Origin of the sequence: Xanthomonas arboricola (genome assembly GCF_002940665.1) — a bacterium.
Lineage (GTDB): Bacteria > Pseudomonadota > Gammaproteobacteria > Xanthomonadales > Xanthomonadaceae > Xanthomonas > Xanthomonas arboricola_B.
In genome coordinates, this window is sequence record NZ_MIGY01000001.1 from 1,310,175 (window position 1) to 1,367,845 (window position 57,671).

Consider the following 57,671-nt stretch of genomic DNA (forward strand, 5'->3'; position numbering starts at 1 on the left):
TGCGTATTCCCGACCAGGACACCGCAGACAAGCTGATCCGCGACAAGCTCGGCGATGCGGACTGGAAAAAACACGTCGGCGGCAGCGACTCGGTGCTGGTCAACGCATCGACCTGGGGTCTGATGCTCACCGGCAAGCTGGTACAACTCAATGACCTCACCCGCGCCGACGTGCCGGGCGCGTTCAAGCGCCTGATAGGCCGCGTCGGCGAGCCGGTGATTCGTCTGGCCGTGCGCCAGGCGATGAAGATCATGGGCCACCAGTTCGTCATGGGCCGTACCATCGGTGAAGCCCTGTCGCGCTCGCGCAAGGGCGACAACGCCGATTACCGCTATTCGTTCGACATGCTCGGCGAAGGCGCATTGACCATGAAAGATGCGCAGCGCTATCTGCAGGCGTACCGCGATGCCATCCATGCGATCGGCCGCAGCGGCAGTTTCGTCGGCACCGATGTATTTGCCGCGCCCAGCATCTCGATCAAATTGTCCGCACTGTATCCGCGCTACGAACATGCCAAGCGCGCACGCGTGATGGCCGAGCTGGTGCCGGGTGTACTGGAGCTGGCGCAACTGGCCAAGTCCTACGGTATCGGCTACACCGTCGACGCCGAAGAAGCCGACCGTCTGGAACTGTCGCTGGACATCATCGAGGCCACGTTCTCCGACCCATCGCTGGATGGATGGGAAGGCTATGGTTTGGCGGTGCAGGCATATCAGAAGCGCACGCCGTACACGATCGATTTTCTCGCCGATCTGGCACGCCGCGTCGGTCGTCGCATTCCGGTGCGCCTGGTCAAGGGCGCGTACTGGGACGCGGAGATCAAGCGCGCACAGATCGAAGGCCACCCCGGCTACCCGGTCTTTACCCGCAAGCAGAATACCGACGTGTCGTATCTGGCTTGCGCGCGTCGCATGTTCGCGCACAGCGATGCGCTGTATCCAATGTTCGCCACGCACAACGCGCAGACCATCGCGGCGGTAAGCGCGATCGCGACGACCAAGCATTACGAACACCAGAAGCTGCACGGCATGGGCGATGACCTGTATGCCGAAGTGATCCCGGCCGATCGCCTGGGACTGCCCTGCCGCGTGTACGCACCGGTCGGCTCACACGAAGATCTGCTGCCGTACCTGGTGCGTCGCCTGCTCGAGAACGGCGCCAATTCCAGCTTCGTCAATCGCATCACCGACGAGGACGTCGCCATCGAAGACCTGATCCGCGATCCGGTCGAAGCGGTGTCCTCGTTCGGCTCCATTCCGCACCCCAAGATTCCGCTGCCGACCGATCTGTTGCGCAGCCAGAACCAACACAGGAAAAACTCCATGGGCGCCAATCTCGCCAACGACAACGATCTGCGGCAGCTGGCCGAGCAACTCAATGCCGCCATCAAGCCATGGAAGGCCGGCCCGCTGGTGCCCGGCGCGGTGATCAGCACGCCCAGCGAGGCGGTGCTCAATCCGGCGGACCGACGCGAAACGGTCGGGCAGTGGCAGCCGGCCGGTCCGGCCATCGTGCAGACGTCTCTGGCCACCGCTGCTGCCGCGCAGCCGGCCTGGAACCGCACGCCTGCCGCCAGCCGCGCCACCATCCTGGAGCATGCCGCCGACCTGCTCGAGACACGCATGCCCGAGTTCATGGCGATCTGCGTCAAGGAGGCCGGCAAGACCCTGCCCGACGCCGTGGCCGAGGTGCGCGAGGCGGTCGACTTCTTGCGTTACTACGCCGGCCAGGCGCGCGCCCAGTTCGGCGCGCCCGAGCGTCTGCCAGGGCCAACCGGCGAATCCAACGAGTTGCAGCTGCATGGCCGCGGCGTATTCGTCTGCATCAGCCCCTGGAACTTCCCGCTCGCCATCTTCCTCGGCCAGGTCGCCGCCGCATTGGCCGCCGGCAACAGCGTCATCGCCAAGCCTGCAGAGCAGACCAACCTGATTGGCTACGCAGCAGTGAAGCTACTGCACGAAGCGGGCATCCCCGAGGCGGTCGTGCAGTTCCTGCCGGGCGACGGCGCCACCGTCGGCGCTGCGCTGACCAATGACCCGCGTGTGGCGGGCGTCGCCTTCACCGGCTCCACGGAGACCGCACGCGTCATCAACCGGACCCTGGCCGCGCGCGACGCCGCGATCGGCGTGCTGATCGCCGAAACCGGTGGCCAGAACGCCTTCATCGCCGACTCGTCCTCGTTGCCGGAAGCTGTCGTCAAGGATGCGATCTCCAGCGCTTTCATGTCTGCCGGCCAACGCTGCTCGGCAGCCCGCGTGCTGTTCGTGCAGGACGATATCGCCGACAAGGTCATGACCATGCTGGCCGGCGCCATGGGAGAGCTGAAGGTCGGCGATCCTGCCCTATTGTCCACCGACGTTGGCCCCGTGATCGATTCAGATGCGCTCAAGATCCTCGACGATCATGCGACGCGCATGGATCGCGAAGCGCGCCTGATCGGCACCACCACCCCAGATCCAGCCACTGCCAACGGCAACTTTTTCGCCCCACGTGCATACGAGCTAGCCTCGCTCGCGCAGCTGCAGCGTGAGATTTTCGGCCCCGTCCTGCATGTCATTCGCTGGAAAGCCGACCAACTCGACGCCGTCATCGATCAGATCAACGCCACCGGTTACGGACTGACCCTGGGCGTGCACTCGCGCATCGACGAGACCATCGATCGCATCACCGCCCGCGTTGCGGTGGGTAACGTCTACGTCAACCGCAATCAGATCGGTGCGGTCGTCGGCGTACAACCTTTCGGTGGCCAGGGCCTGTCAGGCACCGGCCCGAAAGCCGGCGGCCCGCATTACCTGCTGCGCTTCGCTACCGAGAAGGTCGTTACCGTCAACACAACAGCCGCAGGCGGCAATGCCTCGCTTCTGACACTGGGCGACTGAGATCCAGCCCAAACCATTTCAGGCCATCTCTTGGCTTGCTGAGGAAAACAAGAACCCCGCATCGCGGGGTTTTTTGTTGTGCCCAGATATCCGCATAAGGTGCTGTGCCCGTACATCTGCATTGCGCAGAAGTAAGCGGTAGGTCATTGCTACACAACAGCATCGCTGCCAGCACCCACCTCTCGGCATCGACGCGAAAGTCAGGGGACAGAGGTGAGAAAGAAGCTCAACCTTGGACCGTAACCGACGCGTCAGGTGCTGCGTTACGTGTCGATGAGCCCCAGATCACACCGTGGCAAGGTGCCAAGGATGCGCCTGGAGCGTCCGAGTGCCCGATTGCCCTGGCGCTACTTGGCTTCGGCTCTGCCTTTGGCTTGGCTTTAGCCCTGGCTTTAGCTCTGGTTCTGGTTCTGGTTCTGGTTCTGGTTCTGGCTTTAGCCAGTTGGCTTAAATGTCGCGCAAAAAGAAACCCCCCATCCTGTTGGATGGAGGGTTTCGGGTAAAGCCCCTGGCGATGACCTACTCTCGCATGGCTTGAGCCACACTACCATCGGCGCAGCTGCGTTTCACTTCCGAGTTCGGGATGGGATCGGGTGGTTCCACAGCGCTAATTTCACCAGGGAGACGGTTGGAGCAGCGCTTCACAGCGCTCGTCTCGCATAGGTAACTTGTGACGTAGCTTGCGTTTGGTGATCTACCAACGTTCGTTGGGACCAAGGCAACTTGAGGTTATATGGTCAAGCCGCACGGATCATTAGTATCAGTTAGCTCAATACATTGCTGTACTTACACACCTGACCTATCAACCACATAGTCTATATGGTTCCTTTAGGGGGCTTGTGCCCCGGGAAGTCTCATCTTGAGGCGCGCTTCCCGCTTAGATGCTTTCAGCGGTTATCGCTTCCGAACATAGCTACCCGGCAATGCCACTGGCGTGACAACCGGAACACCAGAGGTTCGTCCACTCCGGTCCTCTCGTACTAGGAGCAGCCCCTCTCAAACTTCCAACGCCCATGGCAGATAGGGACCGAACTGTCTCACGACGTTCTGAACCCAGCTCGCGTACCACTTTAAATGGCGAACAGCCATACCCTTGGGACCGACTACAGCCCCAGGATGTGATGAGCCGACATCGAGGTGCCAAACACCGCCGTCGATATGAACTCTTGGGCGGTATCAGCCTGTTATCCCCGGAGTACCTTTTATCCGTTGAGCGATGGCCCTTCCATACAGAACCACCGGATCACTAAGACCTACTTTCGTACCTGCTTGATCCGTCGATCTTGCAGTCAAGCACGCTTATGCCTTTGCACACAGTGCGCGATGTCCGACCGCGCTGAGCGTACCTTCGTGCTCCTCCGTTACTCTTTAGGAGGAGACCGCCCCAGTCAAACTACCCACCATACACGGTCCCTGATCCGGATAACGGATCTAGGTTAGAACGTCAAGCACGACAGGGTGGTATTTCAAGGATGGCTCCACTGCAGCTAGCGCCACAGTTTCATAGCCTCCCACCTATCCTACACAGACGAACTCAACGTTCAGTGTAAAGCTATAGTAAAGGTTCACGGGGTCTTTCCGTCTTGCCACGGGAACGCTGCATCTTCACAGCGATTTCAATTTCACTGAGTCTCGGGTGGAGACAGCGCCGCTGTCGTTACGCCATTCGTGCAGGTCGGAACTTACCCGACAAGGAATTTCGCTACCTTAGGACCGTTATAGTTACGGCCGCCGTTTACTGGGGCTTCGATCAAGAGCTTCGCCTTGCGGCTGACCCCATCAATTAACCTTCCAGCACCGGGCAGGCGTCACACCCTATACGTCCACTTTCGTGTTTGCAGAGTGCTGTGTTTTTGATAAACAGTCGCAGCGGCCTGGTTTCTGCGACCCTCTTCAGCTATAGCTCGCATGAGCCACCAAAAAGGGTGCACCTTCTCCCGAAGTTACGGTGCCATGTTGCCTAGTTCCTTCACCCGAGTTCTCTCAAGCGCCTGAGAATTCTCATCCTACCCACCTGTGTCGGTTTACGGTACGGTCTTCGTGAGCTGAAGCTTAGGAGCTTTTCCTGGAAGCGTGGTATCAGTGACTTCGCCATAAAGGCTCGTCTCGGTGCTCGGTCTTAAAGGATCCCGGATTTGCCAAAGATCCAAACCTACCGCCTTTCCCCGGGACAACCAACGCCCGGTACACCTAACCTTCTCCGTCCCTCCATCGCACTCACGCGAGGTGCAGGAATATTAACCTGCTTCCCATCGACTACGGCTTTCGCCCTCGCCTTAGGGACCGACTAACCCTGCGTCGATTAACGTTGCGCAAGGAAACCTTGGGCTTTCGGCGTGCGGGCTTTTCACCCGCATTATCGTTACTCATGTCAGCATTCGCACTTCCGATACCTCCAGCAGACTTCTCAATCCACCTTCGCAGGCTTACGGAACGCTCCTCTACCGCGCATAAAACAAGTTTTATGCACCCCAAGCTTCGGTTCACTGCTTAGCCCCGTTAAATCTTCCGCGCAGACCGACTCGACCAGTGAGCTATTACGCTTTCTTTAAAGGGTGGCTGCTTCTAAGCCAACCTCCTGGCTGTCTATGCCTTTCCACATCGTTTTCCACTTAGCAGTGAATTTGGGACCTTAGCTGTGGGTCTGGGTTGTTTCCCTTTTCACGACGGACGTTAGCACCCGCCGTGTGTCTCCCGGATAGTACGTACTGGTATTCGGAGTTTGCAATGGTTTGGTAAGTCGCGATGACCCCCTAGCCATAACAGTGCTCTACCCCCAGTAGTATTCGTCCGAGGCGCTACCTAAATAGCTTTCGAGGAGAACCAGCTATCTCCGGGTTCGATTAGCTTTTCACTCCTAATCACAGCTCATCCCCGTCTTTTGCAACAGACGTGGGTTCGGGCCTCCAGTACCTGTTACGGCACCTTCACCCTGGCCATGACTAGATCACCCGGTTTCGGGTCTACTGCCCGCGACTATGCGCCCTTATCAGACTCGGTTTCCCTTCGCCTCCCCTATACGGTTAAGCTTGCCACGAACAGTAAGTCGCTGACCCATTATACAAAAGGTACGCAGTCACTCTTGCGAGCTCCTACTGCTTGTACGCACACGGTTTCAGGATCTATTTCACTCCCCTCTCCGGGGTTCTTTTCGCCTTTCCCTCACGGTACTGGTTCACTATCGGTCGGTCAGGAGTATTTAGCCTTGGAGGATGGTCCCCCCATATTCAGACAGGGTTTCACGTGCCCCGCCCTACTCGTCTTCACTGGAGTGGCCCTTTTAAATACAGGGCTATCACCTTCTATGGCCAATCTTTCCAGATTGTTTTTCTAAAGCCATTCCAGCTTAAGGGCTGCTCCCCGTTCGCTCGTCACTACTTAGGGAATCTCGGTTGATTTCTTTTCCTCCGGTTACTTAGATATTTCAGTTCACCGGGTTCGCTTCCAGCAGCTATGAATTCACTGCAGGATACTGCCGAAGCAGTGGGTTTCCCCATTCGGATATTGCCGGATCAAAGCTTGTTGCCAGCTCCCCGACACTTTTCGCAGGCTACCACGTCCTTCATCGCCTCTGACCGCCTAGGCATCCACCGTGTGCGCTTATTCGCTTGACCATATAACCCCAAGTTGCCTCGGAGCTACATGCCGTGTTGTGTGGGGTACAAAGCCACCAACGCGAACATACGACTCAATTATTTAGGGACTCGAAGTCCCCGCCTTAGCCTCAACGACACGTTTAGATAGATATCTCAAACGCTCGCTACGTCACAAGTTATAAAAGAACATGTATCAGCCTCAACGCTGATCCATATAAATTCTTAAGTGTGCACTACATTCAGAGTGGTGGGTCTGGGTAGACTCGAACTACCGACCTCACCCTTATCAGGGGTGCGCTCTAACCACCTGAGCTACAGACCCGAAGTCTTTTCACTCACTATGGTGGAGCCTGTCGGGATCGAACCGACGACCCCCTGCTTGCAAAGCAGGCGCTCTCCCAGCTGAGCTAAGGCCCCAAAAGGGACTTCGCATACCAGCCTGTGCCGGTATGAATCTCTGAATGCAGGTAATTTGTGAGGACGCCCGCAAGACGATGACGTCATGCTCAAAAGGAGGTGATCCAGCCGCACCTTCCGATACGGCTACCTTGTTACGACTTCACCCCAGTCATCGGCCACACCGTGGCAAGCGCCCTCCCGAAGGTTAAGCTACCTGCTTCTGGTGCAACAAACTCCCATGGTGTGACGGGCGGTGTGTACAAGGCCCGGGAACGTATTCACCGCAGCAATGCTGATCTGCGATTACTAGCGATTCCGACTTCATGGAGTCGAGTTGCAGACTCCAATCCGGACTGAGATAGGGTTTCTGGGATTGGCTTACCCTCGCGGGTTTGCAGCCCTCTGTCCTTACCATTGTAGTACGTGTGTAGCCCTGGTCGTAAGGGCCATGATGACTTGACGTCATCCCCACCTTCCTCCGGTTTGTCACCGGCGGTCTCCTTAGAGTTCCCACCATTACGTGCTGGCAACTAAGGACAAGGGTTGCGCTCGTTGCGGGACTTAACCCAACATCTCACGACACGAGCTGACGACAGCCATGCAGCACCTGTCTCACGGTTCCCGAAGGCACCAATCCATCTCTGGAAAGTTCCGTGGATGTCAAGACCAGGTAAGGTTCTTCGCGTTGCATCGAATTAAACCACATACTCCACCGCTTGTGCGGGCCCCCGTCAATTCCTTTGAGTTTCAGTCTTGCGACCGTACTCCCCAGGCGGCGAACTTAACGCGTTAGCTTCGATACTGCGTGCCAAATTGCACCCAACATCCAGTTCGCATCGTTTAGGGCGTGGACTACCAGGGTATCTAATCCTGTTTGCTCCCCACGCTTTCGTGCCTCAGTGTCAGTGTTGGTCCAGGTAGCCGCCTTCGCCACGGATGTTCCTCCCGATCTCTACGCATTTCACTGCTACACCGGGAATTCCGCTACCCTCTACCACACTCTAGTGACCCAGTATCCACTGCAATTCCCAGGTTGAGCCCAGGGCTTTCACAACAGACTTAAACCACCACCTACGCACGCTTTACGCCCAGTAATTCCGAGTAACGCTTGCACCCTTCGTATTACCGCGGCTGCTGGCACGAAGTTAGCCGGTGCTTATTCTTTGGGTACCGTCAGAACAATCGGGTATTAACCGACTGCTTTTCTTTCCCAACAAAAGGGCTTTACAACCCGAAGGCCTTCTTCACCCACGCGGCATGGCTGGATCAGGCTTGCGCCCATTGTCCAATATTCCCCACTGCTGCCTCCCGTAGGAGTCTGGACCGTGTCTCAGTTCCAGTGTGGCTGATCATCCTCTCAGACCAGCTACGGATCGTCGCCTTGGTGGGCCTTTACCCCGCCAACTAGCTAATCCGACATCGGCTCATTCAATCGCGCGAAGCCCGAAGGTCCTCCGCTTTCACCCGTAGGTCGTATGCGGTATTAGCGTAAGTTTCCCTACGTTATCCCCCACGAAAGAGTAGATTCCGATGTATTCCTCACCCGTCCGCCACTCGCCACCCATAAGAGCAAGCTCTTACTGTGCTGCCGTTCGACTTGCATGTGTTAGGCCTGCCGCCAGCGTTCACTCTGAGCCAGGATCAAACTCTTCACTTAAAATTACATGCCCGAAGGCAAATTACTTTAGCTGCAGAAGTTCAACCACTGGCAACTTATCGCTTGCAAAGCAATTAATATGTTGCATTTTGATTAAACGTCTGCAAGATGGACAATCATCCTTCCTGCAGGCGTCCGCACAAATTACCTGCGCACACTGTCAAAGAACATTGGGAAGTGGCCTCAGCGCCGTTCCCGTCAGCTTCGTCGTTTCCGTCGAAGCGAGCCGCCCATTATAGCGGACTTTTTCTTGCCGTCAACACCTCATTTCGAGGCGATTGACGCTGCTTCGTTTCGACCCGAAGGTTTTCTGCGAAGCGAGCCGGCCATATTAGCAGGCTTTTCATCTTCGTCAACCCCTCGTGAAGAGGAAGTTGCCGCCGCTGCACCTCAATCCGCCGTAGCGTCTTTCCGTGTAGCGAGCCGCTCATCATAGCCGGCTTTTTCGTTTCGTCAACACCTTGTGATGTTTCCGATTCGCCCCCGTTCGTTGTTGCGGTGCTTCGAGAAGCGCCGCCGTCCTGAGCGAGGCCGCGCAGTTTATCGAGACTGCGCAGGAGTGCAAGCATTTTTTGACACTGGCATGACACGGACGTCATTGCGTCCATGCGCGGGGCCTGATTCCACGCACTTTGCGGTGTATCCGGCCTGCTCTCTCTATCAAGGTCATGGGACCGTGTGCCCGCATTGCAGCGACGTCGTGCTTTCCAGGCAGGACAACAAGAGCGTCGATAGAGAGCCGACCACGCAAGGTGCTGCGCTATCGATCATCGGCGCGCTCGGTAAGAATGCATGCACTAGATAGCGAGCTCCCAATGTCTCCCTCCCGCAGCCTGCTACGCGACCTGTCCCTGCCTGCGATTGCCGCGGGCTTTGTCACGGTGTTGGTGGGCTTTGCCAGTTCTGCGGTGATCGTGTTCGAGGCGGCGCGTCACCTGGGGGCGGACCAGGCGCAGATCGCTTCGTGGATGTGGGCGCTCGGGATCGGCATGGGCGTGACCTGCATCGGCCTGTCGCTGCGCTACCGGGTGCCGGTGGTAACCGCCTGGTCCACGCCGGGTGCGGCGATGTTGATCGGCAGCGCGGCCGGGGTGCCGCTGGGCGAGGCGGTCGGTGCGTTTGTGCTGGCGGCGGTGCTTGGCATGCTGGCCGGCTTCTCGGGGTTATTTGAGAAGGCAATCCGGCGCATTCCGATCTCGCTGGCCTCGGGCATGCTGGCCGGAGTGCTGTTGCGCTTCGGCCTGGACCTGTTCGTGGCGATGCAGAGCCAGGTGTGGCTGGCACTGGCGATGCTGGCGGCCTATCTGGCCGGGCGACACTGGTTAGCGCGCTATGCGGTGATTGCGGCCTTGCTGGTCGGCATGGCGATTGCGGCCGGCAGCGGGTTGATGCAGTGGAAGAGCGTGCAGCTTGACCTCGCCCAGCCGGTGCTGGTGGTGCCGTCGTTGTCGTGGGCGGCGTTGTTCGGGCTGGCGATTCCGTTGTTCGTGGTCACCATGGCCTCGCAGAACGTGCCGGGCGTGGCGGTGATCCGCGCTTCCGGCTATGCGGTGCCGATCTCGCCGACGATCGGCTGGATCGGGGTGGTCAATACGCTGCTGGCGCCGTTCGGTGGCTATGCCTTGAACCTGGCGGCAATCACCGCAGCGATCTGCATGGGCCGCGAGGCGCACGAGGATCCGGCGCGGCGTTACACCGCCGCGGTGAGCGCAGGCGTGTTCTATGTGCTGATCGGCGTGTTCGGCGCGACCGTGGCGGCGGTGTTTGCGGCCTTTCCGCGCGAGCTGGTGATGGCCATCGCCGGGATCGCGTTGCTGGGCACGATCGGCAACAGCCTGGCGGCGGCCTTGCAGCGGGACAGCGAGCGCGAAGCGGCCTTGGTCACCTTCCTGGTGACCGCATCGGGGCTGACGCTGGGCGGGATCGGCGCCTCGTTCTGGGGCCTGGTGGCCGGAACGATCACCTTGCTGGTGTTGCGGCCGCGGGCTTAGAGCAGCGGTCAAACCGACGGCGCCAACCCCATGTGGGCGCAGCCGGTGCGCGGAATCCTCGCCACTGCGATTCTTCCGCAACGTCCGCACTCCAGCGGGTGACTGCTCGCTACGTTTTGTCAGCCACCCCTGACCGCGACAGACGATTCCATTGTGGGCAGCGCTTACTCGGGATCGCGTAGCTGCAGCAGCCAATGGGCGGTGAGGCCATTGGGGCTGGGCAGCGGTTCGAGATGGAACTGGCGGTAGACCGGGGCGCCGTCCTGCGCGCGCAGCGGCAGGGTGACGTATGCGGCGCGCCCGTGCCGCAGTGCGTCTTCGAGCAGCTCCACCTTGGGCGGGGCGGCATCGCTGGCCAGCAGGGACAGGATGTCGCAACCGATCAGGTCGGCCACTTCGGTCTGGCTGAGTTCTGCAAACGCCGGGTTGACGAACATCAGCCGGTGCGCGGCCGTGGCGCCACGTTCGATAATGGCAACGCCATCGCGCAGACGCGAGAGCGAGGCTTCGAGCAAGGTGAAATCCTGCTGGAAGCGCTTGCGTTCCATCAGCTCGATCAGCACGCGCAGGCTGCGCGCCGATTCCAGGTGCAACGGCGACCAGCGCCGCGCGCGACCGCGCACGGTTTCCTGCCACAGGTCGAAGCTCTTGCGTGGCGACAACCGTGAGTTGGGGATGTCCGGCAGCTTGGCCAGCTGCGGATTGCCCGCCCATTTGACCTGCTGCACCTGCTCGCGGCGGGTCCACAGCAAGGCGCTGCGCGACTGCGGCATCAGCGGCACGAAGATGAAGCCGGCAGCCAGCGGTGCGAGGTCGGCCAGCTCGGGAAACACCTCGCCGATCGCGTCCACATGCAGGGCGCCGACCGCGTCTTCGCGCAGGGCGTCGTGGTGTTCGGATTCGATGTGGTCGCGGATGCGGCGCAGCGCGGCCGCGTCCGGGGTGCTGCCATGCCGGCTGATCTCGCCGCCATGGAAGATCGCCACGCCGTCGGCGTCGACCACGTCCATCAGGTCGGGCGCCATGTCGGCGAGCATTTCCACGGTCATCTGGTCGGCGTCGTTGAAGTCGGTGATCAACTTCTCGCGCACGGTGAGCAGCACCGATTCCATGTGCGCGCGCGCCACCGCCTGCAATCCGCCGATGCGCCCGGCCAGCGCGCGGGTCACCGCATCGGTGGCATCGCGCATGGCATGGCTGGTGAAGTGCGGGCTGTAGTGGTGGCAGGCGATCAGCCCCCACAGCGCATCGTTGACGACGATCGAGGACACCAGCGTGGCGGTCACGCCCATGTTGGCCAGGTATTCCAGGTGCACCGGCGAGACGCTGCGCAGGCTGACATCGCTCAGATCCACCGGGGTGCCCAGACGCGGATGCAGCGTGGGTTCGATCGCCGACGCCCGATAGCCGACATCGGCAATCTGGCGGACGCGGTTGCGCAGGTACAGCGCGCGCGCCTGGGCCGGGATGTCGGGGGCCGGGTAATGCAGGCCGAGATAGGCGTCCAGGTCGGATTGGCGCGCTTCGGCAATGACGTCGCCGTTCCACTCCTCGTCGAAGCGATACACCATCACCCGGTCGAAGCCGATCATGCTGCGCAGCCCCTTGGCGGCGCGCACGGCGGCTTCGGCGATGCCGGTATCGCGCTCGATGCTGCGCAACAGCGGTAGCGCTTCGCGCAGGGTGACGTCCATCAGGCGTGCGTCGCGCGGCTCGATTTCGACCAGCCACTGCTCCGGATACAGATGCCAGGCGGCCACCCAGGGATGGTCGGTGGGTGCTGCGCGCAGGGGAAAGCGCACGTCGGCATGCAGCAGATGCTGCGCCTGGTCCTCCACTGCACACGGCTGCTCGCCGGGCAGTTCCAGCACTTGCGTGTATTGCATGCCCAGCAATTCGGCCAGCGGCACGCCGAGCAGGTCGGCGGCGGTGGTGCTGGCCTGCACGATGCGGCCGTCGGCCGGCTCGATCACCAGCAGCACGCCGTAGGGCTGGATCAGGCCGGGAATATGGATCGGCTCACGCGCACAGACATCCATATCCAGGGGTTCGGTGGGCTGATTCACGGGCACGGCTCCGCTGCAAGACAGGTGTGGAAGTGGGCAAACATGCGCTGCGCGCCGTCGATGGCGGCCTCGCGCGCGGAAGATGTGTCCAGGCGTTGGTCGAGCACGGCCTGGAAACGGCGCCAGCCGGCCGGGTCGTCGTTGGCCAGTTCGAAATACCGCAAGGCGTCAGCCAGCGCAGGCTGCTGCTTGCGCAAGGTGCGCGCGATCACTCGCCCGCCAAGTTGCGAGCCTTCGATGACGTAGAGCATGCCCCAGCGCGCGGCATCGTTGCCGGCGGCAGGCGCCGCGATGGGCGCCTGCGGCGGCTGCCCGAGCGTGTGCAGGTCCTCGCGCAGGGCCGGGACGCGGCGGCGGTACTGCCAGCCGGTGCCGATCAGGGTGCTGAGCCAGTCGCTCAGTTGCGCTTCGAAGCCGGCCAGCAGCGCATGGTGCCGGCGCAGGATCAGCGCGTAGGCAGCGCGATCGACCTGCCCCTGCCCCAGCGCCTGCATCAGCGGAACCGTTTCGACCAGGCGGTGGGTGTCCTGCGTGGCATGGCGCAGCACGAGCGCGGCCGAGGGCGGAACAGCCAGGGTGTCAGGACACATAGGGAGTCGAGGCGGTGCCGCAGCACGGAGGACACCAGCCTAGCAGTGACTGCGCAAATCAGATAAAGCGGGCGCGAGCACAAGCTGAATAGGTTGGCATCACCCCTGTGCCGCGGGGGCCATGCCGGCCCCCCGCCCCGCCCGGCGCCAGGCCATGACCCAGCCTGCGGCAAGCAGAAAACCCGCCAGCAACCAGGGTGCGCCGGGCAGATGCAGCGGTGCGCCCGTGCCGATAAACCAGGCGAACACATTGGCAAACAGCAGCGGACCGGCGATGCCGGCCAGACTGACCAGACTGGTCAGCGCGCCCTGCACGCGGCCCTGCGCATCGGCGCCGACCTCGCGGGTGATCAAGGCCTGCGCGGCCGGTGCGGCGATCGCCCAGAACGCGCTGATCGGCACGCCGATCAGGAACCTGGTGCCGCTGTCGGCCAGCCCGTAGATGACGAAACCGATCACCCCGCAGCCCAGACCCAGCAGCAGCGCACGGCGTTCGCCCAGCCAGCGCACCAGCCGGCCGACCAGCAGCGCATTGACGATGATGCTGCACACGCCGACGCCGGCCAGCACCCAGCTCACCTCGCGCGGGCCCCAGTGGTATTGATAACCGGCGAACAGCACGAAGATGCTGGGATAGACGTAGTGCGCCAGGTTGGCCAGGAACACCACCGAGGCCAGGCCGAACACCTGCGGATAACGGCGCAGCAGCTTGAGTGCGCCGAGCGGGTTGGCATGCGACCAGTCCAGGCGTGGCGTGCGGCGTTCGGCAGGCAACGATTCGGGCAGCACGAACCAGCCATACAGCACGTTCAGCAGCGCCAGCCCGGCGGCAAACCAGAACGGCCAGCGCAGGCCGATGCTGCCCAGCCAGCCGCCGATCAACGGCCCGGCGACAAAACCAATACCGAACGCGGCGCCAAGCATGCCGAACGCGCCGGCGCGTTTGTCGGCCGGGGTGACGTCGGCGATGTAGGCATTGGCGGTGGAAAAGCTGGCCGAGCACACCCCGGAGATCACCCGCGCCAGCAGCAGCATCGGCAGGGAATGGGCGACCGCCATCAGGATGAAGTCCAGGCCCAGCCCCAGGCAGGAAAGCAGGATCACCGGGCGGCGGCCATAGCGGTCGGACAGGGTGCCCTGCAGCGGCGAGCAGACGAACTGGATGGCGGCGAACAAGAAGCCGAACCAGCCGATCCAGCCGGCGGCCACGGCGTAGTCGCCATGGGTGAACTGGCGCACCAGATCCGGCAGCACCGGAATGATCACGCCGAACGACAGCACGTCGATCAGCACGGTGATGAAGATGAAGATCAGCGCGGCGCGGCGCCGGCCCGTGGCGGGAGCGGAATCTGCTGGGAGGGACATCGCGCTGCGCAGTGGGGCGAAGCGGCGAGTGTAGCGGTGGACTGGGTGGCGCAGTTGTGGGGACGAGCTGTCGCCTGATACGCCCCAAGTCCCCTCACTGAAAGCCCCTCTCCTGCGGGGCGAGAAGGCATGGCACGCGCGCCACTGGCGCGCGTGCCCTGGAGCGCCTGCGCCTCATGCGTGGGCCGGGGCGCGTAGCGGGGGTTGGGGTGAGGGTACCGACGAAGCCACAGGAACTGCGAGGTGACACGAGGCTTCGCCCGCACCCTCATCCGCCCCTTCGGGGCACCTTCTCCCGGTGGGAGAAGGGAGTCGTGCTGCTTCTTTCCTGTTTTGGAAAGCAGTGCAGGCTCTGCGCGAGCCTGGGGTGATTCTTGCGCTTACTCGACGCTGATGGTCTGGGTCAGCGTGTGGCTGGCGCCGGGGGCGAGTTCGATCACGTCCGGGCCGGCGTTAGCCGCTTCCAGGCAGACGTAATCGCGCCAGCCCTCGCCCACGTCGGCCATCTTGGCGGCTGCCTCTTGGCCCGGGTTCCAGGCCACCAGCGAGCGGCTGCCCTGGGTGGCGATGACGATGCGGCGGCCGAGCACCGGGTCGGTCAGGGTGTAGCGGCCACCGGCGTTGGTGTAGATGCGGTCGCTGCGGCCGGGGTCGCGTGGGTCGCGCAGGCTCCAGTCGCCCTGCTGGCGGTGGGCGGTGGCGTAGTTCTCGTACTTGTCGAGGTAGTCCAGCCCGTCCAGGCCCTGCACGCTGACGGTGAGCGCGTCGCCGACGCGGAAGTAGTTGTGCAGCGCCTGGGTGAAGCGCACCGGGGCCGGGCTGGTGTTTTCGGTGATCAGGCTTTGTTCGAGGGTGCGGCCGATGCGCAGGGTCATGCGCAGGCGCAGCGCCAGGTCGTCGAAGCTGGGCGGGGTCAGCGTGAGCACCAGCGTGCCGTCGTTCTCGCGCCGGCTCTCGGTGAGCTGCCAGGGCACGGTGCGCACGAAGCCATGCGCAGGGACCTCGCCGGTCTGGTCCTGGCGGCCGAAGTACGGCCAGCACACCGGCGCGCCGCCGCGGATCGGGGTGGGCGGCTGCTTGGCGGTGGGCGACAGCCACATCACGTCCTGCCCGCCCTTGGGCACGAACGACAGCAGCTGGCCGCCGAACAGGCTGATGGCGGCGGTGGAGAACGGGGTGTCGATCAACAGCGAGGGAAAGCCGTGGAAGTCGCCTGTGCGCAGGCCGGTGAGGTCGGACATGGGGGGTGCCTTCTGGACGATGGGGGATTGGACGAATGCGGGATAGGCGGCCGGCAGCTTGAACGCCGTGGCGCGGATGGCCGCCGCGCCGGCGACCGGCGGGGCGGCGCGCAGGGCGGTGAGGATGCGCTGGCCGGGGCGGCCGTCGGCCGGCTGCAGGCCCAGGCGGGTCTGCTCGACCTGGATGGCGCGCCGGCTGGCGGTGCCGATCATGCCGTCGGCCTCGCCGATCAGATGGCCGCGGGCCAGCAGCAACTGCTGCAGTTCGCGCCGTTCGGGCCGGCCCAGGCCGGGGTCGTCGGTGGGCCAGGCGGCGACCAGGCCGGCGCCACCGCGCAGGCGGTCGGCAAGCAGGGCGATCGACAGCGCGTAGCTTTCGGCGGCGTTGTAGGCGTAGATCGCGTCGTAGTTGCGGAACACCAGGAATGCCGGGCCGGTCGCGCCGGCCGGCAGCAGCAGGGCAGCCGGGGTGTCGGCGGGCAGGCCGGCCGGCGCCAGCGCCTTGCCGTCGGTGCCGAGCAGGCCGGCGTTTTGCCAGGCCTGCAGCGGTTGGCGCCGGGTACGGCCGGCCTTGCTGGCATCGAAGCCGGCGGGCAGGCGGACTTCCATGCCCCAGGGGCGGGCACGCTCCCAGCCGGCCTTGACCAGATAGTTGGCGGTGGAGGCCAGCGCGTCGGGAATGCTGGCGACCAGGTCGCGGCGGCCGTCGCCGTCGCCATCCACCGCGATGCGGGCATAGGTCGAGGGCATGAACTGGGTCTGCCCGAAGGCGCCGGCCCAGGAGCCGGTCAAGCCATTCGGCGACAGATCGCCTTGCTGCAGCAGGCCGAGCAAGGCAAGCAATTCGCCACGGAAGAATGGCTGGCGGCGGCCCGCGCACGACAGCGTGGCCAGCGAGACCAGCAGCGGGCGCTTGCCGGTAACGCGGCCGTAGTCGCTCTCCACGCCCCAGACCGCCACGATGGTGGCCGGATCGACCCCGGTCTGTTCGGACAGGCGCGTAAGCAAATCGCGGTGGGTGGCCAGCATGGCCTGGCCGTCGGCGACACGCTGGCTGTCGACCAGGCTGGCGAGGTAGTCCCAGATCGGGGTGGTGAATTCGGGCTGGGCATCGAGCAGCGGCAACACGCTGGGGTCGGGCGCCAGGCCGGCGGTGAAGCGCTGGAAGTCGGCGGCCGCCACGCCCTTGGCGGCGGCCTGGGTCTGCAGGCCGGCCAGGCAGCGGTCGAAGGCCGGATCGGCGCAGGCGATCAGCGGCGCCAGCGCCAACAGCGCAGGCAGGACGCGCCGGGTCGGCATCACGGCGCGATGGCCGGCGTGTGGACGGAGGTCATGCGGTGGAGCGCTCCTGCGGCAGGTCGAGCCGCCGAGGATAGCCAACCTGGCTGGTTGCAGGCGTGCAAGTCGTGATGTCGCGACGGCATGGTGCGCTGCGGTGGTCGGCAGCGACACGCAGGGGTGACTGTGCGGTACGCGCGCTTTTCAGAGGGGTGAGTGCGGCGCAGAGGCCATGTAGCGCCAGTCAGAGGGTGATGTTGCGCGCCAATGGAGTGGCATTGGTCCGGCCCGCCTGGTGAGGACGCCGCGGCAACCCAGCCGCGTCGATCGCCGCGCCTAGCTGCCGTCGCCGGTGATGCCGGTCAGCAGCGACAGCGCCGGGCTGGAGGGGCTGGTGTCGGACATGCGTCGGGCGCGTGCCCTGCGCGGGGCGTCGTGGCGGGGGCCAAACCAGATCAGTGCCGTGGCCAGGCACGCCGGCAGCACGATCGCGAACACCACGATGGCCACAAGCACCCACTGCCAGAGATTGAAGGTTGCCATCATCGTGTCCGCCCCGCGGCGAGCTCCGCCGAGGCGGCAAGCTTCCGGGATCGGCTGCGAACGTGGCGTCGAGAAAGCACGGCCGTGCCTGCCGTTCGTCGGAACGAACGGGGTGCCGGCTATCGCGTTAGATCACGCGGGCGATGGAGACAACCCGCGTGATTGCAGCAGCAACGCGGCGCATTGATCGCCCCGCACGCTCGCCGCACCAGCCAGGCTCCGGCAACGCGCGTTGCCACAGGGTCCGTCTGACGCCCGGCGGCTTCAGGCAAACCGCTCCAGCAGGAAATCGACGAAGCTGCGTACGGTGACCGAGCGCCAGCGGGTTTGGGGATAGAGCACGCTTAGTGGACGGTGCAGCTCCCGGTCCTGAAACAGCCGCACCAGCCGGCCCGCTTCCACGTCGGCACGCAACAGGAACGCCGGCTGCAGCACGATGCCCAGGCCCTGCAAGGCCGCCAGGTGCAGAGCCGGGCCGCTGGTGAGATGCAACTGCGCACGCGACAGCGGGCCGATTCGCTCGCCGGTGTAGTCCTGCCACTGGCCGAGCGCCTTGGCATCCATCCCCAGGCATTGGTGCCCGGCCAGCTCGGCAAGCCGTTGCGGGGTACCGTTGCGGTGCAGATAGGCCGGCGTCGCGCAGCACCACAGGCGATAAGGCTGCAGCGCGCGCGCCACCAGCGAGGACTCGCCCAGCGCCCCGATGCGGACGGCTACATCGATGCCCTCGTCGACCAGATCCTGCACCCGATCGCTGAGCTGCAGATCCAGGCTCACCTGGGGATGGCGCTGCAGATACTCGCCAAGCACCGGCGTGAGTCCATAGGTTCCGAACGACACCGGCGCGGCGACCCGCAGCGGCCCGGCCGGTTCCAGGCGCTGACCGTCGGCCTGCACCTGTGTATCGGCGACCAGCTCGAGAATCTCCCGGCAACGCCCGTAGTAGGCCTCGCCAAACGCGGTCAATCGCTGCCGTCGCGTGGTCCGCACCAGCAACTGCAGACCGAGGCGTTGCTCCAGGGCGCGCAGGTGGTTGCCCGCCATGGTCGGGGAAATGCCATGCGCTTGCGCCGCCGCAGCGAGGCTGCCGCCGTCCACCACGCGGACGAACACCTGCATGCTGTCCAGCAGATCCATTCAACACTCCTGGTTGCCAATCAATGCAAGATAACGACGTTTATCGCGGCTCGATAACGGATCAGGCTGGGGCCCTCACTCTGACGGACGTTGTCGATGAATCTGCAATTGCATGAACACACGGCACTGGTGACCGGCGCCAGCACCGGAATCGGCGCCGGCGTCGCCCGCGTGCTGGCGGCCGAGGGGGTGCAGCTGGCGATCACCGCGCGCCGCGCCGACAGGCTGGAACAGCTAGCCAGCGACATCGCGGCACAGGGTCACCCGCGCCCGCTGGTGATCCCCGGCGACATCACCAGCGCGACCGAGATCACGCGCATCGCCCGGGATGCCAGCCAGGCGCTGGGCCGGATCGAGATCCTGGTCAATACCGCCGGCGGCGCACGCCCTTTTGCGCTGGAGGCCAGCGATGCGGACTGGGACGAAGCCTTCGCGCTCAACTTCGGCAGTGCCCGGCGCATGACCCAGGCCCTGCTGCCCGGCATGCGCCACCGGCGCTGGGGCAGGATCATCAACTTCAGCGGCAGCATGGAGCCCCGCGAGGTCAACGGCGCCGGCGCGGCGAAGGCAGCGCTGCAGTTCTGGGCCAAGGGAATGGCCTCGCAGCTGGCGGCCGAGGGCATCACGGTCAATACCATCGCACCGGGACGCATCAATTCCGAACAAGTGCTGGACAAGCTCCATCCCACGGCGGAAGCGCGCCAGGCCTTCATCGCGCGCCATGTGCCGATCGGCTACTTCGGCGAACCCGACGACATCGCTCATCTGGCCGCCTATCTGGCCTCGCCCCTTGCACGCTATCTGACCGGTGAGGTGATTGCCGTGGACGGCGGCCTGCACGCCTTCGCCCACTAGCACGGCCGACTACCGACGTTACCGAGGGCCGGTGGGGGACCCGGCAGGCCGATATCGGCCGCAGCGGCGCGGTGCCGGCAGAGGTGCCGACGAGCGCTAGACGTTGCCGCGTCCTGGTGGTGTCCCGACAGCGACAGTGCCGGGCCCTGCTCAGCGCGCGTCGAGGTAATACCAGCGGCCGTCTTCGCGCACGAAGCGGCTGTGTTCGGTCATGCGCACCGCGCTGCCGCCGCCGATGCGGTAACGGGCCAGGAACGCCACTTCGGCGGTGTCGGTACCGGTCTCGATGGCGCGTTGCACGGTCAGGCCGAGCCAGGTGGTGCGGCCGCCCTCGTCCAGCGACAGCTCGGATGGGCACGTGGAGGGATGCCAGCTGGCGAGCAGGTACGCCACATCGCGGCGGACATAGGCGCTATAGCGCGCACGCATCAGGGTTTCGGCATCGGGCGCAGCGGCGCCGGCATGGTAGTGCCCGCAGCACTGCGCGTAGGTAGCGGCGCGGCCGCAGGGACAGGGATCGTTGGGAGTGGAAGTCGGCATCTGGCGATTGTGCGGGAAGTGGGAAGTGGGAGGCGGCGTTTCTGCGCGTTTATGCTGTCGCCCCGTCGTGCGGAGCGCCGCCTTGCTGGAACTGATCCCCACCGAATTGCCGTGGCTGCTGTGCATCGCTTTTGTCGCCGGGCTGGTGGATGCGGCGGTCGGCGGCGGTGGCCTGATCCAGTTGCCGGGATTGTTTGCGACCCTGCCGCAGCAGGTGCCGTCGCTGATTCTGGGCACCAACAAGTTCAGCGCGATGTTCGGCACCGGTGCCTCGGCGTGGCGCTATGCGCGCACCGTGCGCTTTCCGTGGCGGCCGGTGCTGTATGCGACGGTGGCGGCGTTTACGTTTTCGTTTCTGGGCGCGACCGCGGTCAGCCTGATGCCCAAGCAGGCGGTGCGGCCGCTGATCCTGGTGCTGCTGATCGCGATGCTGGTCTACACGCTGATCAAGAAGGACTTCGGCGCGCTGCATCGGCCACGCCAGATCGGCCGGCGCGAATTGATCACTGCCTTGGCGATGGGCGCGGCGATCGGATTCTACGACGGGTTCTTCGGGCCCGGTACCGGCAGTTTCCTGATCTTCCTGTTCATCCGCTTCTTCGGGCTGGACTTTCTGCGCGCCTCGGCCGCAGCCAAGGTGGTGAACCTGGCCACCAACCTGGCGGCGCTGTCGTTCTTCCTGCCCAGCGGCCAGGTGATGCTGGCGATCGGCATCCCGATGGCGGTGGCCAACGTGGCCGGTGCGGTCGCCGGCACGCGGATGGCGCTACGCGGCGGTACGCCGCTGATCCGCACCCTGTTCCTGGTGCTGGTCATCGTGCTGATCGGCAAGATGGGCTGGGATCTGCTGCACGGCGTTTAGAAATCCATACTCAGCGTCGCCGACAAGGTGCGCGGTGCGCCGGGATAATTGGTGGTCTGCGTCACCGGTTGCTCGATGTAGAAACGGTTGGCGACATTGCGCAGCATCAGCGCCAGTTGGTAACGGCCACCGAAGCGGTACGCCGCCGAGGCATCGAAGCGCGTGTAGCCGGCAATGCGATAGCTGTTGGCCAGATCTCCTTCGCGCTCGCCCACATGCACCGCGCCGGCGCCCAGGGTCAGGCCGTACAGCGGCCCGCTGGCGACGTGATAGGTGCTCCACAGACTGGCGCTGACCCGCGGTACGCCGCGCAGGCGGTTGCCGGCCGGGATGACGGTATCGCGGGTGACCTGCGCATCCAGATAGCCGGCGCCCAGAATCAGCCGCCAGTTCCGGGTGAGCTCGCCGGTGATGTCCAGCTCCAGCCCGCGCACGCGTTGCTGGCCGGTGACCAGCACGAAGCCGCTGTTGTCCGGATCGCTGGTGGCGACGTTGTCCTTGGTGATCTGGAACGCGGCGGCGGTGGCGAGCACGCGGTTGTCGAACAGCGCGCCCTTCAGGCCGAGCTCGTACTGGCGGCCGGTCTCCGGTGGTACGCTGCCGCCGGAAAACAGCGTGGCGCTGCGCGGCCGGAACGACGTGGAGGTATTGGCGTACAGCGATAGCTGCGGCGCCGCCTTCCACACCACGCCGATGCGCGGCGATGCACGCCGGCCGTCTTCGCGGGTGCGCGCGCCGTTGTCGATGGTGGTCTGCTGCACGTCGTCCCAGCGCACGCCGGCCAGCACGTCCCAACGCTCGCCGATGCTGATCTGGTCCTGCACATACAGCGCGGCATAGCGCGCATCGACATCGATTTCGCGCGCCGGCACATAGCTGCCCGGCAAGGCGCCCTGCACCGGGTTACGCACGCTGATGCGTGCCAGCGGTGCGCGCGCTTCGTCGGTGTGGCGATGCGCATCGACGTACTCGGCGCCGGCCAGCAGTTGATGGCGCAGCGGGCCGGTGGCGAAATGCGCCAGCGCTTCGGTCTGCGAGGTCGTTGCGCGCACCTGCTGGTCCTGGCGCACGGCGCGGCGCTGCAGGAAGGCGCGGTCGGCGCTGAAGCCGGTGAAGTCGGCCACGTCGCGGCCGCTGTCGCCGTCCTGGTGATTGAGGATCTGGCGCAGCGTCAGCCAGTCGTTGGCGTCATATTCGATGCGCCCGCGTGCGGTGCGCGAAGTGCCGTGATTGCGCGACCACGGCTCGCCGAAGCTGCGCTCGGCCGGTCCACGCACCACCCCGTCGATGGCGACCAGCCCGCGATCGCCCGGGCTGGTCTGGCGGGTGTAGTCCAGATCCAGATCGGCGCGCAGCTGCGCGTTCGGCCGCCAGGCCAGCGAGGGCGACACGAACACGCGATCGCCATCGGCCTGCGCAGCGCGAAAGCTGCCGGTTTCCTGCGCGGCGGCGCTGAGCCGTGCCGACAGCGTCGGGCTCAGCGGGCCGGTGACGGTCGATTGCACGCGGCGCAGGCCGTGTTCCGCCACCTGCACCTGTGCATTGCCGCCGAACACCGCATCCGGGCGCAGTGTGACCAGATTGATCACCCCGCCGGGTTCGCCGCGTCCGTACAGCACCGCGGCCGGTCCCTTAAGCACTTCCACCTGGGCGACATTGGCCAGATCGCGCACGGTCTCGGTGAAGTTCTGCGCCGGGTTGAGCAGGATGCCGTCGACCGCATACGAGGACGCCTCGAAGCCACGGATGACGAAGGTTTCCGAGCGATTGCCCTGGGTGCCGCCGGGCTGCACGTTGGAGACATTGGCCACCACATCCACCAGCCGGGTGAGCTGCTGTTCGTCGATGACCGAGCGCGGCACCACCTGGATCGCCTGCGGAATGCGCTCCACCGGCGTCTGCGTGCGGGTGGCACCGGCGGCCTTTTCCGGCCGGTACAGGGCGCGCTTTTCGCTGACCACGATGGCGTCGAGCAGGCTGGCCTCCTGGGCGGCGGCCGGCATGGCGGCAAACAGGGACGCGAACAACAGGTGGCGAGGCGCAGGCAGTGGGGTCATCGGGATCTTCAGCGGGACGATGCGCGCTAGCGGGCACATCTGGGCCGATAATGATAACGATTCTTATCTACACGCGCCTGCCTTGCTGCGCTGCTGACCTGGACGCCTGCGACCACAGCGCGGTGACGCAGGCATCCAGGTGGCGCGCTCAGCGTTTTCCGCGCGGCTTGCCTGTAGATCCGCGCGTGGACACAGCACGTGCCTTGGCCACGGGTTTGGCTGGCGCGGGCCTGGCCGCGCTACGCGCGGCAGTTGTCTTGGTTGCCTTGGTTGCGCCACCCAGCGAAGTGGTGGCGCGCCTGGTCGCTACCGTCGACTTGGCAGCGGGCTTTTTCGGCGGCGCCGCTGTTGTCGCGGCTTTGTTCGGCCTGGCAGTCGGTTTGGCGGACGCGGTCGCGCGCCTGGGTGCCGTCTCGGTGTTTGCCGGCGTCCTGGCCGGTTTGGTCGGCGTTGCCGGCTTGCGCGCTGTGCCCGTTGCAGGCGATGCACGCCTGGCTGATGCAGGTTTGGCAGATGCGGCCTTGCCCGCTGCGGTTTTCGCCTTCGCCGCCGCCGACGTGCCCGATTCCGCACGTGCGCTGGAAGCAGCTGTTTTCGCGGGCTTCGGCCCGGCTTGAACGGCCGGCGTCGATGCCGGCGCGACCTTGCTGGCGCGCCTGCTCGCCTTGGCCGCCACGTCGTCCTGTGCAGGGACGTCCTGAAGTGCCGCACCCTCAGCGCCAGAGACGGCACCGGTGCTGTCCATACGCGTTTCACCCTGCGTCGAACGCGGTGCATCCTCGCGCTGCGCAGCACTCACCGCCTGTTGCGTATCCGCTACAGCTGCCTCATCCCCGCGCGAGCGCTCGGGCAACTGGAGTCGCTGCGCCTGCTCGTCATAGTCGATCAGCAGCACGCCGGAGTTGTGCCGGCCGCTGATTTCCACAAAGCAGGCACCGCCGATGAACGGCTCCAGCGTCATCACCGATTTCAGCGGCGTGGCCACCACCATCTGGAAACCGAAGTTCTCGAAGATGTTCATTGCCAGCGCGGTGAATTCGTTGTCGGCCTTGTCGAAGGCTTCGTCCAGCACCACCGCGCAGTAGCGCGGCAGTTCGCCGTCTTCGCCGCCGAGCTGGTAGCGCAACGCGGCGGCCAGGCAGGTGGTCGCCAGCTTCTGGCGCTGACCGCCGGATTTGCCGGCGCCGCTGCGGTAGATCTCCACCTGTGCGCGGGTCTGCGCATCCAGCTCCACGCCGATGAATTCCACATGCTGGCGCACGTCCAGCACCTGCTCGCGCCAGCGGCGTGCGTCCGGTTCCTGCGCGCCCAGGCGTGCCACCAACGCGCGCAAGGTGGAAAACTGCGCTTCGGCCAGTGCGCGGTCTTCGGTCTGTTGATGCGACAGCACCGCGCGCAGCTGTTGCTGGAATTCCTGCACCTCGCCCAGGCGACGGTCGCTGACCTCGATGGTCAGCAGCGTGCCGCGATTGAACGGCACCTGCTCCAGACTGGCGTTGACCTCGTCCATGCGCTGCTTGATGCCCTTGTGGGCCTCGGCGGTGTGGCGCTGCAGGGCCAGCAGATTGTTCTTGCTCTGGGTCTGCAGCAGATCGAAGAAGCGGTGCTCGTGGCGCGGCAGGCCATCGCTTTCCAGGCGATCCAGGCGCGCGAGAAAATCGTCGGCACTGGCCAGGCTCACGGTGAAATCGCCGCTGTCTTCCGGCCATTGCTGGCAGTACTTGCGGAAGCAATCGAGCAGCTGCGCGCTGAGCCGGCTGTCGCGGCCCTGGCTCTCGGCCAGTTGCTCGGCCAGGCCACGCTCGACCACGCGGAAATGCGCCTCCAGATTGTCCAACGACAGCGGCGCCAACGCCGCCAGGCGTTCGCGCAGGCCCTGCAGCTGGGTGGGCGTGAGCGCGGCGGTGCCGGCACGGCTGGCACAGGCAGCGTGCTGCTGTTCGAGCCGGACCCGCTCGCGTGCCAGCTGCGCGCGCTCCAGCCGCACGTCCTCGTAGGTGCGCTTGGCCTGGTCGCGCAAGGTGCGTGCAGTCTCGATCGCCTGGCCGAGCGCGCGCAGGCCGCTGTTGCCTTCGCGCAGCTGCTGCAGCTGTTCGTCGATGTCGCTCAGGCGCTGCAGCTTGGGGCCGACATCGATCTCGTCCCAGTCGCGCTCCACCAGCGTGTGCGCGGCCAGCTGCCGTTCCTGGTCCTGCTCGCGTTGCTTGCGCAGCGCGGCCACGTCGGCATCGCAGCTGGCGATGCGCTGGGCAAGCGTCTGCGCTTCGCGCTCGAACACCTTGAGCTTGTCGCGGTTGTCGTGGCCCAGCAACCAGCGCTTGCGGTCATTGACCGCATGGCGGTCGTCCTTTTCGTAACGGTCGCCGGGATGCTTGACCTGCCCTTCGCGGGTGATGGCGCGGTCGGCATTGCGCAGCGCGGCGGCGTTGTCGACGCATTCGTAGTCGAAGCGGCGCATCAACTCGTTGCGCAGCCACTCGGTGAAGGCATGCTCGCGTAGCTGCAGCTTGCCCGGCAATGCACGCGCATCCGGCGTGCGCGCATGCAGCGCATCGTTGCGGCGTACCCGGAAATACACCAGCCGCGTGCCGAGCTGGGTGCGGTTGACCCACTCGCTGACCTGCGCGTAATGGCGGTCGTCCACCAGCAGCGACTGCGCAAAACCGCTCAGCACGCGCTCGATCGCGCCGCGCCAGGCAGATTGATCCTCGCGTACCTGCACCAGTTCGCCGACGAACGGCAGCGCCGCTTCGGCAATGCCGGTGTCCTCGCACAGGCGCGCGCGCAAGGCCTGCATCGGTGCCGGCATGCTAGACGGCGCGCGCTTCAACGCATCCAGTTCGGCGCGGATCTCGGCAAAGCGCCGCTCATCGTCGCGGCGCGCACCCATGCGCTCTGCGATCGCCTCATCCAGCGCGCTGGCGTCGTGCTTGCCGTTCTCGAGCACGGTCTGGGCATGCGCAATCTGCTCGGCAAAGCCGCTGGCGCCTGCGGCCAGGGCCGTGCCGAGCTGGCGGCAGGCCTGTTCGATCTGCACGCGGCGCCGCAAGCGCTCGTCGCGTTCGCGCTCGACCCGGGCGCGCTCGCGTTCGAGTTCCTCGATCTGCTCGCCACCGGCGGCGCGTTGTTCGCGCTCCAGCCCGGCGAGCTTCTGTTCGTGATTGTCCAGCGACTCACGCCGCTGGCCTTCTTCGCCGGCCAGCCCGCGGTCCTGGCTGTCGAGTTCGTGCAGGCGCGTCTCCAGCAAGGCCAGACGCTGCTGTTCGCGGTAGCTGTCCACACCCAGCTGCAGCTCGCGCAACTCGCCGACGCTGTGGCGCAGGGCCATCAGCGCCGCATGGTGCTCGCGTGCCGGGCTGAGCGTTTCCACCTGCCGGCGTGCGGTGACCACTGCATGGTGTGCGCCGTCGAGTTCGGCGAAGTCTTCCACCAGCCGGTCGGCCGCCTCGAACGTGCGCGGCTCGTCCAGCATGAAGCCGCGCAGGAACACATTGAGATCGCCCAGGTTCTTGGCCGACTGGGTCTTGTGCAGCAACCGCAACGCCATCTCGTTGCCGATGCCCAGCGTATGCCGAAAGCGCTCTGCGTAGCCGGCAAAGCCGTCGAAATGCGCGACCTCCTCGCCAAGACGCGCCTTGAGCCTGCGCAGATCCAGATCGAAGCCATCCAGCTCGCTGGCCACATCGAAGCTGCGCGGCGCGACCATGTAATGGCGGCGCACATCGGCCGCGGCATTGCCGCTGCCGGCGATCCAGAACAGGCGAATCAGGCTGACCGTCTCGCCGTGCGCGTTGCGGTATTCCAGTACCAGCGCCGACCAGGTGGCGCCCTTGCGCAGGTATTGGGTGGCGATCTCGCCCGAGGCGCTGTCCTGCTGATCGGCCCAGGCACCGCGCACGTACGACACCAGGCTGCGATCGCGCCCGCTGCGCTCGGCCTCGCGTGCGGCGGCGTTGAAGTCGACGATGCTGGGCGGGGTCAGCAATGCCGACATCGCATCCAGCAGGGTCGACTTGCCCGACCCGGAGCGCCCGACGAACAGGAAGCCCTTCTCGGCGATCGGCACCTCGGTCAAGCCATTGAACGTGCCCCAGTTGTGCACCTGCAACCGCCGCATGCGGAACTGCTGCGCGCGCTGCTCGGCAAGCGAATCAGTGAACAGGGACGCGCCCGGCTGCGCCGGCGACAGGTTGGACTGGGAATTCATGGCTCACTCACCAAAACGGGATGACGGGTAACGCTGAAGACGACTTACATCAGGACTGTTTGTAGCGGGGTGTTGCGTGCTGCTGGGCTGGTGGCGGTGCTGTGGTCTGGGAGTAATTCGGTACGGCCCCTTCGCGGCCGGGGCCGCTCCTACGGGTGCGGTGGTCTGCATTGACGTGGGGCGGCGGCGGCGGCCGATAAGGAAGCTGGATGCCTTGCTGCAGCCCGTGGAAAAAGTGATCGCGTTTGATCGGGCGTGAGAGCCGACATCCGTCGCACAACGCACGACTACACAAACTCCGCGCATCCCGGGCGTCATACATCGGGCATTGCGATCGGCCGTCCCCTCATCCGCGCTTCGGGCAGCTTCTCCCGAGGGGAGAAGCTGCTTAGTCGAGCGCAACATCTCCCTCGCGCAAGCCGCGATACGCCACCACCAGGGCCTGCACGTCTTCGGCCGAGAACAGCAACTTCAGCACTGGCGAGACCTCGTAGCGCTCCTCGCTGCCGCGCAGCCGCGACAGCAACTGGTTATCGCGCATCTTGCCGATCGCCGTCAGCACCCGTCGCGCGAATCCGGCGCGGTCGGTGGACACGTTCTTCTCGTAGACCGACAAGGCCTCCACCAACTGCGCTTCGTCCACCACCGCCCGCTCGCCGCGCGTATCGGCTTCGGCCAGTTGCTGGCGCAGGAACAGCAGCAGCACCGACTCGATAAAGGTCAGCGGCGCGCTGCGCAGCAGGGTCGGCGATTCCAGCTCGGCGGTGTCGGCCTGACGGGTGAAGGCCACCCCGCCCTCGCGGTCCAGCACCAGCTCCAGGAACAGCTCGCACAAGACCTGGCGGATCGCCGCCTCGTTGCGCAGCAGCGCAGGCCACAACGCACCGTGGCGTTGCGCATCGATGCTGGGGCCGGCCAGCAGCTGGCACAGAGCGCGCCGCGCATCGAACGGCAGCGTGCCGGTGTCGCCCAGAAACAGCTCGCCGCGCGGCTGTGCAGGCGATGTCTCCGTCAGCGGCGTGCGGCCGGCATCGACCGACGCGCCGCTGTCCTCGTCCGCGTCCAGGCGGGTGTCCTCAGTCCAGTTCATTGCGTTTCTCCCGGGTGAACCACACCAGCGGAATGCGTGCGCGCCGCAGGGCGCCGTCGCCGCCTTCCCATTGCACCGTTTCCATCTGTCCGTCGATCACCACGCCGTGGCGCGTGCCCAGCGACAGGTAACCGATCACGCTGCCCAGGCCCTGCGCGGCCGGGCGCTGCTGCAGCGCATCGCCGATGGTCAGGCGCGGGCGCTGGCCGAGCAGCTCGTGCAGGTCGCGGCGCAGGCTGCGCACGTCGATTTCCGATTGCGCGACCAGATCGCCCACGCTGTCGAGCGAGATGTCTGCCGCATCGGCGGCCTGCACGCGGCCATCGACCTGGGTCAGGCGCGGGTCGTGCAGGCGCCATTGCGACAGCGAACGCAGGCGGGCCGCGCTCAACGCCTGGGTGTAGCCGGTGGCGGTGGTGGCGTGCAGGCTGTCGCGCAGCTGTAAGGCTTCGCCCTGCGCCTGCTTGAGCAATTGATTGAGCCGGCGCTGCTCCAGATAGCCGCGGCTCTGCACGAAACCGCGCAGGCTGCGGGCGAAGTGCTGCATCACCGTGTGCACCTCGCCGCCGCGCTCCAGCAGCGTGCCGGTCAACCCGCGCAGGAAGGCGCGCTCGCGCCGGTCCAGCTTGCGCGCGAAACCGCGTGCCAGCAGCGCATCCAGCGCCTGATCGAGCTGGCTGCTTTGCTGGGTGTCGTTGAGCAGGCTCCAGAACGCCTCGAAGGTGCGCCCGGCCTCGCTGTCGGCGATCACGTCCACGCCGTTGAACAGCTGCTCCAGCACGTCGCCGCGTGCGCCCTCGTCGTCGATGATGCGTTCGCGGAACTGGCGGTTGAGCTGTTCGAAATCGTCGCGCACGCGATGGAAATCTTCGGCCAGCTCGTCGGAGAGATGGATCAGGTCGCGGGCACGCTCCAGCGCGCGCTTGCCATCCAGCGCGGCCACGCGGCCGGAGGCCACGCGTTCGATCTCGGCATCGATGCGCGCGCGTTCTTCGCGCAGGGCGGCCAGGCGCAGCTCCGGGTCGGCTTCGGTCTGGCCCGCCAGCTGCACCAGCTGCTGGATCACCAGCGACAGGCGGCTTTCGGTGGCGCTGCTGCTGCTCTCGCGCAGGCCGACGATGAAGCGGATGGCCTGGGTGGCCGCGCGCGACAACTCGTATTCTTCTTCGGCCGCACCCTCGGGCAGGCGACGTTCCAGCCAGCCCTGTGCCAGCCAATGCGCCAGATAGGCCTGCGCGGTACGCGGCAACTCGCGCGAGAGTTCGTCGGCGCGCAGCGCGTCGAGCTGGCGCTGCAGGCGCTCGTGCAGCACGGCCGAGGGCAGGCGGCGTTCGCCGTCCAGCAACACCGTCTGCAGCAGGCCGATCAGCTCCGGCGCGTGGTCGGCGGCCAGCAGTTTCCACACCGGCTGCTCGCGCAATTGGCGATAGCCGGCGATACGTGCCTGGTGCTTCATGGCGACGGCAACGGCTGCCTCAACGCTTGCCGCCCACTTCGATGAACTGCAGGAACTCGGCGCGGGTGCGCGCGTCCTCGCGGAAGCTGCCCAGCATCTTGGAGGTCACCATGCTGACGCCGCGCTTGTGGATGCCGCGGGTGGTCATGCATTCGTGCGAGCCTTCCACCACCACGCCGACGCCGCGCGGCTGCAGCACGTCCTGGATGCACTGGGCGATCTGCGCGGTCATCTTTTCCTGCACCTGGAAGCGCCGCGCATAGCTTTCCACCACGCGCGCCAGCTTGCTGATGCCGACCACCTTGCCGCGCGGCAGGTAGCCCACGTGCACCTTGCCGATGATCGGCGCCATGTGGTGCTCGCAGTGGCTTTCGTAGGAGATGTCGCGCAGCACGATCAGCTCGTCGTAGCCGGCCACTTCCTCGAAGGTACGTTCCAGGTACTCGCGCGGTTCCTCGCGGTACCCGCTGAACCAGTCGCCATAGGCTTCGGCGACCCGGCGCGGGGTATCCAGCAGGCCTTCGCGGGCCGGGTCTTCGCCGGCCCAGCGCAGCAGGGTGCGCACGGCATCTTCGGCCTGGGCCTGGGTGACGGGGGAATCGGGCTGGTCGGACTGGCTCATGCGCAGGGTGCACCCAAAGGGGGCGAGCATGTTACCCGAGGACGGGCCAGCGGCCCCAGTGGCGGTTGCGCCGGCTTGCCCGGGTTCCGTGACTATTGATTCATTGTTGAATTGATAGCATCCTATCTATTATGACGAACAGCGTTCTCTCCCCCCGCGCCCAGCTCAGCTCCGGCCTGCTGGTCGCCGCCCGCCAGTGGCAGCGGCTGGCCGACCAGGCATTTGCCGAATTCGGGCTGTCCAGCGCCTGCACCGGGCCGTTGTTGATGATCGGCCGCTCCGGCGGCGGCATCCGCCAGGTGGCGCTGGCCCAGCAACTGGGCATGGAAGGCCCTTCCCTGGTGCGGCTGCTGGACAAGTTGTGCGCGCAGGCGCTGGTGCGCCGCGAGGCCGACAGCAGCGACCGCCGCGCCAACCAGCTGTGGCTCACCGACGCAGGCCAGGCGCTGGTCGGGCGCATCGAGATCCGCCTGGATGCGCTGCGCGCGGAGGTGTTCGGCGCGCTCAGCGAGGCGCAGGTGCAGGTGGTGCTGACCTTGTGGGAGCAGATCGCGCAGGCGCACGCGCGGCTGAGTCAGCCCGACTGAGCCCGCTGTCGGGCGTCGCGCTGCGACGCCGGTTGTGACGTTCCGGATGGCCCGGTGCGCATTGCGCACGGCGCCGGACGTGGTTGTTCCCCCTTGCCCAGGATGTGCCCGATGTACGGCGAATTCAGTCTCTACGGTGTGTTCGTTCCCACCTTGCTGGCGTTGATGACGCTGGCCTACCTGCTCAACAGCGCCATCGGCGCGCTGCTGACCCGGGCCGGTGCGTACCGGCATATCTGGCACCCGGCGCTGTTCAACCTGGCGCTGTACATCGCGCTGCTGGGCGGCCTGTTTTCCCTTACCCGTTGGATGCAATCGTGAAAAAGCTGATCAAGAACGCGGGGCCGGCGCTGTTGACCCTGGCAATGGTGGTGGTGGCGGCCGTGGTGCTGCAGCACCTGTGGCGTTATTACATGGAAGCGCCGTGGACGCGCGATGCGCACGTGGGCGCCGATGTGGTGCAGGTGGCGCCGGATGTGTCCGGGCTGGTGGAGGAAGTGGCGGTGGCCGACAACCAGGCGGTGCGGCGCGGGCAGTTGCTGTTCGTGGTGGACCGCGCACGCTATGCGATCGCGCTGGAACAGGCGCGCGCCGCGCTGGCCGAGCGCCAGGCCACCTTGAGCCAGTTGCGCCGCGAGATCGCGCGCGACCGCAGCCTGCAGGACCTGGTGGCTGCCGAAGATGCCGAGGTACGCCGCTCCAATGTGCAGAAAGCGCAGGCGGCGGTGGCCACCGCGCAATCGGCGGTGGACCTGGCCCAGCTCAACCTGGACCGCACGCAGGTGCGCAGCCCGGCCGACGGCCATGTCAGCGACCGCACCGTGCGCGTGGGCGATTACGTCAGCGCCGGGCGCCCCGTGGTGGCGGTGCTGGATACCGGCTCGTTCCGCGTCGACGGCTATTTCGAAGAGACCCGCCTGCAGGGCGTGCATGCCGGCCAGCGCGTGGACGTGCACCTGATGGGCGAGCCGGCCACCTTGCACGGGCATGTGCAGAGCATCGCCGCCGGTATCGAGGACCGTTACCGCAGCGGCAGTGCCGGCGCCTTGCCCAACGTCACGCCGGCGTTCGACTGGGTGCGGCTGGCGCAGCGCATCCCGGTGCGCATCGTGCTGGATCGGGTGCCGGCGCATGTGCAGCTGATCGCCGGGCGCACCGCCACCGTGACCATCCTGCCGGACGCCGTGCGCGACGCCGCCAGCGCGCCTGCCCGCGTGCCGGCCAAGGCCGCGCCATGAACCGCACCGTGTTACGTCCCCTGGGACTGGCCACACTGCTGGCCGCATTGAGCGCCTGCACCACGGTCGGCCCGAACTACGCGGTGCCGGCGGAGTCGGCCTACCAGCGCCCGGCCGCCAATGCCGCGTTTGGCGATACCGGCAACGACCAGGTGCAGGCCGGCGCGCCGCTGCCGGCACGCTGGTGGGCGCTGTACCAGGACCCGATGCTGGATGGCCTGATCGAACAGGCCTTGCGCGACAACGTCGAGCTGAAGGTGGCCGGTGCCAACCTGCGCCGCGCCGCGGCGGTGTACGAACAGGCGCTGGACGCGGGCGGTTTCGATTACGAGGTGGAGGCCGGCGTCAGCCGCGCGCAGGTCTCGGCCGAGGCCTTCCTGCAGCAGGAAAAGCTGCCGGTGTTCAACCTGGCCGACGGCAAGTTCGGGGTGTCGTATCAGTTCGATCTGTTCGGCAAGCTGCAACGCGGCGCCGAGGCCGCGCAGGCCGATACGCAGGTCGCCCAGGCCGCGATCGACCTGGCGCGGGTCAACGTGGCCGCGCAGGTGGCCGGCAGCTACGTGGAGATCTGCCACGCCAACCACGAGCTGCACGTGGCCGAGCATTCGCTGCAGTTGCAGCAGCGCAGCCGCGACATCACCCAGCGCCTGATCGCTGCCGGCCGCGGCACCCCGCCCGATCTGGCCCGCGCCACCGCGCAGGTGGCGATGCTGGAAGCGGCGCTGCCGCCGCTACGCGCGCGCCGCCAGGCCGCCGGTTACCAACTGGCCGCGCTGCTCGGCAAGACCCCCGGCGAGGTGCCGGCCGGCGTGGATAGCTGTGCGCACGCGCCGGCCCTGCAGCGCCCGATTCCGATCGGCGACGGCCGCGCGCTGCTGGCGCGTCGCCCGGATGTGCGCCAGGCCGAACGCCGGCTGGCGGCAGCCACCGCGCGCATTGGCGTGGCCACCGCCGAGCTGTATCCGGATATCCGTCTGGGCGGCTCGATTGGTGCCACCGGCCTGCTGGCCGACTTCGGCGAGCCGGCCACGCATGCCTGGTCGTTCGGCCCGCTGATCTCGTGGACGCTGCCATCCGGCGGTGCGCGTGCGCGCGTGCGCGCCACCGAGGCCGGCGCGGACGCGGCGCTGGCGCAGTTCGACAACACCGTGCTGCAGGCGCTGCGCGAGGTGCAGACCGCCTTGTCGCGTTACGCGCAGGATCTGGACCGCCTGCATCTGCTGGAACAGGCGCAGCAACAGGCCGACCTGGCGTCGGCGCAGAACCGGCGTTTGTACCAGGGCGGGCGCACGCCGTATCTGTCCAGCCTGGATGCCGAGCGCACGCTGGCCACCGCCGACATGACGCTGGCCAATGCGCAGGCGCAGGTCTCGCAGGATCAACTGCAGCTGTTCCTGGCGCTGGGCGGCGGCTGGGAAGCGACCGCCGGCCGCACCGACCCGACTGCCGCGCGATGAGTGCGCTGCTGCGCGATCGCCAGGCCTGGCTGTTTTCGGCCAAGACCTTCGCCGCCTCGATCGCGGCGTTGTATGTGGGGCTGGCCGGCAACCTGTCGCGGCCGTACTGGGCGATGGCCACGGTCTACATCGTCTCCCAGCCGCTGCTCGGCCCTACCCGCGCCAAGGGCGTGTACCGCGTGCTCGGCACCTTGCTGGCCGGCGCGGCCACTCTGGTGATGCTGCCCAACCTGGTGGAAACGCCGCTGCTGCTCAGCGCGGCGATGGCGTTGTGGCTGTCGGCCTGCCTGTTCCTGGCGCTGCTCAATCGCGGCCCGCGCGGTTATGCGTTTTTGCTGGCCGGCTACACCACCGCCTTCATCGGCTTCCCGGCGGTGACCGCGCCGGAGGACATCTTCGACACCGTGGTGGCGCGCAGCGAGGAGATCATCCTGGGCACGGTGATGGCGGTGCTGTTCGCCGCGCTGGTCTTCCCCGCCTCGGTCAAGCCGATGCTCACCGCGCGCATCGGCAACTGGATGCAGGACGCCGCGCAATGGTGCCGGCAGGTGCTGCAGCGCGGCCCGTCGCAGGCACCGCGCAATCGGCTGGCCGCCGATCTGGTGCAGTTCGAGGCCTTGATCGCTTTCGTGCGCCACGACGACCCACGCCATGCCGGTGCCGTCCCCACGCTGGAGCAGCTGCGCGCACGCATGCTGATGCTGCTGCCGGTGCTGTCGTCGATGGCCGATCGGCTGGATGCGTTACAGCGCGATGGGTCTGCGTTGCCGCTCGCCACCGCCGCGCTGCTGGAGGACGTCGCAGCCTGGGTGGACCAGGGCGAGGACGCACCCAGCGATGCAGACGTCGGCGCCTTGCGCGCACGCATCGCCGCACTGCGCCCGGTGGTGGATCAGGACATCGAGCATCTGCTGCTGGCCAGCCTGCTGCTGCGGCTGGAAGAGCTGCTCGACCTGTGGCAGGACTGCCGCGCGCTGCAGCAGGCGGTGGTGCACGGCACGGCGATGCCGGTGCTGCGCGCGATGCCGGCTGCGGCGAAACCACCTGCAACGGCGGAATCATCCGAACGGGCTACCACTGCACAAAGCGAACCTGCTGTGCGTTCGCGCACGCAATCTTCGTTGCTGCAGCGGCTGACCTGGTCACCGCGCGACACAACCGACGCGCCGGCAGCTGCCAGCACCCCCCGCCATATCGATTTCGGCATGGCCGCGTTTTCCGCCCTCAGCGCGGGCTTTGCGTTGATGGCGTACTGCGTGCTGTGGATCGGCATCGGCTGGGAAGGCGGTGGCAACGGCGCGATGATGGCGGCGGTGACTGCCGCATTCTTCGCCGCGCAGGACGACCCGGCGCCGAGCATGCTGTCGTTCCTGACCTGGGCGGTGGTGGCCAGCGTGGTCGCCGGCATCTATCTGTTCGGCATCTTCCCGGCCATCCACGATTTCCCGATGCTGGTGTTGGTGCTGGCGGCGGTATTCCTGCCGATCGGCGCGTTGCTGCATCGCCCCAAGACCATGCTGATCGCGCTGCCGCTGGTGGTGAACCTCACCGCGCTGCTGAGCCTGCAGAACACCTACAACGCCAATATCCAGAGCTTCGTCAACGCGGCGGTGGCGATGGTGCTGGGGATTGGATTTGCCGTGGTGCTGACGCGCTTGTTCCGCTCGGTGGGCGCCGAATGGAGCGCGCGCCGGCTGGTGCGCCAGGGCTGGCGCACGCTGGCCGATGCCGCCGAGGGCCGCGGCGCGCAGGACCGGCAGCACTTTGCCGCCCGCATGCTGGACCTGCTTGGCCTGCTCGCGCCCCGGCTGGCATTGACCCCGGAAGGCAGCGAGCTGGCCTCGGTGGATATGCTCAACGAAGTCCGCGTGGGCTTGAACATCCTGCAACTGCGCAGCGCGCGGCATGGCCTGCCGCAGCCGAGCAGAGAGGCGGTTGACGCGATCCTGGCCGAGGTTGCGGCGCACTACCGGCAGCAGGTTGCACACAAGCGGCCATTGCCTGGGTCCGATGCGCTACGCGATCGCCTGGATGCGTCGCTGACGCGCGTGGGCAAGGTACCGGCAGGGACGCATCGCGATGAAGCGCTGCTGGGTTTGATTGGGCTGCGTTACAGCGTGTTTGCAAAGACGGTACAGCGGCCCAAAGACATCACACAAAAGCCGCCTGCTTTAGCCCCTCTCCCCTCGGGGCGATAAGGGACTGCTTGCGCGCCACTGGCGCGCGTTCCTTCGAGCGCCCGCGCCGCAAGCGCGGGCCGAGGCGCGGGGGGTGGGGTGAGGGTACGGGGCGAAGCCACTGGCGGTAAATGACACGAGGCTTCGCACGTACCCTCATCCGCCCTTCGGGCACCTTCTCCCGACGGGAGAAGGAAGCTAGCTATCAAGCTTCCGGTTGCATCAACACATCAGCGCTTGCGCTGATGCATCGCCGCTTCGTCATCCAGCCAGTTGCTGCCCTTGTTGGTCAGGAAGAACATGTACACCACCAACGATACTGCGATCACCGCGGTTGCGTAGATCACGAACTCGCTGACGTGGCCGGTCTTCAACGCGGCCTGGTACAACAACGGCGCAGTGCCACCGAACGCAGAGTTCGCCAACGCATAGCCCAGGCCCACGCCCAGCGCACGCACGTGGGTCGGGAACAATTCCGCCTTCACCACCGCATTGATCGAGGTGTAGCCGGTCAGGATCACAAAGCCCACGGTGAGGATGGCGAACGCGGTCAACCAGTCGGTCTGCTTGGGCAGCTCCATCACCAGGAACCAGGTGTAGAGCACGCCGCCGATGCCGAAGAACACCAGCAGGCTCTTGCGCCCGACGATGTCCGACAGCCAACCGCCAATGGGCTGCATCAGCATCAGCACCGTCAGCGCGACCAGGTTGATGATGGTGCCGGCCATCACGTCGCCACCGGCGAACGCGGTCTGGATCATCTTCGGCCCGGTCACCGAGTAGGTGTAGAACGCGATCGTGCCGCCGGCAGTGATCAGGAAGCACAGCAGCAGCGGGCGCCACTGGTTGACGAACAACTCGCGCATCGAGCCCGACGCCTTGGCCTTGCCGGTGCGCGAATCGGCGATGGATTCGGAGCTCAGCGACTCGTCCATGGTCTGGCGCAGCCAGAACACCACCAACGCACCGATGCCGCCCAGGCCGAACGCCACGCGCCAGCCCCACTCGGACACCTGCGGCGCATCGAAGAAATGCAGCATCACCAGCAACGTGGTCTGCGCCAGCACGTGGCCGCCAACCAGCGTGACGTAATGGAACGAGGACAGGAACCCACGCCGGCCCGGAATCGCTGCCTCGGACATGTAGGTCGCGCTGGTGCCGTACTCGCCACCGGTGGCAAAGCCCTGCAGCAGGCGCGCCAGTAGCAGGATGATCGGCGCGGCGATGCCGATCGTGGACACCGTCGGGGTGATCGCGATGACGAACGAGCACAGCGCCATCATCGACACCGAGATCGTCAACGCCAGGCGCCGGCCGTAACGGTCGGCAAAGCGACCGAAGTACCACGCACCGATCGGGCGCATCAGGAAGGTCATCGCGAAGATCGCCCACACGAACATCGTGGCGTTCTTGTCTTCCTTGGAAAAGAACTGCGATTCGAAATAGGTGGCAAACACCGAGTAGACGTAGACGTCGTACCACTCGACCAGATTGCCGGCCGATCCCTTGAGCGTGTTGGACACCGAACGGCGAAGGCTACCGGGGGCTGCGCCAGAACCGGCGGCGATCGGAGACGTTGGGGGTGCGCTCATGCAGTCAGAACCTTGTGGGTGGGACACCCCGGAAGTATAGGTGCGTGCTTGTGTGACGCATGTAAGCATTTCGGCGCATATACAGGCCTGGCAACGGCCGGCAGCGGCGCGCGCTTCAGCCCGCTTCCGACGGTCGTCGGTGTGGTGCTTGCGGCTGCGGGCAACAGCGCAACTGCTGGTTTCTGCCAGTGACGCCCGGCACTCGCTACGGCAGCACCTGCCTGAGCGTCTCGATGAATGCACGCAGCCCCGGGGGGAATCTATCGATGCCCCGGGTCATACAGCACCAGTCCCGACACCGCAGGGCACCACGGCTCGCACGCGCGTTGGCCACCTGGATGCGTCAAAATTGCCGGCATCACTGGCCGCAAGGACGCTTCGGGCGCCGCCGCATGAGCAAGCACCATAACGACATCAGCAAGTTCCTCAGTTTCGTGCTGCGCCACGAACCGCAGGCAATCGGACTCACGCTCGACTCGGAGGGCTGGGCCGAGCTGGACGCGTTGATTGCCGGCGCCCTGGCCCACGGCACCGCGCTCGATCTGGAGCTGATCCAGGCGGTGGTCGCCGGCAGCGACAAGAAACGCTTTGCGCTGTCTGCCGATGGGCGACGAATCCGCGCGGTGCAAGGGCATTCCACGCCAACCGTGGCCTTGCAGCTCGAAGCCAGGGTGCCGCCCGAGGTGCTGTATCACGGCACCGCCACGCGCTTTCTCGAAGCGATCATGGCCGAGGGTTTGCGCCCCGGCCAGCGTCACCATGTGCATCTGTCCGACAACACGCAGACCGCCGCATCGGTGGGGCAGCGCTACGGCGAGCCGGTGGTGTTGCAGGTCGACGCCGGGCGCATGCATCGCGACGGCCTGCCGTTCTTCCAGGCCGACAACGGCGTCTGGCTCACCGCGCAGGTTCCGGCAGCGTTCCTGACCCGCCCGCGCTGAGCTGAGGCACGCCGCAGGCCTGCCACCGCCTTCGGTGCGCGGTGCCGGCCAGCACCTGGGCCGGCACGGATACGCGCAGACGCCGGACGCATCCCCCTTCACGGCCTCCATGCCGCCCGGCTTGCCAGAATGCCGGCCGCTTGGGGCTGTCGATGGCAGGGGAACCGGAGTTGGATGCATGACATGGATCATCGTGGCCACGGTCGTCACCACGCTGGTGGTGGGGCTGCTGCTGCTCAACTTCGCCACGCCCGAGAAAAAGCTCGAGCACATCCCCAGCCATTGCTACGACGTCGCCGACCCGCAGTTCAAACGCGAGATGTCGGTGTTGCTGGGTCCGGCGATCCTGCCGGGCAACAAGATCCAGGTGCTGCACAACGGCAGCGAGATCTTCCCGGCGATGCTGGCCGCCATCCGCAGCGCGCAACGCACCATCACCTTCGAAACCTATATCTACTGGTCGGGCGAGATCGGCCGCGAGTTCAGCCAGGCGCTGTCCGAGCGCGCGCGTGCCGGGGTCAAGGTGCGCGTCACCATCGACTGGGGCGGCAGCCTGAAGATGGATGCCTCGCTGGTGCAGGACATGACCGACGCCGGGGTGGAGGTGCATCGCTACCGCCCGCTGACCTGGTACAACCTGCACCGCGTCAATAACCGCACCCATCGCAAGCTGCTGGTGATCGATGGCCGCATCGGCTTCACCGGCGGCGTTGGCGTGGCCGACCAGTGGATGGGCGATGCGCAGGACCCGGAGCACTGGCGCGACTCGCATTACCGCATCGAAGGCCCGGTGGTGGCGCAGGTGCAGGCCGCCTTCAACGACAACTGGATCAAGACAACCGGCCGCGTGCTCAACGGCGCCGAGTACTACCCCGAGCTGGCACCGGCCGGCGACAGCGACGCGCAGCTGTTCGTGGCTTCGCCGGCCGGCGGCAGCGAGAGCATGCACCTGATGTACCTGATCGCCATTGCCGCGGCGCGCAGCTCCATCGACCTGGCCGCCGCCTACTTCGTGCCGGATGCGCTGATCACCCGCTCGCTGCTGGAAGCGCGTGCGCGCGGCGTGCGCATCCGCGTGCTGCTGCCGGGCAAGCATATCGATGCGGTCTCGGTGCGGCTGGCCTCCAAGGCCAGCTGGGAACCGCTGCTGCAAGCCGGTATCGCCATCCACGAATTCCTACCCACCATGCTGCACACCAAGCTGCTGATCATCGACGGCCTGCTGGTCTCGGTGGGCTCGACCAACTTCGACATCCGCTCGTTCCGCCTCAACGACGAGGCCAGCCTGAACGTCTACGACCGTGACCTGGCCGCGCAGATGACCGAGGTGTTCGAGCGCGACCTGCAACGGGCCGAGCTGTACACGCTGGAGCGCTGGCGCAAGCGGCCGCTGCGGCAGAAGCTGGGCGAGAAGCTGGTGGTCCCGTTCCGCTCGCAGGTGTAGGCAACGGCCTTCCCCCACCTGGCAGTGAGCGCACCCGCGCTCAGCGCTGCACGGCCTGCAGCCGCAGCTGGCGCAGCCGCCACCACAGCCCGCCAACGTGCACCAGCGAGTACAGCACCAGCGCCGCGGCAATACCCAGCGTCAACGGGCTGGCCTGCGAGCCGGCCGCCGCCGCGCCCGCGCTGAAGGCGCCATCGGCCCAGCGCCAGGCCAGGCGCCCGAGCAGCACCAGCGTCAGGCCGCCGCCGATCCACGGATTGGGCGTATACCAGCCGCGCCCCTCCACCCATTCGGCATGCGTGTAGCGCAGCGACAGCGCGCCCAGCCCGATGCCGATCAGCGTTCCCACGGCGATCCCTGGCCGAACCTGCGGCAAGCCATACACCGCAAACGCCAGCGCTGCCGCCGCAATGACCAGCACCACCGCACGCACCGCCGTGCTCACCGGCTTCCACGGCTGGCGGCCGAAGCTGCGCCGGATGCGCCGGTAGTAGAGGAAGGCGATGGCCGCCATCGACAGATACGGCGTCAGCGGTGCGATGGCAGCAGCGGGCATGGCGATTCCTTTGCGGGGTGAGGTGACCAACGCAGAATGAAACCGGCCCCCGTAACGAACAAGGTGCCAAGTGTCACTTTCTGCGCGCACAGGCGGGTTGCCCGGGCGGCCACCGCCGCGCGCGGCAATCGCGACAGGCAACCGACCTTCGCGCAGGACCGGTCTGCCTGCCACCGCCGGTGAACGCCCCAGCCGCGCGCCAGCCATTGCCACACGCGAAGCGGAGCCGCACGGGTAGACTTGCCGGCAGAGTTCCCCCACCGCAGTGCCATGTCCGCCATCAAGCAAGAAGCCCGCACGCTGATCGACACGCTGCCCGAGACGGCAGGATGGGACGACGTGGTTCGCGTCGTGGACGCCGCCAGCTTCGAGGCCGCCGTGCTGGACGGCATGGCCGCAGCGGATCAGGGCGCCTTTGCCGCGCCGGCAGAGGTGAGCGCACTGTTCGCCAGATGGGGCGTTGATGTTGCGGCGTGACTGGACTGTCCCGGCCGCCAGGCAACTCGCACACGCCCAGGATCACTACCACGCGCTCAACCCGACCGCCGCCGCCGCGATGGCGCGGCAGGTGCTGGAAGCCACCCGCACCCTGGCCGAGCAACCTGGCCGCGGCCGCGCCGGCCGCGTCGCCGGCACCCGCGAATGGGTGGTCAAGCAAACGCCCTATGTGCTGGTCTACCGCGTGCGCGACGACGCGCTGCAGCTGCTGCACGTTCGCCTGGAGACGCAGGACTGGCTGCCGCGCACCGAGCCGCTGATCGAACGCATCGAACCCTGGATCGCCGCGCTGATCAGCGCCCTGCTGCACGTACTGATGCTGCTGATCCTGCTGTCGGCCTCCACGCCCACCATGACCCCGCCGCAGGGCTCGGCCAGCGGCGGCCGCACCAAGGTGGATTTTGTCGGCGACACCGCCACGCCCGAGCAACCCACGCCCTCGCCGACACCGACTCCGCCGTCGCAAACGCCAGCGCCCGTGCAGCCGCCGCCGGCCGCCTCGCCGGTGCAGTCCACCCTGGTCAAGACCGCCAAGAACCCGATCCCGCCGGCAGGCAACACCCGCCGCGGCGGCCTGGTCGAGCAGCGCCAGACGCAACCGGTGCAGCGCCCCACCCCGCCGCAACCGCCGGCAGAGCCCTCGTCGCCGCCGCAGCGCCGCCCCGAAACCTGGACCGGCCGCCCACCGGGCATGCTCGAAGAACAAGCCGATGCCGCCGAAGACGGCATGTCCAACACGCCCACCATCAGCGAAGGCCGCCGCCGCGACCGCAACAACGCCCAACCCAGCATGGATGTGGGCGGCTACCAGGTCTATTACGAAGTGCGTAGCGAAACCCAGCTGCGCAACTGGCGCGACCAGGGCATGAAGGAAGTGGCCATCATCCTGCCCGGCACCCAGTACCGCATGGTCTGCCCGCTGGAAGTCGCGCTCAAGCGCGGCTCCAGCAAATGCCGCCTGCTGCCGCCGGACTCGCCGGAGCTCAAAGACATCGGCGATGCCCGCGAGGTCATCAACATGATGGAGGTCTACAAGCAGGGCGAGCCGGTATGGCGCGGGCCCGGGCCGTATCGGTGAGTGGCAGGGCCAGGTTGGCCCCGGATTTCACTTACTGCTGGTGCGGGGATGACTGCTTCGATACAGGGTGTGTGACGTTGTTGGAGTGCTTGCACTTTCCTAACGTGCAAACAACCTGATTCCTGCGCGAGGGCGACATGCCTTCTTTCACCGTCTGCAATATTCCCGACGACGTGCATCGCGCGATCCGCGCGAGGGCTGCACTGCACGGCCGCAGCACCGAGCCGAACGAGCCGAAGCTGCCTTCGGCGCGTTCGTCGATTACCCGGCGGTTGCAGACATCAGCGCCCCTGGTCTTTGCCCAGCTTGGTACCCAGGGCTCCCTTGAACGGCGCCGGATTGCTGGTCACCAGGCAGTTGTAGGTCTTGTCGCTGTTGAGAATCAGCACGGACGACTGCGGCCCCTTGAAGTCCAGCCCGACCGAGAACAGCACATAGGTGTTGGGCAGCGCGCTCGGCCGAAACGCACCGAAGGCATACTCCCCGGACAAGCCCAACGGTGCCAGCGGTATCGTCACCGTCATCGGCTGCGTGCCCCCAGGCGATGGCAGCGACGAGGACGCAGACATCATCTTGGACTGCACGTCGATGGAGTACTTGGTGGTGACCGCCGAGCCCAGGTACTTGGAACCCGGTGCGGAAACCTGCTTGCGACAGGCCGCAATGTCTTCGGGCTTCTGATCCTGCTGGCCCGTCTGCAGCGTGGCAAAGACATAGCTCAGCGTGACCGTGTCCGTCCCGGTGACCGGTGCGGCAACGGCAGCGTCCATGCACAACGCGGCCACGACGAGTGAGAGGCCACAGGCCGCAAGCGCACCGCGATAGCTGGTTTTACGTTTCATTTCGATCGTTCCCTGGTGTGTGATGCAAGGTTTTGGCAGCGGCTGTACGCGCGGCTGCCGCTTGCGCCTTGAATGGACATTCGCAACGGCACCTGTGCATAACGCCAAGCGGCAGATGATCGATTGCGTACGATGACGACATGCGTGTGTGCGGGAGCACCACACCTACGCCACCCAGCTGGCCACGCCGCTGGTGGGTTCATCGTTGAAGACCAAGGCCTCGCAAACCCGGCAAATCGTCTCAACAACGTCGTTGCGTGATGCAGTTTGGAATTCGGAAGCGAATACGGCGCTGTCCACGGCTCACGTCAAGCATCAGTCGAGGCAAAGCGGCTATTTGAAGCGCTTGGGGCTTGCAACTTCCAGTAACGCCAGTAGAAGTGTGGTCGCCTACTTGAAGAGGCGTGGCTTGCAGGAATATCTCAATGCATACATTTGGATGTGGCACAAAATGGATCGCCTGGGCAGCCCTGACGATCCAACTCAGCTATTCATCAACCATGGGAAGCTTGTAGTACGCTGGTATCGTCTGCACGGAAGGAGTGTTGATGTACCAGCCTGCCTGGGAAGGCTCAGGACCGCGCGGACATTCTATTCAAGTGATTGGTTGTATCAGGAGATCGCCATGCCACGCATCGTGCTAAACGGGTGGGCCGCAACGCTTGCACTTACCGGGCTTGCGGTGCTCCCGCTTTCATCCTGCGCCAATGCAGATACTGCACGTACCGCTTCGACACAGGAAGACACCATGAAATCAGGAGCCAGCCCAATGCTTGAAGAGATTTATGCATCAAAAAAGCCCGTTCGATTCGAACAGGTCGACGTTAGTAGCATCGTTTCCAAGTACGTTCCTCTGGGAACAACAAAGTTGGTGGTGCTGGAGACGTTCAGCAAATCTCCAACGTCAAAGATTGTTGAAGACACCCCAGGCAAGGTGGTCGTCAGGGACAATAAGGGGCAGGCAATGCTTGATCCAGATGCACGTTCCATTGTGATGACTTTTTCTTTGGATGCCGACGGCAAGGTGACACACGTCGACGCCGTTCACATCAAGAATCAGTAAGCCAACGGAGACCATCATGGACGAGAAGATTGAAGTTGGATATCGCAACATCGGGTCTGCGCTGGGCAAGGAGTACCATCACAAATTCCTTCTCTACACCGATAAAGAGGGCAACCAGCACACCATCAGCGGCTGGACCGGCGATGAGCAACCTGGATTGCCGTATGGCCGGATGCGCGTTGAGACTAATCTGCCCTACAACCGGGCCAACCCCGATCATCGCGACAATCCGAATGCGGTTGGACAAAAGCAATATCGCGAAGAGATCACACACGGTGCGGACTTGTCGGGAACCTGGGCACGCATGGTCGCCAATGCCAAGAGCAAGGATGACAAGTATCCCTACGATCCCCAGTTGCAAAACTCCAACACACTGGCCGATAGCGTTCTGCGGGATGTACGCCTTCCGGAACCAAAGAACGATGGCGTTTTCGGCCACTGGGCGCCTGCATCGGGACGACAGCTCGACGAATCGATCCAGCCCTCGGTGCCAGGATTAGGTAACTCAGGACGTACCTTCAGCGCAGGCGGAGCACCCCTCGATCCGCATCAGGAAGCGCGGCTACGCGATGACCCATTGTTCAAGCAAGCCTTGGCGGGGCTCGATAAGCTCGGCCCGGATGCAGGCGTCTACACCAATCAGCAAGACAAGGAACGCATTGCCGGTGCCCTGGCGGTCCAGGCCAAACTCAATCGCCCGCCGCTGCCCGAGATCCAGGACGTTATTCCGAATCACACAAATGGCAATATTTTCGCGACGTACAAGAATCCAGGAAATGACATGGATGTATTACGCACGCACGTAGATAAAGCCGAAGCCGTCAAGCAGCCCTTGGCCGAGAACCTGCAGAAGCTCGAAGTTGCCAATCAACAGACCATGCAAGCGTCTACGCAGGAGGCATCACGCGCAGTGGACCAACCAAGTCATGGTGCGCTTGGAATGCGGTGAACAGAAATTGGGAATGCAGTCGTATCGCCTTGCTCCCGCAGCTCGCCGCCGCGGCGCTCTCCCAGCCACAGTTCCAGGCTGCGTGGCGCATCGGCGCTGATCACTTGGATCGCTCATCTACCGGGTCCGGCAGGTCTGGCCGGACCTGGATGCCCAATTGCCGCAACAGCTCGGACATCCGGCCTAGTTGCACAGCGGCCTGGCCGCCTGCCGCAAGCCTTCCGCATTGCGGACTGGGCGGATATAGGCGTCGATGTCGGATGCTCGGTCGATTGGGATGCGCATGGCGGTGATCGAATCTAAAGCGGGCTTTAGATTATTCCGGCAGTCAACAGGTATAAGCGAAGTCTGAAGCCGACATTAGATTAGCTATCGATTAGACGTTTACCGGGATGAAACTGGCGCTGGCTTTCGTTTTGTTACTTGGGGCCGGCCCAGCTTCATGCCGTGGCTCGCGCTGCCGGCCGGAGCCGGTGTCGCGTCCGGTTGATGATGTGAGCGCTGGAGCGGGCAGATCGGATACGGTGACCAGACCTCGCGTTGGTGGCGCACGGCCGGCCGGGAACTGGCTACAGTCTGCACAGGGCCGTGTGCGCCCACTCCATCCACCTGCGTTCCCAAGGATCTGCATGTCTCTGCATCGTCTTGCCCCCCGCCTGGGTCTGGCCGTTGGCCTGTTGTGCGCCTGCTGCGCGCACGCCGCCGCACCGGCAGCGGCCCATCGCCTGCTGCGCGTCACGCTGGACGGGGCGAGCGACCAGCCCGTGTCCGGCCGCCTGCTGGTCTTCGCCACCCTGGCCAAGGACGCCCAGGCCGCGGCCAAGGATGGCAAGGACGGCAAGGTGGAGGAAGTGAGCGTGAACCCGTTCCGCCCAACCGCGGTGGCGGTGGCGGCGCAGGAGGTAACCGCGCTCGCCCCCGGTGCCAGCGTCGAGATCGACCTGGACAACATCGCCTTCCCCAGTGGCTTTTCCGCGCTGCCGGCCGGCGAGTACCTGTTCCAGGCCGTGCTGGATCCGGACCACAGTTACAGCTATGCCGGCCGTGATGGCGGCGACCTGTTGAGCGAGGTCACCGCGGTGACGCAGGGCAAGGGCAAGCCGTTGCCCACGCTGACACTCAGCAAGCAGGTGCCCGCGTCGGACGACCCGTGGCAGGTGTCGCCGCGGGCGCCGCAGGCGATCCGCGACGCCGTCCCGGAGGCCAGGCTGCATAGCGCGGACGCCTCGCTGGTCAGCCCGTCGCTGAGCGCGTTCTGGGGCCGGCCGGTGTCGCTGCGCGCCCGCGTGCTCACCCCGCCCGGCTACGACGCCAAGTCCGCCACCCGCTATCCCACCGTGTATGTCACCCACGGCTTCGGCGGCAACTACAACCGCTTTGCCGGCAGCATCGCCGCCACCTGGAGCGCAATGGCGGCCAAGCAGATGCCGCCGATGATCTGGGTGTTCCTGGACCAGTCCACGCCCACCGGCACCCACGAGTTCGCCGACTCGGTCAACAACGGCCCCTGGGGCACCGCGCTGACCGAAGAGCTGATCCCCGCGCTCGAACGGCACTACAAGATGGACGGCAACGCCAAGGGCCGGTTCCTCAACGGGCATTCGTCCGGCGGCTGGGCCACGCTGTGGCTGCAGACGCGTTACCCCAAGCTGTTCGGCGGCACCTGGTCCACCTCGCCCGATTCGAGCGACTTCCACGACTTCACCGGGCCGGATCTGTACGCGCCCAATGCCAACGTCTACCGGCGCCCGGACGGCAGCCAGTTCCCGCTGATCCGCGACCAGGGCAAGGTGGTGGCCGACCTGGAAACCTTCGCCAAGCTCGAACGCGTGTTAGGCCCGTATGGTGGCCAGATGACCTCGTTCGATTGGGTGTTCTCGCCGCGCGGGCCCGACGGCCGCCCGGTGCCGATGTTCGACCGCGACACCGGCAAGGTGGACCCGGCCGTGGTGGCCTACTGGCGCACGCACTACGACATCGCCGCGCGCGTGGCCGCGCAGTGGCCCACGCTCAAGCCGGATCTGGACGGCAAGATCCATCTGATCGTCGGCACCGCCGACACGTTCTACCTGGATGGGGCGGCGCGCAAGTTCCAGGCGGTGCTGGACGGCCTGGGCGCAAAAAGCGACTTCCGCTACCTGGAAGGCCGCACCCACTTCGACCTGTACAAGGAGGGCGAGGACAGCAACGCCTTGATGAAGAAGATTGCCTGGGAGATGTACGCCGTGGCGCGGCCCAAACAGTAAGCGCGCCGGCGCACGGCCGGCGCTGCCGATCGGCGTGCCGGCCACCGGCACGCCAGGGCGCAGCATCACCGGCCCCGCTGCTCAGGCCGAGCGCTTGGGCAATTCCCACTCCAGCTGCTGCCTGAGCACCAGCAGCAGCACTTTCAGGCTGCCGCTGCGGACCAGGGCGGCCGGCGTCTGCCCGTCCAGCGCGTTCATGGGCTTGCGGAACCAGCCGATCAGCGCCTCGTTGTTGCCGCCGTTCAAGGCCCAGGCATGGCAGACGATCTCGCCCAGGTTCTCGATGCCGGCGCTGCCCAGCAGCTTGAGGTGCTCCGGCGTGAAGGCGAACAGCGACAGCACCAGCTCGGCGTCGGCCGCCTTGCCGTGGTCGACCGCCATCTGCTGGCTGTGCGCGGTGTTGTAGGCCGCCCCCTGCGCGCGGAAGTCTTCGGCACGCCGCATGCCGGTGAGCAGTGATGCAATGAGGTCGGCGCGTTCCATAAAGCAGTCCAACGGTGTGATAGCGCGCACGCTATCCGCGTCGCCGCCGCCGCTCAATCAGGAGTCTCCTGACAGCGGCGATGGGCGTCAGCGGCCGTTGCATTACGCGCCGGCCGGCCCGTGCGGGGTTGGCAGGCCGGCGGCGGCTTCGGTGGCCGATTCCCGCTTGCGCGCCGGCCTGTAAGTCGCGCCAACCATTGGCAGCGCTTAACGCGGGGATTGCTAGCATCCGGGCGCGTCACTGGCAGCAGCCCGCCTGCAGGGCTGCCGTATTGGAGTGTCATCTCATGAGGAGTTGTCAGATGCCCTGGAAATCCGCCCTCGCCGTGCTTGCCCTGTCCACCGCCGCGCTGCCGGCGCTGGCCCAGTCCGACCGCCAGGTGGTCGAAGACATGCTCACCCGCTCGGCCAATGTCTGCCCCGGCCACAGCACCGACCGCACCGCGCCCACCGTCAAGGCCGTGCCCGTGGGCGCGCTGCGGGTGATGCTGGAACGCGGCCTGGTCATGTGCCCCGACCGCCGCCTGGATGCCGCCGCGCCGGCGGTGTTCTACGGCCGCCTGGGCGTGTTCGCCTGGAACCCGGAAGTGCCCGCCGGCAAGGCGGTGATCGTCAAGCAGATCGACACCATGACCCGCAACGAGGAATACCCCGCCGAGACGCTGGTGTGGGACGCCAAAGGCACCGCGCTCAAGCGGCAGACCGTGCCGATGTTCGAGCCCAAGCCGGGTGCGGCGGTGTTGTACAAGGTGCGCTAAACCGCGCCTGCGCCTCGCACCGGGGCCGTTTCAGCCGGCGTCGATTCCGACGCCGGCACCCGCCGCGGCTGCGGACAGACGCATGTGCCGGCGCGCGGTGTTGGCGATGGCGCTCCCCACCTTGTGGATGAGCAATGGCACCGCCCAACTGGCCCATAGCAGCGCCGCGATCGTGCCCGGCGAAGGCGCAATGCCGGCCCCCACTGCCGCATAGAGCGCGATGCGAAATATCACCGGCGCCAGGGTCACCAGATACGCCCGCACCATCCAGCGTCGGTGCCGGCCAACCCGCCCGCGACGGATGGCCACCAGGCCCACGGACGCCACCACCAGCCACGCCGCTTCCGTCGCTGCGAAGGCCACGCGGATCGCCATCGGCGCCGGCGAGGTGGCGATCAACCCGGCGGCGCCAAGCATTGCCGCCAGCATCCCGGCGACATAGGCACGCCCGACCCAGCGGTGTACCCATGCCTGGCGGCGCCAGCGTTGCGTGACGAACTGCAGCGTGCCGAGGGCGATGCCGGCAGCGCCGCCACCGAGGTGCAGCCACAGCCAGCCGCGCCGGGTGAGGAACATGGCGTATGCCGGCGACTCCAGCGCGGCGTACTTCAGGTACACATGGCGGACAAACTCGGCCGCGAACGCGGCCAGCGCAAGCCACAACAACGCCCACGCCACACGGGCAAACGGCCTGCGACCCGCTACCTCGACACCTTCGCGCATCGGATCGACCCGCATGCCCCGCTCCTTCGGCCAGCCTGCTCTCGGCAGCGGCAAGCTAGCATGGACACGCAGCGGCAGCGTTGGCGCAGATCGTAGGCGCGTCGCGGGGGGAAGACTTACGCCTGGCGCTGCATTGCGTGCGACACCGGATCAACACCGTCGCTACCGAGCCGCTGCTCGTAGATCTCGTCGACCACGCCGCGTACCGCGCGGGCGGCATTGAAGATGCTCTCGCCCAGAACCGACAGACTGGTGGCATCCAGCGGCTTGCCGCTGCACACCGCCACCATGTCGCTCTGCGCGGTGATCGTGCGCAGCAGCGTATGGAACTGGTCGATCTGCTGCAGGGTGACGCCGAAGGTGAAGGGCTCTGCGTGCGTTTCTATTTTGGCCGCTGGCCGCACGCGCTGCCGAGTATTGGTCGTAAGGGCTCTCGAAGTGGTCATGCCGTCTGTCCTCGACGTGAGCGGACGGGATGTCCGCAAAGCTACCGTAGCGCGCTTTTTCGGATATCTGAAAACCAGATATCCGCCCGATTTTTAGCGAAGCGCAGGTTCCCGTCTCAAGCCGATTTTGTCGGTTCGATCGTCGCGGTGAAGCGCCGAGGCTCACCAGTGATCGGGTCATCGAATGCCAGCGTATGCGCGAACAACTGCAGCGGCCGCTCCGGATCATCGGGCCGCTGATCTTCCAGCTCTGGATAGAAGCGGTCATGCAGGATCGGCGCACCCAGGGCGGCCATGTGCACGCGCAACTGGTGCTTGCGCCCGGTGACCGGCTCCAGGCGGTACGTCCACGTGTCTACGCCGCGTGCGGCAACATCGATCACCGTCTCGCTGTTCGGCTCACCCACGCCCTCGCGCATACGGAAGAACGGCTCGCCCGGCTCCAGCCGGCTGCGATGCACATACGGAAACGTCAGCCCCGGCAGCGGTGGTGCGACTGCTAGGTAGTGCTTGCGAATGCGTCGCTCGCGGAACAGCGCCTGGTAAATCCCGCGCGTGGACGGGTTGGTAGAGAACAACACCAATCCGGCAGTGTCGCGATCGATGCGGTGCAGCGGCACCAATGCGGGGTTATCGAAGCGCCGCACCAAACGGGTCAATAGCGTCTGGTGCACGTACGCACCAGCTGGCACCACGGGCAGGAAGTGCGGCTTGGACGCCACCACCAGGTGCTCGTCCGCATGCACTACCATCTCGGCAAATGGAATGACCGGCTCGACCACTACCTCGCGGAAGTACAAAATCTCGGCACCCAGGCGATACGGCGCAGAGGCATCAAGCGCGATGCCTTCGGCATCCAGCACACGCCCGCGCGCGAAGCGGTCCTGCCAGGTGGCGGCATCCACACCCGGAAAGCACGCGCATAACGCTTCCAACACCGTGGACCAGGGCCCGGATGGCAGCTGGAACTGGCTGGCGGGGAGGCCATCAAGCATCGGGCGTGCTGGAAGCATGACCACAACAAGGCGCACTCACACGGAGAGGGCTGGAATCGTACCCTGCCTGCGTTTGCCGTTCTCTCCTGATTTCCGCAAAGGTGAACAGAAAAGCCTCAACCGCAACGAGTGACCATCAGGCGATACGCATGACGCCACGTCAGGCAATGCCGCAGCTCTATACCAAGGAAATGGGGATACGCTGTTGCTCCAGACACCAGCCGGTCTTGCGCGCGCGGAAACGTTTCGGTTCTTAAGTAGTGAATTTTACCAACAGCCTACTTGTGATTTTTCTTACCGTAAGCGAATTGAAAACTGCTGTTTGCAGTAAAGTCCCGGTGCCCTACGCCCGACTCGCCGATTGCGCAGATCAAGGAAGCGTTCAATGACAGCTCAAAGAAAGTTCAACAAGAAGATCATGCGTTGCATGTCACTCACCGTAGTCGCGCTGAGTGCAGCATGCTCGAATGCTTCGCCGCCGGCCGGTGCGACGGTCGGTAACTTTGCAAACAAGTGGGCGTACGCCACCGCCTGCGGCTCTGGCCACTTTCTGAGCGTTGACCTCAATCAGCAGAAGAGCCATGTCACAGGAGAGTGGAGCGAAGGGACCAATGCTCGTGGAGGTGGCGGAAAATTGGAAGGGGATGTGCGTAGCGGAAAGCTCTACGTTCGCTACTGCAGCGATGATGGCGAGGCAGGCTATGAGGCATGCCCCAACTTTTCGGGGGAAGAAGATTACTTCGTTCTTGAAAAGGGGGCCCTGGTGCGCTACCAGAAGTTCGGCGATACATATAAGCGAGATGTCGCCTTGCACCCTGATATCAAGGGCAAGCAGATTCCATCCGAAACCTGTGCAGACACAGAGAGCGACTCATGAGCAGGCTGACAGATCAGGAGTTGCGGGCCACGCTGTACTTTGCTGTCGGCGTGTCATCCGAAAGCGGCTATGCCGCTTATCAATTGGAGGTCGCTGGCGACAATCTCAGGACACCGTTGCTAGAGCCGGCCGACAACAGTGGCTACACGATCGGCACTATCCAAACTGACTTGGGACAGCACTATCAGCCGAACATGCCTAACGGGGAGAACGTTCCAAGGGACCTCGTGAATGCCTATCAACAATGGGCGCATGGACAGCAGCAAGATCTTGTTCTCAGCCAACAGCAGGTTGATCAGACAATCGCCGATCTTGGCCGTAACGGCCGCGCTATCCGCGTCGATGCCGGTCGGCCGCTCGATGCTGAAGTGAAATCCAAGCTGGACACATTCCTTTCTTCTAACGAGGGCATCAGCTGGGTACATCAACGCGATGTGGCGCAAATCGACAAGTTGATGGATCGCGCTATCGCGCCCTTGCAGCGGAGTGAGCTCTACCAGAATGCGTCTCTGGACGACCAAGTTAGGTTGGCGACGATGGTTGGGAAAGCCTACAACCAGAACGAAACGCGCACCGCGCCGATGATCCGCAACATTGAGGCAAATCAGTACCATTCGCTCGCGGATGTGAGTGCTGCCATTGATGATCTGAATCCAAGGGCGACTGGACGTGGCGACTATCTGGAAGCTGGGCGAGACAAGGCGCTGGAGGGCGCCGATGTGGTAAATGCATTGCGCAATGCGGATTCGCGTAGCCCGCTTGCAACAGTATGGACCAATGTAGCCGCCAACCCGCTTGTGGACCCGACAACACTCAACGCGCCGCAGGCAGGCCAAAACTTGGCGCACGAATACCATGCGGTGAAAAACCTGTTTCTGCACTACAACCGTGCAGAAGAATTCGTGAGCGCGCTGGATCGCGGCGCTACCTATCAAAATGCTTCAACAGACCGGGCAGACCCAACGCGATTCAATGGTGCTGGATTTTATGCTGCCGGTAACGACTTGGTGACCTGGGACAAGACAGGTCAGGGTCACGCATTCTTGAATGGTGCTTGGAGCGGTGTTGAGCGTCAGAATCTTGCGCGAATGCGCAACGATGACGGCACCACAGATCTGAGCATCAGCGAAAATGGTCAAACGCGTAAATTGCTGCATGTCGATCCACGTGCAAATCCATTGCGCGGGTCGGAAGAACCAGCGCAGCCAACGCTGCATGATCAACCGCCGGTGGTGCCTAGGCATGGTTCCTTGCTTCCATCACAGGACCCGCTCCATCGCCAAGCCGAAGATGCCGTTCGCCGCCTTGAGCAAGGTCTCGGCAGGGAGTACGACGACAACAGCGCAAGGCTGGCAGCAAGTAGCGCGTACTTAGCTAAAGAGAATGGGCTGACAAGAATCGATCATGTCGTGCTGAGCGAGAACTATAAGTCTGTGCGACAAGGCGAGAACCTGTTCGTTGTAGAGGGGGCGTTGAACGATCCCGCACACAAGATGGCGCACATGAAGACGAACGACGCCATCGCACAGCCGGTTGAACAGTCTCTGGCGCAATTGCAGTCCTTGGGTGAGACACAGCGGCAGCAACAGTCCCAGCAACAAGAGCAGCAGCGCGAACAATCGATCACTCCGCCGCCCCGGATGGTATGAGAGGGCACGAAATAGGTTTGGCCCTGAGGTTTCGCGAGGGCATTAATACTCCGACGCACGCGAGCGCGCTGATGGACGCATAAGCGGCCTCAAGCTGTGGGGCAAGAATTTGGTTTCTCACTTTCGAGCGCGTGAGGCTGATGTCTGGTGGGAGATTGCTCGCAACGGCGCAGATGCTCTGCTGACAAAACCTGTTGCAGCGGCTATGGTCGAAGCTGGGACGGGGGTTCTTGCATGGGACGCAGAAAGAAGCAAACCGGGTTTGAAGCATTGGCTGCATTGCCGTGGCCGGCTGGCTTGATTGCAGGAGTCGCTGCGTATCTTGCGGTGCGCTACGGCATAAGCTGGTGGTTTTCTCAACACGGCGGGATGCTTTCGCAGGGCATTGCCCAGCAATCGAGCGGGATGCTCGCGCCATTGGCGTGGATGCTGCTCGGCGTCTGCTGGCTTGCCGCGCTGTTCTCCTACCTGGGCACACGCAGCCGGCGGCGCTTTTTGGAGACGCGCACAACACTGGAGAGCCTGTCCACCGGCGGCTGGCGCCAGTTCGAACTATTGGTGGGCGAAGCATTTCGCCGCCAGGGCTACAGCGTCGAAGAAACCGGCCTGGGCGGCGCCGACGGCGGCATCGACCTGATCCTGCGCAAGGACGGCCGCCGCACGCTAGTGCAATGCAAGCAGTGGAAGCGCCAGCAGGTTGGCGTCAGCGTCGTGCGGGAGATGTACGGCCTGCTCGCGCATCACCAGGCCCATGCGGTCAAGATCGCCTGCATCGGCACCTATACGAAGGACGCTGAGCGCTTCGCCGAAGGCAAGCCGATTGAATTGATTGATGGCGAACGGCTGCTGGAAATGATACGAGCGGCGCAGCAACAGGCAGCAGCACAACAGACGTCTGCACGCGTCGAACCCGTCTTTGCGTCCACTATCTCGATGTCCGTTGTCACACCAAGCTGCCCGTACTGCGGCAGCGCCCTAGTACAGCGAAGGAACCGGCGCACCAACGAAGACTTCCTCGGCTGCAGTCAATTCCCCAGCTGCAGAGGAACCGCGTAAGTGAACCTGACCCCGTTTCTTCCGACTCCGTTTCTTCCGTTTCTCATTGGCAATTCCATCAGTTTAAACCGTCGGATGCCGAAATATTCAATCACAAAATGCTCACCGTCGGTAAATCAGTTCGAGCGACGCAGGCTTGTCTCCCCAGAAAGTTTTAAGGTCAATAAATGAAAACAATATCTATATTCAATAACAAGGGTGGAGTGGGGAAAACGACCCTAACTTATCACTTTGCACACGCGCTAGCCAATTTAGGCCATCGCACGCTTGTTATTGACCTTGATCCACAATGCAACCTAACTATTCTTGGGATGGATGAAGATTTAATTCATTCCATTTGGGAAGCAGAGGACGCGTTTGTTGAAGACTTCGATAAAGCAAGGTTAACGCGCAACCCTCAACAGTATAATGATTTATTGTCCACTCCGCGCTCGATCCATTTCCTCTTAAAACCAACGGAGGACGGCGTGGGAGACATTCCTTCATTGCCGCCTCCGCACGAGCTAGCCAATGGCCTTGGCCTTATTCCCGGCAGACTCACGATGCATATGTACGAGGACAAGATAAGCAAGCTTTGGAGTGAGGCTTTTCAAGGCGATCCACAGGCTATTCGCACAATCACCAAAATTAGAAGCCTTGCGAAGGCATACGCTACCAAACACGGCTATGAATTTGTCATCATGGACACATCTCCGAGTCTTGGGGCGCTCAACAAGGTCATCATCTCCACAACAGATGGATTTTTGATCCCTTGTATGCCAGACATGTTTTCGCTTTATGGCATACGAAACATTGGCGCTGCATTAGCAGGATGGAAAAAACAGTTTCACACGATGTATTCGTTATTATCCGATGAGAAACGGTCAGAGTTTCCTGAGAATTTTATTAAGCTCCTAGGCTTCACTATTTACAACGCAAAACGGTACACCGCAGTAAATCATCCCTGGAATCTTGCCACCGCCCATTATCATTACGCGCTCCAAATACCGGAAGCGATAACCAAGTACATCCCAGACCAGGTAAGAGACCATCTTTCTACTGCACTACTCAACGCGCCCGTTGGTGGTGAGGCTGTAATGCACAGCCATAACACACTACCCGGCATGGCACAAAAATACCACACTCCGATTTGGAATGTTCCCAACTTAAACTCGCTTGAGACCGGCGACGCCTCAACGATACGAGGAAATCGAGAAATATACTTCGAAACCAGGCAAAGCTACCAAAAATTTGCAACATCCGTTTTAGCTCGAATCAACCTCATTTAAGTATTGGACACACAATGACTCCAGAACGAATGCAGGAGCTGATTGAGCTTTTTAAGTCAAATCGCAATGAATTCGATGTCTTTGCTAGCGGCATACGGCAATGGTTTTTAGGACATGACGAACTAGTGTCTAAAGAGTCGGTCCATTCGATTAGGTATCGACTTAAAGATTTAGAGCATTTAAGAGACAAGCTGACTAGAAAGTTTGCCGATGTCGATCTTACCAACAGCGAATTCTTCTCTAGGATAACCGACCTTGCCGGAGTCAGAATTCTCCATCTCCATCAAGCTCAGTTCAATGAAATTCATAGTGCGATTACTAAAAAAATCAGTCAAAATGATTGGGTATTGGCCGAGCCAGCAAAAGCTTTTACGTGGGATCCTGAATCCCAAGAGTTTTTCGCGGGGCATGGGTTGCACGTTGAACTACGGGACACCTACTACACCAGCGTTCACTACCTCGTAAAGCCTCGCGCCGATTCACCATTATGCTGTGAGATTCAAGTGCGAACTTTGTTCGAGGAGATTTGGGGTGAAGTAGACCATAAGCTCAACTATCCTAATCCAACGAGTAACATCGCCAGCAGGGAGCAGCTAAGAGTCCTTTCAAAACTTGTCGGCGCTGGAAGCCGCTTAGTTGACTCGATATTTAGGACCGCATGATGCTCGGCGTGGTCCATGCAATTGCAGTTAACGTGGTTCAAATCGAGTTCTCAGCGACATGAGCGGCTCTCACATTCAAGCCGCTGTTGCTAGGCCTTGACCTCCCATACATCCCCCACCCGCCATTCTCGGCTCCAGACTCAACTGGAGAACATACGATGATGAAGTGGATGGGCACCGCGCTGGCCGCGGCATTGCTGGTGAGCGGTTGCGTCAAGGAGGAGGGCGAGAAGTTCGTCGGCCACTGGGTCAACGTGCAGACGCAGGAAGAGACGATGGACATCGAGCGCAATGGCGAGACCTTCATGGTCCGCAGCACCACGCCGAAATTCTTCAGCCGCAAGCCCAAGACCGAGAGCTACCCGGCGGTCTACAAGGACGGGGCGCTGCAGGTCACCAACGATGGCGAGACGGTGAACTTCGCCATCGACGCGGCTAACGGCCACCTCAACACCGGTGGCGAGCAGTACCAGCGCGTGCCGGCCAAGTAAGCCCACCGCTGTCACCAGCGCCCGCGTGCAGACCTTGCCGGTCGCACGCGGGCGTTTGCGTTTGTGGCCTAGCCGGCCACGCCGAAGGGGCTACTGGTGCACGCTGCGTCGCGCGGGCGCCGGGCCGGACACACCGCCCGTCGCCCGGCCTTGCGCTGCCGCTGCCATTCCACCCCGCGCAAGCCGTACAGTGCGCAGGCACGCCAGGGTCATGGCGCTGCCCGACCGATCAATCCAGCAACTACGAGGGTGTCATGAGCAAGGGGATGGACCAGAAGAAGAGCCAGAAAAAAGAGCCGACCAAGACGCTGAAGGAAAAGCGCGCGGCCAAGCAGGAAAAGAAGGGCAAGTAAGCCGCCCGGCCTGCCAGACGGCAGACGAGGTCAGGCGCAGGCCTGGCCTCGCGTTTTTTGGATGACACCAAGCATCAGTGTGCGCGTTCCTGCCTGCGCACGATCACGCTGCGCTGCTCCGCGATCGACACGCCTTACAGGTCACTGGGCCTGCTCTGTTGTCAGAGTGACGTGCGAGACACCCTTCCCCTCAAGCCGCCAGCCGCTTGATCCGCGATGGCAGATCGCCCAGCGCGCGATGCGCCTGTTCCAGCTCGTAATCGGCTTGCAGGCTCAGCCAGAAGCGCTCGGTCGTGCCCAGCGCTGCGGCCAGGCGCACGGCGGTGTCGGCGGTGATACCGCGCTTGCCCAGCACGATCTCGTTGATGCGGCGCGGCGGTACATCGGTAGCCCGCGCCAGTGCGTTCTGGCTGATGCCCATCGGCTCGAGGAACTCCTCAAGCAGGATTTCGCCAGGGTGGATGTTGGGTAGGACTGTCATGGACAGATGCCTCGTGCTCAGTGGTAATCGACAATTTCGACCTCGGCGACATCGCCCTCCATCCATCGGAAGCAGATGCGCCACTGGTCGTTGATCCGGATGCTGTACTGCCCGCGCCGCTCGCCCTTCAACGCTTCCAGCCGGTTGGCGGGCGGAATGCGCAGATCGTCGAGGTGCGCGGCAGCGTTGAGCATGCGCAACTTGCGGCGCGCGACCGACTGGATGTCGGCCGGCAACCGGCGGGAGCGCTCACCCATCCAGATCTTTTCGGCTTCCTTGTCGACAAAGCTCCTGATCATGCTGTAACCATAACGCGATCCGTCATATGAC

Annotated in this window: 41 protein-coding genes, 2 tRNA genes, 3 rRNA genes and 4 pseudogenes (1 of these 50 only partly in view); 24 read left to right on the plus strand and 26 right to left on the minus strand. The window is 64.5% G+C overall.

Translation table 11 applies throughout. From position 1 onward, the window contains the following. Positions 1–2,879: the 3' portion of a bifunctional proline dehydrogenase/L-glutamate gamma-semialdehyde dehydrogenase PutA gene (putA, locus tag XarjCFBP7645_RS05770; RefSeq protein ID WP_104536531.1), read on the plus strand. 322 nt of this gene lie to the left of the window's left edge; only the last 2,879 of its 3,201 coding nucleotides appear in the window; the start codon falls outside the window, past its left edge; the stop codon is at positions 2,877–2,879. A gap of 506 nt (positions 2,880–3,385) precedes the next feature. Here the strand turns inward: putA and rrf are convergent. The 5 genes from rrf to XarjCFBP7645_RS05795 form a co-directional block, all read right to left on the minus strand. Beyond that, a 5S ribosomal RNA gene (gene rrf / locus XarjCFBP7645_RS05775) occupies positions 3,386–3,500 on the minus strand. 112 nt (positions 3,501–3,612) lie between these two features. Next, positions 3,613–6,493 (minus strand): 23S ribosomal RNA (locus XarjCFBP7645_RS05780). Positions 6,494–6,720: 227 nt separating this feature from the next. Then, positions 6,721–6,797: transfer RNA gene (locus XarjCFBP7645_RS05785), tRNA-Ile, on the minus strand. Between the two features lie 19 nt (positions 6,798–6,816). Beyond that, positions 6,817–6,892, minus strand: a tRNA-Ala gene (locus XarjCFBP7645_RS05790). A gap of 92 nt (positions 6,893–6,984) precedes the next feature. Continuing rightward, positions 6,985–8,531 (minus strand): 16S ribosomal RNA (locus XarjCFBP7645_RS05795). The 16S, 23S and 5S rRNA genes sit together here with 2 tRNA genes alongside, the layout of an rRNA operon. Before the next feature lie 815 nt (positions 8,532–9,346). Here XarjCFBP7645_RS05795 and XarjCFBP7645_RS05800 point away from each other — a divergent pair. After that, positions 9,347–10,522 (plus strand): benzoate/H(+) symporter BenE family transporter, encoded by a 1,176-nt coding sequence (locus tag XarjCFBP7645_RS05800; protein WP_104536532.1) that lies wholly within the window; start codon positions 9,347–9,349, stop codon positions 10,520–10,522. Between the two features lie 164 nt (positions 10,523–10,686). Here the strand turns inward: XarjCFBP7645_RS05800 and bphP are convergent, their stop codons facing one another. From bphP to XarjCFBP7645_RS05830, 6 genes are all read right to left on the minus strand, one after another. Next, a complete protein-coding gene (gene bphP, locus XarjCFBP7645_RS05805; protein WP_104536533.1) occupies positions 10,687–12,588 on the minus strand; it encodes a bacteriophytochrome BphP in 1,902 nt (633 codons plus the stop codon). After that, positions 12,585–13,178 (minus strand): biliverdin-producing heme oxygenase, encoded by a 594-nt coding sequence (locus tag XarjCFBP7645_RS05810; protein ID WP_104536534.1) that lies wholly within the window; start codon positions 13,176–13,178, stop codon positions 12,585–12,587. Before XarjCFBP7645_RS05810 ends, bphP begins: the two co-directional genes overlap by 4 nt. Before the next feature lie 99 nt (positions 13,179–13,277). Then, on the minus strand, positions 13,278–14,543 hold the full coding sequence (locus tag XarjCFBP7645_RS05815) for a TCR/Tet family MFS transporter (RefSeq protein ID WP_104536535.1): 1,266 nt from the start codon (positions 14,541–14,543) through the stop codon (positions 13,278–13,280). Positions 14,544–14,923: 380 nt separating this feature from the next. After that, entirely contained in the window at positions 14,924–17,083 is a 2,160-nt protein-coding gene (locus XarjCFBP7645_RS05820; RefSeq protein WP_429001453.1) for a lytic murein transglycosylase, read from the minus strand. Between the two features lie 315 nt (positions 17,084–17,398). Continuing rightward, positions 17,399–17,605 carry a hypothetical protein gene (locus XarjCFBP7645_RS05825; protein WP_039518438.1) on the minus strand — a complete coding sequence of 69 codons (207 nt, stop codon included), beginning with the start codon at positions 17,603–17,605 and terminating at the stop codon, positions 17,399–17,401. Between the two features lie 264 nt (positions 17,606–17,869). After that, positions 17,870–18,742: a LysR family transcriptional regulator gene (locus XarjCFBP7645_RS05830; protein ID WP_102585275.1), complete on the minus strand. Its 873-nt coding sequence runs from the start codon at positions 18,740–18,742 to the stop codon at positions 17,870–17,872. 129 nt (positions 18,743–18,871) lie between these two features. Here XarjCFBP7645_RS05830 and XarjCFBP7645_RS05835 point away from each other — a divergent pair, with 129 nt between their 5' ends. Next, positions 18,872–19,597, plus strand: coding sequence for an SDR family NAD(P)-dependent oxidoreductase (locus XarjCFBP7645_RS05835; protein WP_258079502.1), 726 nt, complete (start codon positions 18,872–18,874; stop codon positions 19,595–19,597). 150 nt (positions 19,598–19,747) lie between these two features. On the opposite strand, the gene XarjCFBP7645_RS05840 is transcribed toward XarjCFBP7645_RS05835, so the two are convergent. Continuing rightward, positions 19,748–20,137: a YchJ family protein gene (locus XarjCFBP7645_RS05840; protein WP_104536538.1), complete on the minus strand. Its 390-nt coding sequence runs from the start codon at positions 20,135–20,137 to the stop codon at positions 19,748–19,750. 82 nt (positions 20,138–20,219) lie between these two features. Between XarjCFBP7645_RS05840 and XarjCFBP7645_RS05845 the strand changes: the two genes are divergently transcribed. Continuing rightward, positions 20,220–20,999 (plus strand): sulfite exporter TauE/SafE family protein, encoded by a 780-nt coding sequence (locus tag XarjCFBP7645_RS05845; protein ID WP_181126183.1) that lies wholly within the window; start codon positions 20,220–20,222, stop codon positions 20,997–20,999. Here the strand turns inward: XarjCFBP7645_RS05845 and XarjCFBP7645_RS05850 are convergent. The 5 genes and pseudogenes from XarjCFBP7645_RS05850 to folE all read right to left on the minus strand — a co-directional run bounded on the left by XarjCFBP7645_RS05850 (position 20,996) and on the right by folE (position 30,431). Then, positions 20,996–23,056 carry a TonB-dependent siderophore receptor gene (locus XarjCFBP7645_RS05850; RefSeq protein WP_181126184.1) on the minus strand — a complete coding sequence of 687 codons (2,061 nt, stop codon included), beginning with the start codon at positions 23,054–23,056 and terminating at the stop codon, positions 20,996–20,998. The genes XarjCFBP7645_RS05845 and XarjCFBP7645_RS05850 overlap by 4 nt on opposite strands. A gap of 811 nt (positions 23,057–23,867) precedes the next feature. Further along, a pseudogene (locus tag XarjCFBP7645_RS05855) lies at positions 23,868–27,263 on the minus strand (ATP-binding protein); the annotation flags it as partial. Positions 27,264–27,651: 388 nt separating this feature from the next. Next, a complete protein-coding gene (locus XarjCFBP7645_RS05860; RefSeq protein WP_104536542.1) occupies positions 27,652–28,353 on the minus strand; it encodes a DUF4194 domain-containing protein in 702 nt (233 codons plus the stop codon). Beyond that, on the minus strand, positions 28,340–29,809 hold the full coding sequence (locus XarjCFBP7645_RS05865; protein ID WP_016902174.1) for a DUF3375 domain-containing protein: 1,470 nt from the start codon (positions 29,807–29,809) through the stop codon (positions 28,340–28,342). The genes XarjCFBP7645_RS05860 and XarjCFBP7645_RS05865 overlap by 14 nt, the downstream gene beginning before the upstream one ends. A 19-nt stretch (positions 29,810–29,828) precedes the next feature. Continuing rightward, positions 29,829–30,431 carry a GTP cyclohydrolase I FolE gene (folE, locus tag XarjCFBP7645_RS05870; protein WP_016902173.1) on the minus strand — a complete coding sequence of 201 codons (603 nt, stop codon included), beginning with the start codon at positions 30,429–30,431 and terminating at the stop codon, positions 29,829–29,831. A 131-nt stretch (positions 30,432–30,562) separates the two neighbouring features. Between folE and XarjCFBP7645_RS05875 the strand changes: the two genes are divergently transcribed. The 5 genes from XarjCFBP7645_RS05875 (at position 30,563) to XarjCFBP7645_RS05895 (ending at position 35,911) form a co-directional block, all read left to right on the plus strand. Further along, entirely contained in the window at positions 30,563–31,018 is a 456-nt protein-coding gene (locus XarjCFBP7645_RS05875; RefSeq protein WP_024939641.1) for a MarR family winged helix-turn-helix transcriptional regulator, read from the plus strand. A 102-nt stretch (positions 31,019–31,120) separates the two neighbouring features. Then, the gene (locus XarjCFBP7645_RS05880) at positions 31,121–31,339 is read left to right on the plus strand and encodes a DUF1656 domain-containing protein (RefSeq protein WP_024939640.1); all 219 of its coding nucleotides are present in this window, start codon (positions 31,121–31,123) and stop codon (positions 31,337–31,339) included. Beyond that, positions 31,336–32,256: an efflux RND transporter periplasmic adaptor subunit gene (locus tag XarjCFBP7645_RS05885; protein WP_180970689.1), complete on the plus strand. Its 921-nt coding sequence runs from the start codon at positions 31,336–31,338 to the stop codon at positions 32,254–32,256. Before XarjCFBP7645_RS05880 ends, XarjCFBP7645_RS05885 begins: the two co-directional genes overlap by 4 nt. Then, complete coding sequence (locus XarjCFBP7645_RS05890) at positions 32,253–33,713, plus strand: efflux transporter outer membrane subunit (protein WP_104536543.1); 1,461 nt, start codon at positions 32,253–32,255, stop codon at positions 33,711–33,713. The genes XarjCFBP7645_RS05885 and XarjCFBP7645_RS05890 overlap by 4 nt, the downstream gene beginning before the upstream one ends. Continuing rightward, complete coding sequence (locus XarjCFBP7645_RS05895; protein ID WP_104536544.1) at positions 33,710–35,911, plus strand: FUSC family protein; 2,202 nt, start codon at positions 33,710–33,712, stop codon at positions 35,909–35,911. The genes XarjCFBP7645_RS05890 and XarjCFBP7645_RS05895 overlap by 4 nt, the downstream gene beginning before the upstream one ends. 209 nt (positions 35,912–36,120) lie before the next feature. Here XarjCFBP7645_RS05895 and XarjCFBP7645_RS05905 read toward each other — a convergent pair whose 3' ends face one another. After that, positions 36,121–37,482 (minus strand): MFS transporter, encoded by a 1,362-nt coding sequence (locus XarjCFBP7645_RS05905; RefSeq protein WP_104536546.1) that lies wholly within the window; start codon positions 37,480–37,482, stop codon positions 36,121–36,123. 392 nt (positions 37,483–37,874) lie between these two features. Here XarjCFBP7645_RS05905 and XarjCFBP7645_RS05915 point away from each other — a divergent pair, with 392 nt between their 5' ends. Beyond that, complete coding sequence (locus tag XarjCFBP7645_RS05915) at positions 37,875–38,423, plus strand: RNA 2'-phosphotransferase (RefSeq protein ID WP_104536548.1); 549 nt, start codon at positions 37,875–37,877, stop codon at positions 38,421–38,423. 178 nt (positions 38,424–38,601) lie between these two features. Continuing rightward, positions 38,602–39,867 (plus strand): phospholipase D-like domain-containing protein, encoded by a 1,266-nt coding sequence (locus XarjCFBP7645_RS05920; RefSeq protein WP_016902165.1) that lies wholly within the window; start codon positions 38,602–38,604, stop codon positions 39,865–39,867. 40 nt (positions 39,868–39,907) lie between these two features. Here the strand turns inward: XarjCFBP7645_RS05920 and XarjCFBP7645_RS05925 are convergent, their stop codons facing one another. Next, positions 39,908–40,423: a hypothetical protein gene (locus XarjCFBP7645_RS05925; protein ID WP_104536549.1), complete on the minus strand. Its 516-nt coding sequence runs from the start codon at positions 40,421–40,423 to the stop codon at positions 39,908–39,910. Between the two features lie 270 nt (positions 40,424–40,693). On the opposite strand from XarjCFBP7645_RS05925, the gene XarjCFBP7645_RS05930 reads away from it, so the two are divergent. The 3 genes and pseudogenes from XarjCFBP7645_RS05930 to XarjCFBP7645_RS22170 all read left to right on the plus strand — a co-directional run. Further along, positions 40,694–40,900, plus strand: a complete 207-nt coding sequence (locus tag XarjCFBP7645_RS05930) for a hypothetical protein (RefSeq protein ID WP_039518245.1) — start codon at positions 40,694–40,696, stop codon at positions 40,898–40,900. Beyond that, a complete protein-coding gene (locus XarjCFBP7645_RS05935; RefSeq protein ID WP_102582217.1) occupies positions 40,887–41,999 on the plus strand; it encodes a type II toxin-antitoxin system RelE/ParE family toxin in 1,113 nt (370 codons plus the stop codon). Before XarjCFBP7645_RS05930 ends, XarjCFBP7645_RS05935 begins: the two co-directional genes overlap by 14 nt. Before the next feature lie 137 nt (positions 42,000–42,136). Then, positions 42,137–42,184 (plus strand): annotated as a pseudogene (locus XarjCFBP7645_RS22170) (FitA-like ribbon-helix-helix domain-containing protein); the annotation flags it as partial. Positions 42,185–42,280: 96 nt separating this feature from the next. On the opposite strand, the gene XarjCFBP7645_RS05945 reads toward XarjCFBP7645_RS22170, so the two are convergent. After that, positions 42,281–42,841, minus strand: a complete 561-nt coding sequence (locus XarjCFBP7645_RS05945; RefSeq protein ID WP_104536550.1) for a hypothetical protein — start codon at positions 42,839–42,841, stop codon at positions 42,281–42,283. 205 nt (positions 42,842–43,046) lie between these two features. Here XarjCFBP7645_RS05945 and XarjCFBP7645_RS21875 point away from each other — a divergent pair, with 205 nt between their 5' ends. From XarjCFBP7645_RS21875 to XarjCFBP7645_RS05960, 3 genes are all read left to right on the plus strand, one after another. Continuing rightward, the gene (locus XarjCFBP7645_RS21875) at positions 43,047–43,904 is read left to right on the plus strand and encodes a DUF6393 family protein (RefSeq protein WP_258079503.1); all 858 of its coding nucleotides are present in this window, start codon (positions 43,047–43,049) and stop codon (positions 43,902–43,904) included. Between the two features lie 16 nt (positions 43,905–43,920). Beyond that, positions 43,921–44,853, plus strand: a complete 933-nt coding sequence (locus tag XarjCFBP7645_RS22085; protein ID WP_308686071.1) for an XVIPCD domain-containing protein — start codon at positions 43,921–43,923, stop codon at positions 44,851–44,853. Between the two features lie 629 nt (positions 44,854–45,482). Further along, positions 45,483–47,099, plus strand: coding sequence for an alpha/beta hydrolase (locus XarjCFBP7645_RS05960; RefSeq protein ID WP_104536552.1), 1,617 nt, complete (start codon positions 45,483–45,485; stop codon positions 47,097–47,099). 81 nt (positions 47,100–47,180) lie between these two features. Here the strand turns inward: XarjCFBP7645_RS05960 and XarjCFBP7645_RS05965 are convergent, their stop codons facing one another. Continuing rightward, positions 47,181–47,582: an antitoxin Xre/MbcA/ParS toxin-binding domain-containing protein gene (locus tag XarjCFBP7645_RS05965; protein WP_181126186.1), complete on the minus strand. Its 402-nt coding sequence runs from the start codon at positions 47,580–47,582 to the stop codon at positions 47,181–47,183. Positions 47,583–47,884: 302 nt separating this feature from the next. Here XarjCFBP7645_RS05965 and XarjCFBP7645_RS05970 point away from each other — a divergent pair, with 302 nt between their 5' ends. Further along, positions 47,885–48,340, plus strand: coding sequence for a hypothetical protein (locus tag XarjCFBP7645_RS05970; RefSeq protein WP_181126187.1), 456 nt, complete (start codon positions 47,885–47,887; stop codon positions 48,338–48,340). Here XarjCFBP7645_RS05970 and XarjCFBP7645_RS05975 read toward each other — a convergent pair. The 3 genes and pseudogenes from XarjCFBP7645_RS05975 to XarjCFBP7645_RS05985 all read right to left on the minus strand — a co-directional run bounded on the left by XarjCFBP7645_RS05975 (position 48,337) and on the right by XarjCFBP7645_RS05985 (position 50,504). Next, positions 48,337–49,063, minus strand: a pseudogene (locus XarjCFBP7645_RS05975) (DUF2306 domain-containing protein). The gene XarjCFBP7645_RS05970 and the pseudogene XarjCFBP7645_RS05975 sit on opposite strands and share 4 nt — an antisense overlap. 116 nt (positions 49,064–49,179) lie before the next feature. Beyond that, positions 49,180–49,509, minus strand: a complete 330-nt coding sequence (locus XarjCFBP7645_RS05980; RefSeq protein WP_181126188.1) for a hypothetical protein — start codon at positions 49,507–49,509, stop codon at positions 49,180–49,182. Between the two features lie 116 nt (positions 49,510–49,625). Next, a complete protein-coding gene (locus XarjCFBP7645_RS05985) occupies positions 49,626–50,504 on the minus strand; it encodes an RluA family pseudouridine synthase (protein ID WP_181126189.1) in 879 nt (292 codons plus the stop codon). A gap of 385 nt (positions 50,505–50,889) precedes the next feature. On the opposite strand from XarjCFBP7645_RS05985, the gene XarjCFBP7645_RS05990 reads away from it, so the two are divergent. The 6 genes and pseudogenes from XarjCFBP7645_RS05990 (at position 50,890) to XarjCFBP7645_RS06015 (ending at position 56,507) form a co-directional block, all read left to right on the plus strand. Continuing rightward, positions 50,890–51,381, plus strand: coding sequence for a hypothetical protein (locus XarjCFBP7645_RS05990; protein WP_080591321.1), 492 nt, complete (start codon positions 50,890–50,892; stop codon positions 51,379–51,381). A gap of 1,256 nt (positions 51,382–52,637) precedes the next feature. Beyond that, positions 52,638–53,030, plus strand: a pseudogene (locus XarjCFBP7645_RS22175) (XVIPCD domain-containing protein); the annotation flags it as partial. Positions 53,031–53,264: 234 nt separating this feature from the next. Further along, positions 53,265–54,086: a restriction endonuclease gene (locus tag XarjCFBP7645_RS06000; RefSeq protein ID WP_104536555.1), complete on the plus strand. Its 822-nt coding sequence runs from the start codon at positions 53,265–53,267 to the stop codon at positions 54,084–54,086. Between the two features lie 167 nt (positions 54,087–54,253). Then, complete coding sequence (locus XarjCFBP7645_RS06005; RefSeq protein ID WP_104536556.1) at positions 54,254–55,354, plus strand: ParA family protein; 1,101 nt, start codon at positions 54,254–54,256, stop codon at positions 55,352–55,354. A gap of 14 nt (positions 55,355–55,368) precedes the next feature. Beyond that, positions 55,369–56,016 carry a RelA/SpoT domain-containing protein gene (locus tag XarjCFBP7645_RS06010; protein WP_104536557.1) on the plus strand — a complete coding sequence of 216 codons (648 nt, stop codon included), beginning with the start codon at positions 55,369–55,371 and terminating at the stop codon, positions 56,014–56,016. A 158-nt stretch (positions 56,017–56,174) separates the two neighbouring features. Continuing rightward, entirely contained in the window at positions 56,175–56,507 is a 333-nt protein-coding gene (locus tag XarjCFBP7645_RS06015) for a hypothetical protein (RefSeq protein ID WP_104536558.1), read from the plus strand. A 543-nt stretch (positions 56,508–57,050) separates the two neighbouring features. Here XarjCFBP7645_RS06015 and XarjCFBP7645_RS06025 read toward each other — a convergent pair. Next, positions 57,051–57,341, minus strand: a complete 291-nt coding sequence (locus XarjCFBP7645_RS06025; RefSeq protein ID WP_104535401.1) for a HigA family addiction module antitoxin — start codon at positions 57,339–57,341, stop codon at positions 57,051–57,053. Between the two features lie 17 nt (positions 57,342–57,358). Next, positions 57,359–57,640 carry a type II toxin-antitoxin system RelE/ParE family toxin gene (locus tag XarjCFBP7645_RS06030; protein WP_016902142.1) on the minus strand — a complete coding sequence of 94 codons (282 nt, stop codon included), beginning with the start codon at positions 57,638–57,640 and terminating at the stop codon, positions 57,359–57,361. Between the last annotated feature and the right edge of the window lie 31 nt (positions 57,641–57,671).

Excerpts from the sequence above, each read along its gene's own strand:
- XarjCFBP7645_RS05800 (WP_104536532.1), top strand. The coding sequence starts at position 9,347 with ATGTCTCCCTCCCGCAGCCTGCTACGCGACCTGTCCCTGCCTGCGATT.
- XarjCFBP7645_RS05810 (WP_104536534.1), bottom strand. The coding sequence starts at position 13,178 with ATGTGTCCTGACACCCTGGCTGTTCCGCCCTCGGCCGCGCTCGTGCTG.
- XarjCFBP7645_RS05815 (WP_104536535.1), bottom strand. The coding sequence starts at position 14,543 with ATGTCCCTCCCAGCAGATTCCGCTCCCGCCACGGGCCGGCGCCGCGCC.
- XarjCFBP7645_RS05820 (WP_429001453.1), bottom strand. The coding sequence starts at position 17,083 with ATGCCGACCCGGCGCGTCCTGCCTGCGCTGTTGGCGCTGGCGCCGCTG.
- XarjCFBP7645_RS05825 (WP_039518438.1), bottom strand. The coding sequence starts at position 17,605 with ATGGCAACCTTCAATCTCTGGCAGTGGGTGCTTGTGGCCATCGTGGTG.
- XarjCFBP7645_RS05830 (WP_102585275.1), bottom strand. The coding sequence starts at position 18,742 with ATGGATCTGCTGGACAGCATGCAGGTGTTCGTCCGCGTGGTGGACGGC.
- XarjCFBP7645_RS05840 (WP_104536538.1), bottom strand. The coding sequence starts at position 20,137 with ATGCCGACTTCCACTCCCAACGATCCCTGTCCCTGCGGCCGCGCCGCT.
- XarjCFBP7645_RS05850 (WP_181126184.1), bottom strand. The coding sequence starts at position 23,056 with ATGACCCCACTGCCTGCGCCTCGCCACCTGTTGTTCGCGTCCCTGTTT.
- XarjCFBP7645_RS05860 (WP_104536542.1), bottom strand. The coding sequence starts at position 28,353 with ATGAACTGGACTGAGGACACCCGCCTGGACGCGGACGAGGACAGCGGC.
- XarjCFBP7645_RS05865 (WP_016902174.1), bottom strand. The coding sequence starts at position 29,809 with ATGAAGCACCAGGCACGTATCGCCGGCTATCGCCAATTGCGCGAGCAG.
- folE (WP_016902173.1), bottom strand. The coding sequence starts at position 30,431 with ATGAGCCAGTCCGACCAGCCCGATTCCCCCGTCACCCAGGCCCAGGCC.
- XarjCFBP7645_RS05875 (WP_024939641.1), top strand. The coding sequence starts at position 30,563 with ATGACGAACAGCGTTCTCTCCCCCCGCGCCCAGCTCAGCTCCGGCCTG.
- XarjCFBP7645_RS05880 (WP_024939640.1), top strand. The coding sequence starts at position 31,121 with ATGTGCCCGATGTACGGCGAATTCAGTCTCTACGGTGTGTTCGTTCCC.
- XarjCFBP7645_RS05890 (WP_104536543.1), top strand. The coding sequence starts at position 32,253 with ATGAACCGCACCGTGTTACGTCCCCTGGGACTGGCCACACTGCTGGCC.
- XarjCFBP7645_RS05895 (WP_104536544.1), top strand. The coding sequence starts at position 33,710 with ATGAGTGCGCTGCTGCGCGATCGCCAGGCCTGGCTGTTTTCGGCCAAG.
- XarjCFBP7645_RS05905 (WP_104536546.1), bottom strand. The coding sequence starts at position 37,482 with ATGAGCGCACCCCCAACGTCTCCGATCGCCGCCGGTTCTGGCGCAGCC.
- XarjCFBP7645_RS05915 (WP_104536548.1), top strand. The coding sequence starts at position 37,875 with ATGAGCAAGCACCATAACGACATCAGCAAGTTCCTCAGTTTCGTGCTG.
- XarjCFBP7645_RS05920 (WP_016902165.1), top strand. The coding sequence starts at position 38,602 with ATGACATGGATCATCGTGGCCACGGTCGTCACCACGCTGGTGGTGGGG.
- XarjCFBP7645_RS05925 (WP_104536549.1), bottom strand. The coding sequence starts at position 40,423 with ATGCCCGCTGCTGCCATCGCACCGCTGACGCCGTATCTGTCGATGGCG.
- XarjCFBP7645_RS05930 (WP_039518245.1), top strand. The coding sequence starts at position 40,694 with ATGTCCGCCATCAAGCAAGAAGCCCGCACGCTGATCGACACGCTGCCC.
- XarjCFBP7645_RS05935 (WP_102582217.1), top strand. The coding sequence starts at position 40,887 with ATGTTGCGGCGTGACTGGACTGTCCCGGCCGCCAGGCAACTCGCACAC.
- XarjCFBP7645_RS05945 (WP_104536550.1), bottom strand. The coding sequence starts at position 42,841 with ATGAAACGTAAAACCAGCTATCGCGGTGCGCTTGCGGCCTGTGGCCTC.
- XarjCFBP7645_RS22085 (WP_308686071.1), top strand. The coding sequence starts at position 43,921 with ATGGACGAGAAGATTGAAGTTGGATATCGCAACATCGGGTCTGCGCTG.
- XarjCFBP7645_RS05960 (WP_104536552.1), top strand. The coding sequence starts at position 45,483 with ATGTCTCTGCATCGTCTTGCCCCCCGCCTGGGTCTGGCCGTTGGCCTG.
- XarjCFBP7645_RS05965 (WP_181126186.1), bottom strand. The coding sequence starts at position 47,582 with ATGGAACGCGCCGACCTCATTGCATCACTGCTCACCGGCATGCGGCGT.
- XarjCFBP7645_RS05970 (WP_181126187.1), top strand. The coding sequence starts at position 47,885 with ATGCCCTGGAAATCCGCCCTCGCCGTGCTTGCCCTGTCCACCGCCGCG.
- XarjCFBP7645_RS05980 (WP_181126188.1), bottom strand. The coding sequence starts at position 49,509 with ATGACCACTTCGAGAGCCCTTACGACCAATACTCGGCAGCGCGTGCGG.
- XarjCFBP7645_RS05985 (WP_181126189.1), bottom strand. The coding sequence starts at position 50,504 with ATGCTTGATGGCCTCCCCGCCAGCCAGTTCCAGCTGCCATCCGGGCCC.
- XarjCFBP7645_RS05990 (WP_080591321.1), top strand. The coding sequence starts at position 50,890 with ATGACAGCTCAAAGAAAGTTCAACAAGAAGATCATGCGTTGCATGTCA.
- XarjCFBP7645_RS06000 (WP_104536555.1), top strand. The coding sequence starts at position 53,265 with ATGGGACGCAGAAAGAAGCAAACCGGGTTTGAAGCATTGGCTGCATTG.
- XarjCFBP7645_RS06005 (WP_104536556.1), top strand. The coding sequence starts at position 54,254 with ATGAAAACAATATCTATATTCAATAACAAGGGTGGAGTGGGGAAAACG.
- XarjCFBP7645_RS06010 (WP_104536557.1), top strand. The coding sequence starts at position 55,369 with ATGACTCCAGAACGAATGCAGGAGCTGATTGAGCTTTTTAAGTCAAAT.
- XarjCFBP7645_RS06015 (WP_104536558.1), top strand. The coding sequence starts at position 56,175 with ATGATGAAGTGGATGGGCACCGCGCTGGCCGCGGCATTGCTGGTGAGC.
- XarjCFBP7645_RS06025 (WP_104535401.1), bottom strand. The coding sequence starts at position 57,341 with ATGACAGTCCTACCCAACATCCACCCTGGCGAAATCCTGCTTGAGGAG.
- XarjCFBP7645_RS06030 (WP_016902142.1), bottom strand. The coding sequence starts at position 57,640 with ATGATCAGGAGCTTTGTCGACAAGGAAGCCGAAAAGATCTGGATGGGT.